Source organism: Pseudonocardia aurantiaca (assembly GCF_039526725.1).
In the GTDB taxonomy this organism is placed as follows: Bacteria; Actinomycetota; Actinomycetes; order Mycobacteriales; family Pseudonocardiaceae; genus Pseudonocardia; species Pseudonocardia aurantiaca.
The window spans coordinates 57,328-114,644 of sequence record NZ_BAAAJG010000002.1; the positions used below are offsets into that span (position 1 = coordinate 57,328).

Here is a 57,317-nt window from a genome sequence, read left to right on the forward strand (position 1 = left end):
ACGGTCATCGCGTTCAAGACGCTGCCCACCCGTGCCGGCCCGGGTTGCTCACCACGGCGCTCGCACTCCTCGTTCGGCGAGCAGCTCCGCGAGCGCCGCGCGTTCGGACGACCAGCCGCGCTCGGCGGTCCACACCGGCCGGACCGTCACCTCGCCCGCAGCTCGGCCGAGCACGCCGACGGTGTGGAGGATGCGAGAGCCCGACGGGGCCTTCCGCATGTGGAGGACCACCTGGACGGCTGCGGCGAGCTGGCTGTGGAGGGCGTCGCGGGGCAGGCCCCCCGCCGCGGCGAGCGCCTCCATCCGGGCCGGCACCTCGCGGGCGGAGTTGGCGTGCACCGTGCCGGCCCCGCCGTCGTGGCCGGTGTTGAGCGCCGCGAGGAGATCGCACACCTCTGCGCCGCGGACCTCGCCCACCACCAGCCGATCGGGTCGCATCCGCAGGGCCTGGCGCACGAGGTCGCGGAGTGCGACGCCCCCCGCCCCTTCGATGTTGGCCGGGCGGGAGACCAGCCGGACGACGTGGGGGTGGCGCGGGCGGAGCTCCTCGGCGTCCTCGACGCAGACAATCCGCTCGCGTGGGTCGACGGCGCTGAGGAGCGCCGCGAGGATCGTGGTCTTGCCCGTGCCGGTGCCACCGGACACGAGGAACGCGAGGCGGGCCGCGAGTACGGCTCGCAGCAGCGCCTCTCCCGCCGCGTCGACAGTGCCGAGCCCGCGCAGCGCCGGGAGGTCGTGCGCCGCCGAGCGGAGGACGCGCAGCGAGAGGCACGTGCCGTCGGCGGCGACCGGCGGCAGCACGGCGTGGAGCCGGACCCCGGCGTCGGCGACCCAGCCGTCGACGTACGGGCTGGCGTCGTCGAGCCGCCTGCCCGCAGCGACCGCCAGCCGCTGGGCCAGCCTGCGGACCGCGGCGTCGTCGGGGAATCGGATTCCGGTGGGTTCGAGGCCCGCGCCCCGGTCGACCCACACGGCGCCGGGACCGCACACGAGCACGTCGGTGGTGCGCGGATCGCGCAGCAACTGGTCGAGCGGCCCCGCGCCGACGAACTCCTGGCGCAGCACCCGGAGGGCGGCGAGGACATCGAGGTCGGACGCCACTCCGCCGGCCTCGGCCCGCACGGCCGCGGCTACCGCGGCCTGGGTGATCTCCCCGCCCTCCGCCGCGAGCCGGGACCGCACCCGGTCGACCAGCGCGGCGCCTGCGGCGGGGGTGCGCCGCGCCTGCCCTGCTGCCTGCCCTGCTGCCTGCCCTCCTGCCTGCATTGCTGCCTGCCCTGTCGCCTGGCCTGCGGTGTTCACGACCGTGCCCCCGCTGTGGCGCTGCCCCTCAGCTCGGCAAGCACGATCTGCGCGGCGCGCGCCAGCGGGCCGCGGGTGCGCACCGGGCCGGATCCGCGCTCCAACGCGCTCGCCAGCCCGGGTTCTGGCCGCATCTGGACGAGCAGCGGCAGGCCGAGGGCGCCGGCGATCTCGTCGGCCCCGATACCGCCCGGGGCCGGCCCGCGGACGACGAGCCGGACGTTTCCGCCGTGCTCGGCAAGAACCGCCGCCACTCGGGATCCCGACGCGCAGGACCGCACATCGGCCGGCACGACGAGCGTGACGAGGTCGGTGGCCGCGAGCGCCGCGACGGCGGCGTCGGTGGGGTAGCGAGGCAAGTCGCATACCACGATCTCGCCGCCGCGGCGGCCTGCCTCGACAACGGACCGCACGGAAGCGGGCGTGGGGCCGTGCGCGGAACGGTCGCAGGACAGCACCGCCAGCGCTCCGGCCCCGCCGCGGGAGACCGTGGGTGCAGGCAGGGCGGCATGCAGCGCCGCGGCGGGCACCCGGCCACCGCCGACGTCGACGCCCGGCCATCGGAGGCCGCCGAGATCCTCGGCGCCGAGCACGAGGTCGAGACCGCCGCCGAGCGGGTCGCAGTCGACGAGCAGCACCCGCTCGCCCTCCCGCGCCGCGGTGACGGCGACGGCCGCTGCGAACACTGACGCCCCTGCTCCGCCCCGGCCCCCGACCACGGCGAGCACGGCCCCGCCCGTGCGGACGCCCTCCGCGGCGTCGGTGAGCGCACCCACCAGCCAGGACTCAGCCTCGGGCAGCGAGACCACGTGATCGGCCCCCACCGCGACCGCGTCGCGCCACACGGCCGGAGAGGGCTCGCCCCGCACCGCCACGATCACCTCCCCGCGGCGGGCGAGGCCCGCGCGGCCACAGTGGTGAGCGGCGTCGGCATCCAGGAGCACGAGCGGGGCGTGTGGCCAAAGCGCCCTGGCCTGGCCTGTGTCGGCGGCCCGGTGGAGCTCGCACCCGGCTGCGGCCGCCAGCCGCAGGATGGCGTCGAGCAGTTCGGGATCGGACACCATCATCAGCCCGCGGCGCTCCGCGCTGGTGTGTTGCGCCGTGTCGTTCCTCTGCACAGCCGCCCCCTCGTGGTTCCGCTCGGGTGAGCGGTAGGACCAGCGTGGGGGGTGGAGGGGCGGCTGGAGGGACGAGTAGTGGAGCTGTGGACAACCTGTGGTTGATGTGGACAACTGGCGGGGACGGGTCTCTGGGCAGCGGATTTCGGTCGGACCTGTCCGGCAGACTGTGCGGGGATATCCCGCCGTCTCCCCGACCGCTGCGTCGCCTGCCGCCGCGTCGCGTGCCGACCTCGCACATGGGACGGCCCCCGCCAGGGGGGATTGGCGAGGGCCGTCGTGTGGTTCAGCTCCGGGGGGTCGAGCTGAACCGGTGTCCGGACACGCCGGACACTTCAACTGTAGCCCTTGCGGAGCTGCGACGCGCGCCTCTGGATGGACCATCTGCGCGGTGTGGGAGGCCCTCTCGAGACGGCTTCTGGCAAGCTCGACCGGTGCCCGGTGCGCTCCCCACGCTCTCGTCGTCCACGTCACCGTCCCCGCCACCCTCCCGCTCAGGGACCGCCGCGTTCTTCGACCTGGACAAGACGATCATCGCGGGGTCGAGCGCGCTCGCTTTCAGCCGTCCGTTCCGCCGCCAGGGCCTGATCAACAGGCGCGCCGTGTTGCGCAGCGCGTACGCGCAGCTGTTGCTCGTGCTGGCGGGGGCGGACGCCGACACGATGGAGCTGCTGCGTCGCCGCCTCACCGCGCTGTGCACCGGCTGGGAGGTCGCGCAGATCCGGGCGATCGTCGCCGAGACGCTGCACGACATCGTGGAGCCGCTCGTCTACGCCGAGGCGACCGAGCTGATCGCGGAGCATCGGGCGAACGGTGACGAGGTGGTGGTGCTCTCCGCGTCCGGGCTGGAGGTCGTGGAGCCGATCGCGGCGCTGGTGGGCGCCGACCGCTGCCTGGCGACCCGGATGGGTGTTGCCGACGGCCGCTACACCGGCGTGATCGACTACTACTGCTACGGCGAGGAGAAGGCGCGGGCCGCGCGCAAGATCGCGGCTGAGCAGGGCTACCGCCTCGCCGACTGCCGCGCCTACTCCGACTCGATCACCGACCTCCCCCTGCTCGAGGCGGTCGGGCATCCCACCGCCGTCAACCCGGATCGGGCCCTGCGCCGGGAGGCCGAGCAGCGGGGCTGGCCGATCCTGATCTTCGGCGACCCGGTCGCGCTCCGCATCCGGTTCCGGCCGCCGCCGCCGCGCGCGACGGTCGCGGCCCTCGGCGTCGGGACGGCTGCCGCGCTGGCCGCCTGGTTCGTGGTCCGCCGCGTCATCATCCGCTCCTGACCAGGGAGAACGCACTCAGCTCGGCAAGGGGCGAGCGAGGCCGATGGGGTTCCAGAGGGTGTTCGAGCTCGCTCTGATCGCCACCCTCCGTGCCTGAACCGGTGCACCGCGACGGGACCCTTGCTGTGCTCCCAGTCACCGACTACAAAGGTGGCCACGGACTCCTGGCCGGCCAGGGGCGGTGCGGTAGAGAAGCACCCGTCCACCCCGACTTGGGCTCCGTGCGAGAAGGCCGGGCGCTCCACGCGCAGCACGCCGCGGGAGGCATGTCGTCGTGGGCCTGCGTACCGGGACGCCGGACGCCGAGGCCACAACACGACACGTAGTGCACGCTGGATCTCGGACTAATCGCGGAGGCGGGCGGTGCTCCTTGACGGGGTGCCGCCCGTCTTGTGCGTCCGGGCTTGTGCGTCCGGGTCGCGTTTCCCGAAGCTGCGTATCCGGGCGTGCTGTTCAGTCAGGTGCGGGCGTCCGCGATCGAGAGGCCCTCTTTCGCCCCGGCCGTCCACTGCGCACAGCAATGCAACACCCACGCTCGCACGCCCTCGGCCGTCCCGCCGGCGAACGCGGTGGCCGTGCTCCGGTACTCGGCCGCGTGCCGCAGGTGCCCCACCTCCGGCACGGCGAGGCCCTTCGGGTCGAGGCCCGCGGCGACTGCCGCGAGGCGCGCCGCCGCGCGAGCCACGACGCCGTTCGCGGTGGGGAACGGCGCGAGCGCGAGCAACTCCCCGTGGACAATGGCGACGAGTACAGGGGCGGGCACGGCCGTCCCACCCGTCGCGAGGTCGGCGAGCAGGTTGAGGCGGCTCGCCACGCCGTCACCGGCTCGCGGTCTCCCGAGCTCGTCCTCCTGCCGCTCCGTCGGCACGAGATCGGCCGCCGCGACGACGTGCAGGCGGGCCAGCGCCTGCAGCGGCGAGGTTCGCCACACCGCCAGCAGGCGTCCGGACTCCTCCGCGGCCCGCACCGCGCCTGCGAGCACCGGGCTGTCGACCGTGTCGCCACCGGTGATCGCCGCGCCGTCGAGAGCCGCCGACGCCCTGGCAGCACGCAGTCCCGCCTCGGCCGCACTCGCAGGCCAGCCTCTGCGGTTCACCGGATGGTTGTGCACCCCCACCAGCGCGTCCCTGGCCCCGGCGACCGCCTCTGCGACGCCGGGCAGTTCGATCAAGGGGGCGAGCGGGTCGGTCGCAGCGGGCACCCCGGCATGCTGCCACCGTTCACGCCCCGCTCGGCGGCCCGGGTGGCCGCAGGCGGACCATCGGACGAGGTCCGCGGCGACCAACGGTGCGGAGAGCTCGCGGGGCTACTAGCGTCGTGCATCGACGCATGCGGAGCCGGGTGTCGTGGCCCGGCGCAACGCCCAGGGACCAGGAGGGCACTGATGGCCGAGGAATCGACCCACGCCACTTTGAGCAACCTGTCGACGGAGAGCCGGAGCTTCCCCCCGAGCGACGAGTTCGCCGAGCAGGCGAACGCCACCGCGGACTGGTACGAGCGGGCCGACGCCGACCGCGAGGCCTTCTGGGCCGAACAGGCCGAGCGCCTGAGCTGGGACCAGAAGTGGAACCGGGTGCTCGAGTGGGACGCCCCGTTCGCGAAGTGGTTCGTCGGCGGCAAACTGAACGTGGCCTACAACTGCGTCGACCGGCACGTCGAGGCAGGCCACGGGGATCAGGTCGCCATCCACTGGGAGGGCGAGCCGGGCGACACTCGCACCATCACCTACGCCGACCTCCAGCGTGAGGTCTCCAAGACCGCAAACGCACTGGCCGGGCTCGGCGTCGGGGCAGGGGACCGAGTGGCGATCCAGCTGCCGATGATCCCCGAGGCCGTGTTCTCGATGCTCGCCTGTGCGCGCCTAGGCGCGATGCACAGCGTGGTGTTCGGCGGGTTCTCCCCGGGTGCGCTCAAGGCGCGGATCGAGGACGCGGAGGCGAAGCTGCTGATCACCTCCGACGGCCAGTACCGCCGCGGCAAGCCCGCTCCGATGAAGGAGAACACCGACGAGGCGGTGCGGGACACCCCGACGATCGAGCACGTGCTCGTGGTGAAGCGCACCGAGACCGACGTGCCGTGGACCGAGGGCCGCGACCTCTGGTGGCACGATCTCGTCGACCGCCAGTCCGACCAGCACAGGCCGGAGGCGTTCGACGCCGAGCAGCCGCTCTTCATCCTCTACACCTCGGGCACCACGGGGAAGCCGAAGGGCATCCTGCACACGTCGGGCGGCTACCTCACACAGGTGGCGTACACCCACAACGCGGTGTTCGACCACAAGCCCGGCGAGAGCGTGTTCTGGTGCACCGCCGACATCGGCTGGGTCACCGGCCACAGCTACATCGTCTACGGCCCGCTGGCCAACCGGGCGACGCAGGTGATGTACGAGGGCACGCCCAACACCCCGCACGAGGGCAGGCACTGGGAGATCATCCAGAAGTACGGCGTCTCCATCTACTACACCGCGCCCACGCTGATCCGCACGTTCATGAAGTGGGGCAAGGAGATACCGGAGAAGTACGACCTCTCGTCGCTGCGTGTGCTCGGCAGCGTCGGCGAGCCGATCAACCCCGAGGCCTGGATGTGGTACCGGCAGAACATCGGCCGCGACAACTGCCCGATCGTCGACACCTGGTGGCAGACCGAGACCGGCGCGATCATGATCTCGCCGCTGCCCGGCGTCACCGCGACGAAGCCCGGCTCCGCGATGCGCGCGCTGCCCGGCATCAGCGCGGAGGTCGTCACGGAGGAGGCGCAGCCGGTCGGGCCGGGCGGGGGCGGGTACCTCGTCCTCGACAAGCCGTGGCCGGCGATGTTGCGCGGCATCTGGGGCGACGAGGAGCGCTACCGCGAGACGTACTGGTCGCGGTTCGCCGAGCAGGGCTACTACTTCGCGGGCGACGGCGCGAAGTACGACGACGAGGGCGCGATCTGGCTGCTGGGCCGCGTCGACGACGTGATGAACGTGTCGGGCCACCGCATCTCCACCACCGAGGTGGAGTCGGCGCTCGTGAGCCACCCGACGGTCGCCGAGGCCGCCGTCGTGGGGGCATCGGACCCCACCACCGGGCAGGGCATCGTCGCGTTCGTGATCCTGCGCGGCAACGTCGCCCAGGACGAGGCGAAGGGCGCCGACGCGATCAAGGCGCTGCGTGACCACGTGTCCAAGGAGATCGGCCCGATCGCGAAGCCGCGCCAGATCATGGTCGTCGACGAGCTGCCGAAGACGCGCTCGGGCAAGATCATGCGCAGACTGCTGCGGGACGTCGCGGAGAACCGCGAGGTCGGCGACGTCACGACGCTGGCCGACTCCACGGTCATGGACCTCATCTCCGCGGGGCTGCAGGACGGCAGCAAGACGGAGGACTGAGCCAGGAGCGCCCCACAACGGCCCCCCGGTGGTACCCGCCGGGGGGCCGTTCGGCGTGCGCGGAAGCCGGTGGTGCTGCCTCCCCTGTGCGTGGTCAATGCACAACCCAACCATTAGTAATGGACCACGGATGCTGGGTAAATGGCGCGCAATATTCAGTTCTGGGCAAGTAAAGAATTGGCATGAAGCACGGATATGATGGGGTAACGCCTGGACAGCGCCGCATTTGGCGAGTACACATATGAGCCATACGGTATGCAGTATGGAGCATCACAGTTCCACGTGACCACGACAGGGAAGTGATCAGCACTCGGGCCTGACCAGCCCGTATGCCTCACCGTGAGCGGCGGCCGGAACAGGCCGGCTGCCGATTCACCATGCCCGTCTTTCCCCCAGGACGGGCCGGTACTAGGTGCGCCGAAATGCTCGCCTAGTGCGATGCAGTGCCCTCCTGCTCTCGTCAAAGGAGACGTTCGTGACCAGCACGGACCGTGAGATAGTCGATTCGAACGGACGCGTATATCGCGTCGGGATACCGGCCGAGGAGATCCTGGGCCGGTCACGCAAGTGGATGCTGTGGATGCCGTGGCTGGCGATGTTCGGCGTCAGCACCTTCGAGTACGGCTACGGCGCTGCGGAGTCCACCCTGGAGGACGTCCACGGGTGGACGCTCAGCCAGGCGTTCTGGCTCGTCGGCATCTGGACGGTGTTCCAGGCCGGCGTCGCGTTCCCGGCCGGACGGCTCCGGGAGAAGGGCATCGTGTCGGCGCGGGCGGCGATGCTGACCGGCGCGGTGATGGTGTGCGCCGCGTTCGTGACGATCGGCGTCACCGGAAACCTGGTCCTGAACTTCATCATGTACTCGGTCGTCGGCGGGGCCGGCGCCGGGCTGGTCTACGCGACCTGTATCAACATGGTTGGGAAATGGTTCCCGGAGAAGCGCGGCGGCAAGACCGGCTTCGTCAACGGCGCCTTCGCCTACGGCGCCGTGCCGTTCGTGTTCATCTTCAGCTACATGTTCGACGAGAGCAACTACACGCTCATCCTCAGCCTGACCGGCCTCTACATGCTGGTGGTCGTCGTCATCGCCGGTCTGATGTTCAAGGACCCGCCCAAGAACTGGTGGCCCCCGGAGGTCGACCCGCTGGCGTGGGCGTCGCAGCCGAAAGCGGCTCGCAGCCTCGCCAAGAACCCGCCCGCGGTGCGGCAGTACGGCCCGATGGAAGCCATCAAGACCGGTCAGTTGCCGCTCATGTGGCTCTCGCTGGCGATCATCGGCGGCGTGTCGCTCTTCGGCATCGGCTACATGGTCGACTTCGCCAAGGACGCGGGCTTCGGCCCGTTCATCGCGGCCTCCTCGGCAGGCGTGCTCTCGATCGTCAACGGCGTCGGGCGCGGGTTCGTCGGCTGGTTGTCGGACATCGTCGGACGCAAGCAGTGCCTGATCATGGTGCTCGTGGTGGAGGGTGTCGCGCAGTTCGGGCTGCTCTGGGGCGGTGACACGAAGAACGAGGTCATCTTCATCTTCTTCGCGTTCCTCGCCGGTCTCGGTGGCGGTGCGTTCTTCCCGATGTTCGCCGCGCTCACGCCCGATTACTTCGGCGAGAACTACAACGCGACGAACTACGGGCTCGTCTACAGCTCGAAGCTCGTCAGCGGGCTGTTCGGGCTCGGCGCCGCCTCGTGGGTCGTGACGACGTACGGCTACAACGGCGCCTACACGATCGCTGGGATCATCGCCTTCGTCTCCGCGTTCATCGCACTGTTCCTCCGGCAGCCCGGACGCGGCGAGCGGCAACCAGTGGCCGACACCAGCACCAGCACCAGCACTGCCCTGCCCGCGACCGGCGGACAGGCCTGATTTTGTCCGCCCCCCGGACGCCGAACTGCCCGCCCCTGAGTGGGGCGGGCAGTTCGGGTACTCCTGATACGACGCGGGAGGGCTCAGCCTGCGGGCTTGCTCCCGCTCGGCTCGGGAACGTCCTCCACCGGGTCGACTACGTCGACCGGCTCGGCCGCGCCGGTGGCCGCGTCCTGCTCCAGCTGGGCGGCCGCGGCGCGCTCGTCACTCCGCGTCTTGATCAGGCTCGCCACGGTCGTGACGGCGAGCGTGCCCACGATGACCCCGAGCGAGACGAGGATCGGGATCTCGGGCGCCCACGAGACGCCGTGGTGGTGCGCGGCCTCGAAGATCAGCTTCAGCCCGATGAAGGCGAGGATGAACGCGAGGCCCTTGGCGAGGTACACCAGGCGGTCCAGCAGCCCGCCGATGAGGAAGAACAGCTGCCGCAGCCCCATGAGCGCGAAGGCGTTGGCGGTGAAGACGAGATACGGCTCCTGGGTGAGCCCGAAGATCGCCGGGATCGAGTCGAGCGCGAACAGCAGGTCGGTGCTCCCGATCGCCACCATCACGATGAGCATCGGTGTGACCAGCCGCTTGCCGTCGATCTTGACGGTGAGCGCGGCGCCGTTGTACTGCTCGGTCGACGGAAGGACCTTGCGGACGAGCTTCAGTGCTCGGTTCTCCTTGAACTCCTCCTCCTCGTCCCCGCTCTGGATGAGCTTCCACGCCGTGTAGATCAGGAAGGCGCCGAAGAGGTAGAACATCCAGTCGAAGCGGGAGATCGCCTCGGCGCCCAGCGCGATGAAGATGCCGCGCAGGATCAGCGCCAGGACGATGCCGACCAGCAGCACCTTCTGCCGGTACTCGCGGGGTACCGCGAAGCGGCTCATGATCAGGACGAAGATGAACAGGTTGTCCACGGAGAGCGAGTACTCCGTGATCCAGCCGGCGAAGAACTCGCCGCCGTACTGGGGCCCGGCTACCGCGAACACGCCCAGGCCGAACAGCACGGCGAGTGCGACGTACACGGTGACCCAGATCGTCGACTCGCGTATCGACGGATCACGCGGGTTGCGGGCGACCAGGTAGAAGTCGAAGGCGATCACGGCGAGGAACGCCCCGATCGTCACGAACCAGGCCCAGGTTGGAATGGCCATCTCTCTCCTCGGAAGTCGGCGGCCGAGCAACCCGACGCCGCGGCGGAGCGGGCGCCTGGAATGGCACTGCTCCGCCGCGACGTCGGATCACACGGACCGTCGGGACTTGCCCCGGGCGCCGGCGGCCACGGTGGGCCGGTCGGCGAGCCGAACGGAACGGCGAGCGCGCTTGCGCTCCCGGGCCTCCCACATCGCCGCGGCGTGGTGCGCGTAGCTGCCGTAGAGCAGCTCAGCCGCCGGGTTGTGGTCCTTGATGCTGACGAGCCACGCCGGGGTGATCCGCTCGAACAACCAGATGAACCCGATCGCGAAGCCCAGGCCCACCAGGGCCTGGAACAGCAGGAACGTCAGGACGTCGGCCGGCGGCGTGGGGCTCCCGCCGAGCACGACAGGCGTCATCGTCTCGTGCACGAGGCGCGAGACGGGGAAGCCCACCAGCCAGTAGAGCCCAGCCGGCGTGAACGTGCCCGGCTTGAAGCGCCCCGCGGCGAGGAGCATCCCGTAGACGCCTCCGAGCAGAGCGAGCGGCACCCCAAGGGTCACGGTGCCTACCAGCGCCCAACTGACGGGGTGTCCGGCAAGCATGGACATCCCGCCGACGCATGCTCCGGCGATGACTCCGATCGCGGCGCCGGGGGCGCCGATCTCGGCGAGTTGTTGCGCTCGGGTTGTCATCGTGGATCAGCCCAAGTCGGCAACGCCGAAGCGGATGAGGCTGTAGAAGAGCATGCCCAGGTAGAACACGGCACCGAACCCGATGATGAGGTTCGTCCACAGCTTCGGCCGGATCGGCTTGGGCAGCATCCTGTTGTTGACCAGCAGCAACACGATGCAGTAGGCGCCCATGGCGAACGTGGAGAGGAACGCCAGGACGTCCAGAATGGCGGCGGGACCGTCGGCCGGACCCCAGAGCAGGATCGCGATGCCGAAGGCGATCACGCCCCAGAGGAAGCCGGCGTAGATGTGCGCCATCCGGAACCGCTTCATCCCGGGGATGAAGTGGTAGGCCATGTCCGACTGACCACGGGAGAACGAGTCGAACAGACCCAGGGTGGCGTTCAGGCCGATCAGGGCGATGAAGCAGAGGAACACGCTGCCCAGCGCCTGCACACCGACCGACGCGAACGAGTCGGCCATCCCGTAGAGCGCGGCCTCCCGGTCGCCCTCACGAAGCAGGTCGACCACGTTCGGGTTGTTGCGGGCCGCGGCCCGGGCCATCACCGTGAACGAGATCGTGACCAGCATCGTGATGCCCCAGAACAGCAGCAGGGCGTCGAAGGTGACCCAGCGGCGCCATCCGCGCCACTTCTCCATCTCCGCGGGGTCATCGGTGTCGAACATGAAGCCACGCGAGGGCATGACCTCTTCGGAGCCGGCGTCGCGCAGACCACGCAGCTGCGGGATGTGCGCACCCATGCCGGCGCCCTTGTCCCGCAGGTGCAGCGTGTACCACATCTGCTGCATGCCGGACGGGCCGGCGAACGCGATCGAGCCGACGATCACCGGGAACCAGGCAGGCGAGAGCGCCTCCTCCGGCAGGTAGCCGAACGCGAACATGCCCGTGACCGTGCTGGCCAGGTCGTCCCAGGTGCCGACGATGGACGCGATCACGGCCGTACCGAGCACCAGCGTGCCGATCAGGATCGACAGCACGCTTTCGAGCAGGTTGTAGATCACCTTGGCCAGCGTGAAGACGGTGCCGACCAACAACATGCCGATGATCGCACTTACCTGCCATGGAACGCCGGTGACCTGCTCGAACGCGGACGCGCCCGCCGAGAGGTGACCGGGCCAGATGTAGATCAGTATGGCGATGGTAAAGAAAAACCACATGATTGGTTTCCATACCCGGGCAGCACCTGTGAAGATGCTCTCACCAGTCGCCATTGCATACCGGGCCATTTCGAGGAGTACGATGGCCTGGAGGGTGACACCGATCAGGAACAGCCAGCGAATCTCTGGTCCGAAGAGAAGCACCAGGCGAGGCCACATGTAGGACTCGCCCATTCCCACCCCGAGCGCGACGAGGAAGACCGTCGGGCCGAGGATGTGAACAGCTGGCGGGGCTTCCGGAAGCTTCCGGATCGGCATGGGTTCAAGGCCGCCCGCGTGCCATACGCGCTCGCTGCCCGCGGTGGTAGTAGTTTCCCCGGTCGGCGTCGAATCGGGGTTTTTAGAAGTAGTCACAGTGGTGGACCTCTCCGTCGGGGTTTCCCTGGTACGGCTACTCGCCCCTGGCAATTGCCTCCTTAACTTTCCGGCACCTCTCTGTGAATGCGGTACCGGCCGACCCGGGCCGGGGCCCCTGGGGGGTGGGCGAAGTCCCTCAGGGTGCACCGGCCGGGCCGACCGATCCGTGTACCCGGTGCGCCTGCACCGGGTGAGCCGGCCTGCTTGCTGCCGCCTCGGTCCTGTAGTTGTATTCAGGTCAGTTGTCTGGCCTGATCGTGCTGCGTGCTGGTTGTGCGGTTATTTGGTCGTGCGGTCATGTGGTCGTGCGGTCATGTGGTCGTGCGGTCAGAGGAAGCCGGCGCTGCGGGCCCAGCGGTACTTGGCCCCCAGAACGGCAACCGGCTTCTCGGTCGTGTACGGATATGCGACGACGCCGTGCTGGTAGAGGTAGTCGGACGCCTCCTCCACCTCCACGTCCCCTGCCAGGGACGCCACGACGGGCTTCTCGATCCCCTTCGCCTTCGCCTCCGCCACCACGCGGGCCGTGAGCTCCGCGAAGACCATGGGCGGGGTGACGATGGTGTGCCAGTAGCCGAGGATCAGCGAGTGGATCCGGTCGTCCTCCAGGCCGAGCCGGATCGTGGCCTCGTATGTCGAGGGCGGCTCCCCACCGGTGATGTCGATGGGGTTGCCCGAGGCTCCGAACGGCGGGATGAACGCCTTGAAGGCGGCGTCGAGGTCCGGCGGGATCTCCATCAGGGACAGCTCGTTCTCGACGACCGCGTCGGAGAGCAGCACGCCTGAACCACCGGCACCGGTGATGATGACGACGTTCTCGCCCTTCGGCGTGGGCAGCACCGGGATGCCGCGGGCGTACTCCAGCATGTCGCCGAGGGAGTAGGCCCTGACCACACCGGACTGCTTGAGGATGTCGTCGTAGACCTTGTCGTCGCCGGCGAGGGCACCGGTGTGGGAGCTGGCGGCTCTGGCGCCCAGCGCGGTGCGCCCGGCCTTCAGGACGACCACCGGCTTCTTCCTGGTGATCTCCCGCGCCGCCTCGACGAAGGCCCGGCCGTCCTTCAGGTCCTCGAGGTGCATCGCGACGATATTGGTGTCGGGGTCCTGCCCGAAGTACGTGAGCAGGTCGTCCTCGTCCAAGTCGGACTTGTTGCCGAGGCCGACGATCGCCGAGACACCCATCTTCGTGGAGCGGCTGAACCCGAGGATCGCCATGCCGATGCCGCCGGACTGCGAGGTGAGCGCGACACCGCCCTTGACGTCGTAGGGCGTGCAGAAGGTCGCACAGAGGTTCTGCGGTGTGTAGTAGTAGCCGTAGATGTTGGGGCCGAGCAGGCGCACGCCGGTGTCGCGGGCGATCGCCACGATCTCCTCCTGGAGCTCGTGGTTTCCGGTCTCCGCGAAGCCGGAGGGGATCAGCACGGCTGCGGGTACGTTCTTCTCGCCCACCTCGCGCAGCGCCTGCGGCACGAACTTCGCCGGCACCGCGAACACCGCCACGTCGACGTCGCCGGGGACCTCACCGATGTTCTTGTAGGCCGTGCGCCCCAGGATCTCGTCCGCCTTGGGGTTGATCGGGTAGATCTCGCCCGCGTACCCACCGTCGATGAGGTTCTTCATCACGGAGTTGCCGATCTTGCCGCTCTCGGCCGACGCCCCGATGACCGCTACTGCCTTCGGGCGCATCATCCGGTTCATCGTCGCCAGGATCTCGTCCCGGCTGTAGCGCACCGGCTCGACGGGTTCCTTGGCGCTCAGCACGATCCGGACGTCCGCCGCGGAGGCGCCGTCCGGCCGGGCGAAGACCGGGTTGAGGTCGAACTCGCTGATCTGCGGGAAGTCGGTGACGAGGTCCGACAGCCGCTCGATGACGTCGGCGAGCGCGTCGGCGTCCACCGGCTCGGCGCCGCGGACGCCGCGGAGGATCTCGGCTGCCTTGATGCCGTCGAGCATCGACATGGCGGTCTCGTGGTCGACGGGGGCCAGGCGAAAAGTGACGTCCTTGAGCACCTCGACGAGCACACCGCCCAGACCGAAGACGATCACCTTGCCGAAGGTCGGGTCCGTGGTGGCCCCGATGATCACCTCCTGCCCGCCGCTCAGCATCTCCTGAACCTGGACGCCGTCGATCTCGGCGTCGTCCTTGTAGGCGGCGGCGTTCGCCAGGATCTCGTAGTACGCGGCGCGCACCGCGTCGTCGCCGGAGACTCCGACCTTGACGCCGCCGGCCTCGGTCTTGTGCAGGATGTCCGGCGACACGATCTTCATCACGACCTCGCCGCCGATCTCGGCGGCGAGCTGCACCGCCGCATCGGCACTGGTGGCGAAGCCCTCACCGGGTGTGGGGATGCCGTAGGCCTCGCAGACACGACGGCCTTCGGGAGCGGTGAGCGACTCCCGGCCCTCTGCGTGGACCTTCGCCAGGACGTCGGCTACGACGTCCCGGTCGTAGGCCACGGTGTCGCGAGCCATGGTCAGATCACTCCACTTGTCTTGAGCTCGGCGAAGCGCTCCGGGTCGAGGCCGAGCTCGCCAACGAACACCTCTTCGTTGTGCTGGCCGAGCAGCGGGGAGGTCTCGATCTTCACTGGGGAGTCCGACAGCTTGATCGGGCAGCCCACCGTCTTGAACGCACCGCGCTGCGGGTGGTCGACGGTGACGACCATGTTGTTGTCGGCCAGGGAGGCGTCCTCGATCAGCTCCTTCGTGGACAGGATCGGGCCGCAGGGCACGTTGAGCGCGTTGAGCTGGGCGAGGGCGTCCCACTTGCTGAGGCGGGACGACCACTCCTCGATGAGCTGGAACATCTTGTCGAGCTTGGGCAGCCGGGCCTGCGGGGTGGCCCACTCGGGGTCCTCCGCAAGCTCGGGCCGGCCGATGAGCTTGGCGATCGGGGCCCAGCCGGGCGGCTGGACGATAACGTAGATCCAGTCGTTCGGGCCACCGGGGCTGCAGCGCACGGCCCAGCCGGGCTGGCCACCGCCGGAGGCGTTGCCGGAGCGCGGAACTTCGTCGCTGAACTGCTCGTTCGGGTATTCGGCGAGCGGTCCGTGCACCAGGCGCTGCTGGTCGCGCAGCTTCACCCGGCAGAGGTTGAGTACCGCGTGCTGCATGGCGACCGTGACGCGCTGGCCCCGGCCCGTGGTGTTGCGCTGCACCAGCGCGGCCAGGATGCCGGCCACGGCATGGATGCCGGTGCCGGAGTCGCCGATCTGGGCACCCGTCGCGAGCGGCGGGCCGTCCTCGAAACCGGTGCTGGTCATCGAGCCGCCCATGGCCTGCGCGACGACCTCGTACGCCTTGTAGTGCGTGTACGGGCCTTCACCGAAACCCTTGATGGAGGCGTAGATGAGCCGCGGGTTCAGCTGCTCGAGCCGGTCCCAGGTGAACCCCATCCGGTCGACGGCACCGGGGCCGAAGTTCTCGACGAGAACATCGGCCTCCTTCACCATCTCGATGAAGAGCTGCTTTCCTTCTTCGCTCTTCATGTTCAGGGTGATGCTGCGCTTGTTGCAGTTCAGCATCGTGAAGTAGAGGCTGTCGACATCGGGGATGTCGCGCAGCTGCTGACGCGTGATGTCGCCGGTCGGGGCCTCGAGCTTGACCACGTCCGCGCCAAGCCAGGCCAGCACCTGAGTGGCCGAGGGCCCGGACTGGACATGGGTCATGTCCAGAACACGGACGCCTTCGAGAGCGCTCATATCGTTACCCCCAGGGGATGGCCGACGGTCACTTGTACATCGTTTGGTTCATGGTCCCGGGGGCGTATACCTCCGGGTCGATCCAGACGTTGATGAGGGACGGGAGGCCCGACTCGCGGGCGCGCTGCAGGGCCGGCGCGATGTCGGCGGGGTCGCTGACTTCTTCGCCGTAACCGCCGAGCATCTTGGCGAACTCGTCGTACTTGACCTTGCCGAGCGTGTTTCCGACGCGGCCGCGGTCCTCGCCGTACTTCTGGATCTGCCCGTAGCGGATCTGGTTCATCGACGAGTTGTTGCCGACGATCCCGACGAACGGGAGATCGAAGCGCACCAGGGTCTCGAAGTCCCAGCCGGTGAGGCTGAAGGCGCCGTCACCGAACAGGGCGACGATCTCCTTGTCCGGGCGGGCGTGCTTGGCCGCCAGCACGAACGGGATGCCGACGCCGAGGGTGCCGAGGGGGCCCGGGTCCATCCAGTGGCCGGGGGACTTCGGCTGCACGACCTGGCCGGAGAACGTGACGATGTCGCCACCGTCGCCGACGTAGATCGAGTCCTCCGTCAGGAACTCGTTGATCTCGTGCACCAGGCGGTACGGGTCGATCGGATCGGCATCGGAGTGCTGGCGCGGGAGGCGCTTCTCGAAGGCAGCCCTCTCGAAGGCGCGCAGCTCGTCGACCCACGCCTTGCGGGCCGCAATCCCGTTGCTGACGCAGCCGGAGGAGGCGGCGGCGGTGGTGGCGGCGAGGATGGCGCCCACGTCGCCGACGAGGCCGAGGTCGATGTCACGGTTCTTGCCCACCGTGCGGTAGTCGAGGTCGATCTGCACGACCTTGGCGGTGGGGGAGAGCCGGCGGCCGTAGCCCATCCGGAAGTCGAACGGCGTGCCGACGACGATGATGAGGTCGGCCTCGGTGAAGGCGTGCCGCCGGGCCAGCTGGAAGTGCAGCGGATCCCCGGGGGCCAGGGTTCCGCGGCCGGCGCCGTTCATGAACGCCGGGATGTTGAGCGTGCGGACGAACTCGATGGCGGAGTCGGTCGCCCGGCAGGTCCAGACCTGGTTGCCGAACAGGACGCACGGCTTCTCGGACCGGGAGATGAGGCCGGCCAGCTGCTCGATGGCCGCCGGGTCGCCCACGGAGTGGGTGGAGGCCCGGTAGGAGCCGGGCTTGGGCAGGCGCGCCTGCTCGAGCGGCACGTGCGCGTCGAGCACGTTGCGCGGGATCTCCAGGAAGGACGGGCCGGGAGCGCCGTTGAAGCACTCACGGAACGCCATCGACACGAAATCTGCGGTGCGCGCCGTGTCCGGGACCGTCGCCGCGAACTTCGTGATCGGCGCCATCATGTCGACGTGCGGGAGGTCCTGAAGGGACCCCATCTTGTGCTGTTCGAGCGCGCCCTGGCCGCCGATCAGCAGCATGGGGCTCTCCGCGCGCAACGCGTTGGCGACACCTGTGATGGCGTCGCTGGTGCCGGGACCTGCGGTGACTACCGCGACGCCGGGCTTGCCGGTGATGCGCGCGTAGCCGTCCGCCGCGTGCGCGGCCACCTGCTCGTGCCGCACGTCGATGACGGCGATACCTTCGTCAACGCAACCGTCGTAGATGTCGATGATGTGCCCGCCGCACAGGGTGTAGATCGTGTCCACGCCCTCTGCCTTCAGCGCCTTCGCGACGAGATGGCCGCCGGAGACCGTCTCGGGCAGGGTCGGCGCACGGCCGGTCCCGTCCCGAGCGGCCCTTCCGGGGATCGTCTGCGTCATCGAAAGCCATCTCCTCGTGTCGCCCTCGCTGGCGGCGGTTCCATACTGCATACGGTATGGCTGCTTTGGTACCCCACGGTGCGGCCGTTGTCCAGAGTTGGTTCGTCTGTGACCTGACCTAGACCGAGGCCGCTCGGTCCTGCGCCGGGCGTCCCGACGATGGCGCTTGACGACAGCCTTCCATACTGCATACTGAATGCACGATTCACAGAGGACGGGAGCCCGACGTGAAGGTTGCTGTGCTGGGAGCGGGTGCGATCGGCGCCTACGTGGGGGCGGCACTGAGCCGGGCCGGTGTAGATGTGCACCTTGTCGCCCGCGGTGCGCATCTCGAGGCGCTACGCAAGAACGGAGTACAGGTCTTCTCTCCGAGAGGGGACTTCTCCTCCCACCCCAACGCCACCGATGACCCAGGTGAGATCGGTCCGGTCGACCACATCTTCCTGGGGTTCAAGGCCAACGCGTACGCCGCGGCCGCGCCCATGATCAAGCCGCTGCTGCACGACGACACGTCGATCATCGCGGCGCAGAACGGAATCCCGTGGTGGTACTTCCACAAGCTGGCCGGGCCGTTCGAGGGGCACCGGATCGAGGCGGTGGACCCAGCGGGTTCCGTCACGGCCGCGCTGCCGCTCGACCGCGCGATCGGATGCGTCGTCTATGCGGCCACGGAGATCGAGGCGCCCGGTGTCGTGCGGCACCTGGAGGGCACCCGGTTCTCCATCGGTGAGCCGGACGGTTCGATCTCCAAGCGCTGCACCGAGTTCTCTGAGGCGATGGTGGCCGGCGGGCTCAAGTGCCCCGTCGAGGCCGACGTGCGCAACGACATCTGGATCAAGTTGATGGGCAACATCGCCTTCAACCCGCTCAGTGCGCTGACGCGGGCCACGATGGCCGGCATCGCCCGGCACCAGGGCACTCGTGCGCTGGTGGCGAAGATGATGGAGGAGACCCTCGATGTGGCCCACCGAGTGGGCTGCAAGCCGGAGATCTCCGTCGAGAAGCGCATCGCCGGCGCCGAGCGCACCGGTGAACACAAGACCTCCACGCTCCAGGATCTGGAGCGTGGACGCCCGATGGAGCTGGACGTGCTCCTGACTGCGGTAGTGGAGCTCGCCGACCTCACCGGCGCCGAGGTCCCCACTCTCAGGGCGATCACTGCAGTTGCCGACCTGCTCAATCAGCAGGTGGCCGCAGCGTCCTGACAGGTCCGCGCCCAGAGGCCGCCGGTGGGTGAACAGCCTGCCGGCGGCCGGCGTGTTTACGGGCCCGCCACAGCGAACGGCCCTCCCGCCCCGCGATCCAGGGCGAGAGGGCCGTTCCGTGGCTCTGGAACGGCCACGATGCACCCATATAGGAGTGCGACCTTCAGTCGGCGAGCCGCACGAGGCCGGCGGGGGTTGCGGCGTGAGCGGACCGCTCCGCCTGCCCGGCCGCCCGCTCAACCCGGTGAGGCAGATGATCGGGACGGAGTCGGCGAGCGCCGCGCCGAGCCCCGCGATCATGTTCGGTACCAGCGAGGCCGGAGGTCCCGATCGACACTCCGACCTTGCCGGTGGCTCTTGCCCACCCGTCGGCGGTGTGCGTGCCGCTCTCCGCGTTCCGCACCGCAACGTGCTCCACGCCGCGCTTGCGCAGGGCGGCGTGGAGGGGGAGGGGGGAGCGTCGGGGACGCCGAACACGGTGTCGGCGCCCTCCGACGCGAGCACGGCAGCAACGGTCTCCACACAGAGGATCCGCTGTCTGCCGGCGGGTCTCACGCCGTGGAGGCCCTGCCGGAGAGGTTCTCCAGCACCTTCAGCAGCACCGAGTGGTCGAGCGAGCCGTAGCCCTGCGCGCGGGCCGAGGCGATGAGCTGCGCGACCAGCCCGGTCATGGGAAGGGCCACGCCGGCCTCGCGCGCCGCGGCGATCGCGATGCCCATGTCCTTGTGGTGCAGGTCGATACGGAAGCCCGGCGCGAACTGCCGCGCGACCATCGACTCGCGCTTGAGTTCGAGGATCCGGCTTCCGGCGAGCCCGCCGGCGAGGACGTCGAGGCCGCGGCCCGCGTCGACTCCGGACGCCTCGAGCAGCACGATGGCCTCGGCGACCAGCGCGTACGTGCCGCCGACGACGAGCTGGTTCGCGGCTTTGACGGTCTGCCCCGCGCCGGCCGGGCCGACGTGCACGATCGTCTTGCCGAGCACCTCGAGCACGGGGAGCGCGGCGGCGAAGACCTCCTCCTCGCCCCCGACCATGATCGAGAGGACGCCGTCGATCGCGCCCTTCTCGCCGCCGCTGACGGGGGCGTCGAGGGCGCGGACACCGCGGGAGGCGGCCTCCGTGCCGACGGCGACCGAGGTGTCGGGCCGGATGGTGCTCATGTCGATCAGCAGCAGGCCAGGCTTGGCGTGCTCCAGCACGCCGCCGGAGCCCAGCACGACCTCCTCGACGAACGGCGAGTCGGGCAGCATCGTGATCACGACGTCGGACTCTGCGGCGACGGCGGCGACCGAGTCGGCCGCCTTGCCACCGGCCGCGGTGAACTTCTCCAGGGCGGCGGGCACGACGTCGTAGCCGACGACGGGGTAGCCGGCCTTGAGGAGGTTGGCGGCCATCGGGCCACCCATGATCCCCAGGCCGATGAATCCGATGGGCGTGCTTGCGGGCTCAGTCATACTGATTCCTCTACGGTTGCGGTTGCGCGGAGGTGCCGGGGGAGCCAATCGAAGCTCTCGGCGCTGGGGCCGACCGGCTTGTACTCGAGGCCGACATGGCCGCGGTACCCGCTCTCGGCGAGGCGGGTGAGCACCACGTCCCAGTCGAGCTTGCCGGTGCCTGGCTGGCTCCGGCCGGGCGGGTCGGCGATCTGGACGTGGCCGAACCGGTCGGCCCGCAGCTCGACGAGCCGCTCGACCGGCTCGCCCATGCGTGCCAGGTGATAGAGGTCGGCCAGGAACGCGACGTTGCGCACGCCCTGCACGACCCGAAGGTAGTCGATCATGTCGAGCGCCTTCTGCGACGACGTGATCGGATAGAGCGGGCTCTCGTAGCTGTTGAGCGCCTCGATCACCACAGTGGCGCCGATGCGGTCCGCCGCGGTGGCGGCCAGCATCAGGTTCTCGGTGGCGAGCTCACGCTGCTCGGGCACGCTGACCTCGACGTCGCGGTTGCCGTACAAAGCGTTGAGCACAGTGCACCCGAGCGACCCCGCGAAACCCACGGCCATGTCGATGTTGGAGCGGAAACGGGCGCTGTCGCGGGGGCGGGAAACCAGCCCGCGGCTCCCCGCGGCCATGTCCCCGGCGTCGAAGTTGAGTGCGACGAGCCGGACGCCTGCGTCTTCGATGGACGTGCGCAGGGCGTCCAGCTCGCGGTCGGACGGCTCCGGATACGGGAACGGCCACCACAGCTCGACGGCGTCGAAGCCCGCCTCCGCTGCCGCTGCGGGTCGATGCAGCAGCGGCAGCTCGGTGAACAGGATGGACAGGTTGACGTCGTAGTTCAGGGGGGCGTCAGGCATGCCTTCTCCCGGATCGACGGCGCGGACGGTTGTGTGCAGGTGGAACTCAGGCCGCCGCGCCGGACGGGCTGCCCAGCAGCTCCCGCATCAGGGCGGCCGTCTCGCTCGGGGTCTTCCCGACCCGCACGCCCGCGGCCTCCAGGGCCTCCTTCTTGGCCTGCGCGGTGCCCGCCGAGCCCGAGACGATCGCGCCGGCGTGGCCCATCGTCTTGCCCTCAGGCGCGGTGAAGCCCGCGACGTACCCGACGACCGGCTTGGTGACGTTGGCCTTCACGAAGTCGGCTGCGCGCTCCTCGGCGTCGCCGCCGATCTCGCCGATCATCACGATCGCCTTGGTCTCGGGGTCGGCCTCGAAGGCCTCGAGGGCGTCGATGTGCGTGGTGCCGACCACGGGGTCGCCGCCGATGCCGATGGCGGTGGAGAAGCCGTGGTCCCGCAGCTCGTACATCATCTGGTAGGTCAGCGTGCCCGACTTCGACACCAGGCCGATCGGGCCCTGGCCCGCGATGTCGGCCGGGATGATCCCGGCGTTCGACTGCCCGGGTGAGATGATGCCGGGGCAGTTCGGGCCGATGATCCGGGTTTTGTTGCCGGTGGCGACCGCATGCGCCCAGACGTAGGCGGTGTCGTGCACCGGGACGCCCTCGGTGATCACCACGGCCAGGCCGATGCCGGCGTCGATGGCCTCGATCGCGGCGTCCTTGGTGAACCTCGGCGGCACGAACAGCACGCTGACGTCGGCGCCGGTCTCCTTCATGGCCTCCTCGACCGTGCCGAACACGGTGAGGTGGGCGCCGCCGATGGAGACTGTGGTGCCGGCCTTGCGGGCGTTGACGCCGCCCACGACGTTGGTGCCGGCGGCGAGCATCTTGGCGGTGTGCTTGGTGCCCTCACCGCCGGTGATGCCCTGGACGATGACCTTGCTGTCCTTGTTCAGGAAGATCGACATGTTCAGGCCCCCGCCGCTGCGAGCTCGGCGGCCTTGTCGGCCGCGTTGTCCATCGTGTCCACCTGCGTGATGAGGGGGTGGTTCGCCTCGTTCAGGATCCGGCGCCCCTCCTCGACGTTGTTGCCGTCGAGCCGCACGACGAGCGGCTTCGTGGCGCTGAATCCGAGGATCTTCAGCGCTTCGACGATGCCATTGGCCACCGCGTCGCACGCGGTGATGCCGCCGAAGACGTTGACGAACACGCTCTTGACGTCGGGGTCGCCGAGGATGACGTCCAGACCTGCCGCCATGACGTCGGCCGACGCGCCGCCGCCGATGTCGAGGAAGTTGGCGGGCTTCACGCCACCGTGGTTCTCCCCGGCGTAGGCCACCACGTCGAGCGTGCTCATGACGAGGCCCGCGCCGTTGCCGATGATGCCGACCTGGCCGTCGAGCTTGACGTAGTTGAGGTCCTTCGCCTTGGCCTTGGCCTCGAGCGGGTCCTCGGTGCGCTGGTCGACGAGGTCCGCGTGGCCGGGGTGGCGGAACGCCGCGTTCTCGTCGAGTGTGACCTTGCCGTCGAGCGCGACCACCTCGCCGCCTGCCGTCCGGACCAGCGGGTTGACCTCGACCAGCGTGGCGTCCTCGGAGACGAAGGTCTCCCAGAGCTTCACGATGACGTCGGCGGCCTGGTCCGCCACCTCGGCAGGGAGCTTCGCCTCGGCGACGATCTCGGCGGCCTTGGCCTTGTCGACACCCGCGATCGCGTCGATCGGCACCTTCGCGAGCGCCTCGGGGCGCTCGACGGCGAGCTGCTCGATCTCCATGCCGCCCTCCGCGGACGCCATGGCGAGGAAGGTGCGGTTCGAGCGGTCGAGCAGGAAGGAGAAGTAGTACTCCTCGGCGATCTGCGAGGCCTCCACCACCAGCACCCGGTGCACGGTGTGGCCCTTGATGTCCATGCCGAGGATGGCGCCGGCCTTGGCCTGCGCGTCGGTGGGGTCGACGGCCAGCTTGACGCCGCCTGCCTTGCCCCGGCCGCCCGTCTTGACCTGAGCCTTCACGACCACCGGCCCGCCGATACCGGCCGCGACGCTCGCGGCCTCCTCGGCGGTGTCGGCCACGGCACCGAGCGGCACCGCCACGCCATGCACGTCGAACAAGTCCTTCGCCTGATGCTCGTAGAGGTCCACGCTGCGATTTCTCCCGTCTGACCCGACGTACGTGCTGGTCGACTGTATGCAGTATGGAGAAAGTTGTCCAGAAGACTTGTGCTCTGGGTCACGGGCCCGCAATATTTGGCATACAGTATGGAGGGAGGTCGCCATGCCAGAGGTTCAGCGGGCAGAGATCCGGGAGATCCGGGACAACAACGGCCGCAGCTACCGCGTCGGGGAGTCTCCGATGGACCTCATCGGACGCCCGCGCTCGTCCGTGCTTCGGCTGGCGTGGCTACCGATGGCGGCCGTCGGCGTGCTGCAGTACGGGTATGGGGCTGCGGTTCCGGCGCTCATGGAGCGCAACGACTGGGGTCTCGCCGGCACGCTCTGGCTGCTCGCCGGCTGGACCGTGTTCCAGGCGGGCGTCGGGTTGCCGGTGGCCTACCTCCGTGAGCGCAACCGGCTGGACCCGCGCACTGTCATGGTCGCGGGCGCAGCGCTCAGTGCCTTCGGCCTCGTGGCCCTCGCTCACAGCGGCGGGCTGCTCGGCGCGCTGCTGGGGTATGCGGTCCTCGGCGGCACCGGTGCCGGCCTCGTCTACGCGGCCTGCACGTCCACCGTCGCCAAGTGGTACCCGGAGCGCATGGCGGGCCGGGTGAGCACCGTGACCGGCGCGTTCGCCTACGGGTCCGTGCCCTTCATCGTCGCCGCGGTCATCGGGCTGCACGCCGGCAACCTGACCGTCGTGCTCGACGTTGCGGCCGCCGTGCTCTTCCTGCTAGTCGCCGGGCCGGGGCTGCTCTTCCGCGACCCGCCCGCGCGGTGGTGGCCCGCCGAGGTCGACCCGAGGGCGTGGGCGCTCGGGCGCAACACCAACCCTGGGCGGCGCAAGAACCCGCCCGCCATCCGCGAGTACTCGGCTGTGCAGGCGCTGCGCACGCGAGTGCTGCCGGTGATGTACCTGATCCTCATCGGCGCAGGCGCCGTGTCGCTGTTCAACGCCGCGTTCCTGGTGGTCTACGCCGACGGCCTGGGCGCGACGGCGGGTGTGGTGGCGCTTGCCGCCGGACTCCTCGCCGGCATCAACGGAGCCGGACGCGCGGTGTCGGTCGGCTTCTCCGACCGTGTCGGGCGTGGCCGCACGCTGAGCCTGGTGCTGGTCGTGCAGGCCGCGGCGCAGCTGCTGTTCGCGGTGTCGGCCACCACGGGCGCCACTGCCGCGCTGGTGACCGCCGCGGCGCTGGCCGGGCTCGGGGGCGGCAGCTTCTACCCGCTGTTCGCGAGCCTCGCCCGCGAGTACTTCGGAGAGCAGAGCGCACTGGAGGTGCACGGCCTCGTCTACAGCGCCAAGGCGGTGGGCGGTGTGCTCGGTGTCGGGCTGGCGGCCCTGTCGGTCACATCGTGGGGCTGGGCCGCTACCTTCACCGTCGCTGCCGTCATATCGCTCGGCGCCGGGTGGACAACCGGCCTGCTGCAGCGCCCCGGCCTGCCGAGCACACTCCCGCCGGTTCGTGTGGCCGAGCGCGCCGCCGAGCCCTCGACCCGCTACGCCGTCTGATCTCGTCAGGGCGGCGGAAAGACCACCGCCCCTGGTCGTACGCCCCGTGCGGGGGGCCTACGACCAGGGGCGGATCCCAGTGCGGTGGCCGCGGACTTCTCGAAGGGTCCTCGCCCCGGGCCAAGTCCGTGGCCACCGCACGCCCCCTGAGCTCCTAGGGCTCAGGAGGCGCGGGTCTGGGGACCGTTGGCCGCCGGCCGGCGCGTGCTGGAAGCAGGGCGGCGCGCAGGAGTGCGTGCCTGATGAGTGACGCGCGCCGACGTGGGGCGCGGTCGGGGTGCTCCCTACGGTCGACCTTCGACCCAAGGGGCAGCGGGCGAGGGGCCGCTGCTACCGGCCCCGTGCGTCCTGGGAGCGCCTAGTGGACGCGCCCCTTGAGTGCAGCGGTCGGACTGGTGTCCGCGTCGTCACGCTGCTCCAGGTATGAGCGACGGGTGTGCTCGGTGTGCGCTGACATCACTGTGCCCGCGCGATCTGCGTCGCCCGTAGCGATCGCGTCGATGAGTTCCGAGTGCTCCTGCCAGGACTGCGCACCACGATGGCGGGCCACTGGCGTGTAGTACCAACGCACTCGGCGGTCGACCTGGGCGGCGAGCTCGACGAGCACGTCGTTGCCGGACAGTCGCATCACAGTGGCGTGCAGCTCGGCGTTGAGCGCCACCATCGTGGCGACGTCCTCGGCTGCGAGGGCAACGTGGCCCTGACGGCAGATCTCGCGGAGACGGGCGACGCCCTCCTCCGTGACATTCTTGGCCGCCAGCCGGGCCGACTCGGTCTCCAGCAGGCTGCGCACCGCGAGCAGCTGGTCGGCCTCCTCCACCGTGGGGCTGTGGACGAACGCCCCGAGCCCGGGCCGCAGGTCCACCCAGCCGTCGTTCTTCAGCCACTGAAGCGCCTCGCGAACCGGCTGCCGGGAGACGCCCAGCATCACAGCGAGCTCGCTCTCCACCAGGTGCTGGCCCGGCTGAAGGTTCCGGCTGACGATCATGTCCAGGATGGCGCTGTAGACGCTCTCACGCAGCGGAACGGGCCGGGCGATCCGGCGGCTGGCGGCTTCTGACGGCGTCTCGGACAAAGACATCAGGTGCTCCAGGTTGGGCGGTGGATCGACCAGTACCCTTCTGGGGTGGTTCGTTGTGTCTGGTCGACTGCTTACAGCATACAAAGTGCCGAGCCGTTTTGGCTCGTGGTACTACTCACTGATCAGACAGAAGTATAAATGGAGCACCGTATACCGCCATTCGGGCTAACATGTTGCGCTGGGGGTGGGGCGGATGGGCGCGTGGGGCACCCTTGGCCGCGTGGCAGAGGGTGAGCTTCCCGTACATGGGCGGCTCGTGCTGCCCGAACGGGAGCTCAACTGGCGGTTTTCACGCTCCTCCGGACCCGGCGGGCAGGGGGTCAACACCACCGACTCACGCGTCGAGCTGTCCTTCGACCTCGCGCGCTCTCCGTCCGTGCCCGAGGACCTGCGGGAGCGGGCCCTGCGCAGGCTGGCCTCGCGGCTGGTGGACGGCGTGCTCACGATCACGGCGTCCGAGCACCGGAGTCAGCTCCGCAACCGGGACGCCGCCCGCGAGCGGTTGGCGGGCACCCTGCGCGCGGCGACGGCGGCGGACCCGCCGCAACGCCGGCCCACCCGACCGACGGCTGGAGCGAAGCGGCGGCGGCTCGATGCGAAGTCCCGGCGCTCTGCGGTGAAGCGGCTCCGCGGGCGGCCCGAGGAGTAACGGGCCTGCATACGCAGATCCGGACGGGCTGACATAAGGTCATCTGCGGCGCGCTCGGCAACGTCGTCGTGCCCGCCTGCGAGGAGCCGCCCGTTGACCCGTCGCCGCATCGCCGCCCCGGTCGGGGAGTTCGCCCGGTATCTCCGCACCGAGACGGTCGGCGGGTTCGTGCTGCTGGCCGCCGCGGCGGTCGCGATCGTGTGGGCCAACTCGCCGTGGGCCGGTGCGTACCAGGCGACGCGGAACACGGTCGTCGGTCCGGCAGCGCTCCACCTCGACCTCACGCTCGCCCAGTGGGCGACGGACGGCCTGCTCGCCCTCTTCTTCTTCGTCGTCGGGCTGGAGCTCAAACGCGAGCTCGTCGTGGGGGAGCTGTCGACGCGGAGCCAGGCACTGCTCCCGGTCGCCGCCGCGCTCGGCGGGATGATCGTCCCGGCCGGTCTCGCCCTGCTCGTAGGCCGCGGTGCCACGGGGATGGACCAGGCCTGGGCCATCCCCGTGGCCACCGACATCGCGTTCGCCCTCGGCGTGCTGGCGCTGGCAGGCTCGGCGATGCCGGTGAGCGCGCGGGTGTTCCTGCTCGGGCTCGCGGTGGCCGACGACCTCGGCGGGATCATCGTGATCGCGGTGCTGTTCAGCTCCGGGCTCGACCTGATCGCGCTGGTCGCCGCCGCGCTGCTGGCCGCCCTGTACTGGTGGCTGCAGCGCAGGCGGGTGCGGGCGTGGTGGGTCTACCTGCCGATCGCGGTGGCCACGTGGCTGGCGGTGCACGAGGCGGGTGTGCACGCGACGGTCTCCGGCGTGCTGCTCGGCCTGCTCACCCGCGTCCGCGCCGACCCGGGCGAGGAGTTCGCCCCGGCGCTGCGTCTGGAGCACCGCCTGCAGCCGTGGTCGGCGGGGTTTGCGGTGCCGGTCTTCGCGCTGTTCGCGGCCGGAGTGCCGATCGGGGCGAGCGCCCTGCGGGCCGTGTTCACCGAAGCCGTCTCGCAGGGAGTGATCGTGGGGCTGCTGGCCGGCAAGATCGTCGGGATCCTCGGCGCGTCCTGGCTCGTCATCCGGCTGACGCCGGCGTCCCGGCCGCGGGGGCTGAGCTGGCGGGACATGGCCGCCGTGTCGATGCTCGGCGGGGTCGGGTTCACCGTCAGCCTGCTGATCGCGGAGCTGTCGCTCGCCGACCACCCGGAGCTCCTGGAGACGGCCAAGGCGGCCGTGCTGGCCGCGTCGGCCACCGCGTCGGTCGCCGGGGCCGCGCTGCTGGTGCGCCGGGGCCGAGTGCGCGCCCGCAACACCGGATGACGCGGCGCGGCGCGCCCGGTCCTGAGCGGGCACCCAGCCGGTGGCCGTGGAAGGATGGCTGCCGAGATCATCGTCCCGGCGAGGCGTTCTAAGGAGGACCGCGGTGGCCAGCCCGACCAGCCCCGGCGGCGCGGGGGTTCCGCCCGTCCTGCCGTCGATCCCGCTCGCTCCCGAGCCGACCCGGTCCGCGGAGGAGCGGTCGATCGGCGAACTCGTCCGCGAGGCCGCCGAACACGTCTCCACCCTGGTGCGCGCCGAGGTGGAGCTGGCCCGCTCCGAAGTCACCGCCGAGGTGAAGAAGGGCATGCAGGGCAGCGTCTTCTTCATCATCGCGCTGACGATCCTGCTCTTCAGCCTCTTCTTCGCGTTCTTCGCGCTCGGTGAGCTGCTCGCGCTGTGGCTCAATCGCGCCGTCGCGTTCGCCATCGTCTTCGGGATCATGCTGCTGACGGCGGGCCTCTTCGGGTTGTTCGGCTACCTGCGCGTCCGGAAGATCCGGGCGCCGGAGCGCACGATCTCCTCGCTGCGCGAGTCGGCGCACGTGCTCACCCACCGCGGCCACGACGGCGACGGCACCGCCCCGCACGAGCTGGACGGCACGCCAGGCGCCGTCGCCCGCTGAGTCGTCAGCCGACCGGGGTGCGCCGAGCAGCGCCTGACCCGTCCTCGGCGCGGCTGGCCGGCCCCTGGACCCACCGCAACGTCTCCGCCAACGGGATCCGCCTGCACGTTGCCGAGTCCGACGGCGGCGGGCCGCTCGTAGTGTTGCTGCACGGTTTCCCCGAGTTCTGGTGGTCGTGGCGGCACCAGGTCGCGGCGCTCGCCGAGCGCGGGTATCGGGTCGTCGCCGCCGACCTGCGCGGCTACGGCGACTCCGACAAACCCCCGCGCGGCTACGACCTCTGGACGCTCGCCGGCGACGTCGCCGGGCTCGTGCGGGCGCTCGGGGAGCCGCGCGCGCACCTCGTCGGGCACGACTGGGGCGGGCTCATCGCCTGGACCGTGACGGCGCTGCACCCGCGGCTGGTGCGCTCGCTCACCGCGCTCGGCGCGCCGCACCCGCTCGCCGTGCGATCGGCCATGGTCCGCGACCCCCGCGGTCAGGGGCGGGCCACAGCCGCCTACGCGCTGGGCTTCCAACTGCCCCGGTGGCCGGAGCGCTCCCTGCGCGCCGAGGGCGGCGCGCGCGTCGAGCGGATCATGCGGGGCTGGGCGGGCCCGGAGTGGGCTGCGTCCGCCGACTTCGCCGAGGCCACCGCCCACTACCGGCGTGCCGTCCAGGTGTCGGGCACCGTGCACTGCGCGATGGAGTACTACCGCTGGGCGGCCCGCTCCCAGCTACGGGCCGAGGGCAGGCGCTTCGCGGCTGCCGTTGCGCGTCCTCCGACCGTCCCGGTGCTGCAGGTGCACGGTGCGCTCGACCCGTGCCTGCTCCCGCGCACCGCGGCCGCGGCGAAACGGTGGGCCGGTCCGGAGCACCGGCTGCACGTGATGCCGGCGACCGGACACTTCCCGCACGAGGAACACCCGGAAGAGACGACTGAGCTGTTGCTGGAGGGCCTGTCCCGCTGAGCCCGGGGCGGCCGCGCTTCTCCTTATATCTATGTGTTCATCCCGCGGACGGCGGCGAGGGCCGTGTCGGGGTTGTCGGCGAACACCCCGTCGACGCCTGCGGCGAAGAACGCCGCGTACTCCGCGAACACGTCGCCGTAGTCGGCCGGGCTCCCCGCGCTGCGCAGGTTCGCCGGCAGGAACTGGTTCTCGTTGCGGAACGTGTAGGGGTGCACCAGCAGGTCCACGGCGTGCGCATCGGCGACGAGCGACGTGGGCGCGCCGAGGGTCTGGTCGGCGTTGCTGGCCACCACCATGTTCTTGTCCGGGCCGATGCCCGCCGCGTAGGTGGCGATGTCCGCGAGGCCGGTGGGCGTGATCAGGTCCGCGTACGTGCGCGAGTCGCCGGCGGCCACGAGGTCTGCCGGAGCGCCCTGGGCGCTCAGCAGCTGCACCAGCGGCACCTTCAGCTCGTCGTCCAGCTTGCGCAAGTTCGTCGTCTCGAACGACTGTACGAAGACCGGCGCGCCGCTGTGGTTGAGGCCGGCGTCGTCCAGCTGGTCGACGAGCGCGGGCTCCAGGGGCTTGCCGATCGAGGCGAAGTACGTCGGGTGTTTGGTCTCCGGGTAGATCCCGACCTCGCGGCCCAGCTCGTCAGATAACCGCTCGCGCAGGTCGAGCACCTCGGCGAACGTCGGGATCTCGAATCGGCCGTTCCAGATCGTGTTCTCCTGCCGGGTGGCCGGGATCCGCTCGGTGGCGCGCAGCTTCTTCAGCTCGGCGAGGGTGAAGTCCTCGGTGAACCAGCCCGAGTACTCGACCCCGTCGATGGTCTTCGTGGTGCGCCGCTCGGCGAACTCCGGGTGCCGCCCGACGTCAGTGGTGCCGCCGATCTCCGGCTCGTGGCGGGCGACGAGCACCCCGTCGGACGTGGTGACCAGGTCGGGCTCGATGTAGTCCGCGCCCATGCGGGCGGCCAGCTCGTACGAGGCCAGGGTGTGCTCGGGGCGGTACGCCGACGCCCCGCGGTGACCGATGACGAGAGGAGCGGCGGACTCGGAGCCGTCCGCGAGCGCGGCGGGGGCGGCCGGGCCGACGATCAGCGCGAGTACGGCGAGTGCGAGTGCGACCACGGCGAGTCCTCGAGCGGGGGATGGCATTGGCACACCCTTCCTCGGTCGAGTGACGTGAGTCTCACTGCTGGTGCCCGGCGTTCGGTCCATGTGGTGAACGACGGATGCGCACCGGAGGTGACGGTCACCCGAGACCTACGATCGGGTGTCGTGCGCGTCCTGGTTGTGGGGTCCGGTGCTCGAGAGCACGCCATCGTCCTCGCCGTGGCGCAGGACCCGGGAGTCACGGCGCTCGCCTGCGCGCCTGGCAACGCCGGGACTGCCGCCGTGGCCGAACAGCTCGGCCTCGACGTCGGCAACCCCGAAGCGGTCGCGGCGCTGGCCCGCGGCTGGCGGGCCGACCTGGTGGTGGTCGGTCCGGAGGTGCCGCTCGTCGCAGGTGCGGCCGACGCCGTGCGCGCCGCCGGCATTCCCTGCTTCGGGCCCAGCGCGGCGGCGTCGCGGATCGAGGGTTCGAAGAGCTTCGCGAAGGACGTCATGGCCAGGGCCGGTGTGAACACCGCCTCGTCGGTCGTCGTGGACAACCCGGCGAACCTCGACGCCGCGCTCGCCCGCTTCACGCCCCCGTACGTCGTGAAGGACGACGGGTTGGCCGCGGGCAAGGGCGTGGTCGTCACCGAGGACTTCGACGCCGCACGGGCGCATGCGAGCACCCTGCTCGACGGCGGCCACCCGGTGCTGCTCGAGTCGTTCCTCGACGGGCCGGAGGTCTCGCTCTTCTGTCTCGTCGACGGCGAGACGGTCGTGCCACTCCTGCCTGCCCAGGACTTCAAGCGGGTCGGCGACGACGACAGCGGGCCGAACACCGGCGGGATGGGCGCCTACGCACCGCTGCCGTGGGCCTCACCCGGGCTGGCCGACGAGCTGGTCTCGAGCGTCGTGGCGCCGGTGGCCGCGGAGATGGTCCGGCGCGGCACCCCGTTCAGCGGGCTCCTGTACGCCGGGCTCGTGCTCACCGCCGCCGGACCCGCCGTGATCGAGTTCAACTGCCGGTTCGGCGACCCGGAGACCCAGATCGTGCTCGCGCTGCTGCGCACCCCGCTCGCGCGGCTGCTGCTCGCCACCGCGACGGGGACCCTCGCCGACGAGCCGCCGGTGCAGTGGGCCGACGGCGCCGCCGTCACCGTGGTGGTCGCGGCCGAGGGCTACCCCGGTACCCCGCGGCTCGGAGACGTGATCGCCGGCGCAGATGGTGAGGGCGTGCTGCACGCGGGCACCCGTAGGCGCGACGACGGGGCGGTCGTGTCCGCCGGCGGGCGCGTGCTCTCCGTCGTCGGCACCGGCGCCGACCTGGAGGCCGCCCGGGCGGAGGCATACCAGCGCCTGGAGCGCGTCCACCTGGCCGGATCCCACTACCGCACGGACATCGCACTGCGCGCGGTGCGTGGTGAAGTTGCTGTTCCGGCCCCGCGCTAGTGCTGGGGCATCACCCGATGGGGTGACATTTGGCAACTCGTTCCGTGCTCGCCCGTCCACCAAAGAGCAAGCTCATTGCGCCATTCGGGCCCCGAACCCGACCTCTCGGGTCGCTGAGAGCAACTTGCGGCCGAACGGGTGGCAGGGCCATGGTCTCGCCCACCCGGAGTGATCTACACCGTCGTCGCTCCCCGTGATGGGCGACCGGCTCCCTCCGGTCCGTCCGTTCGCTCCCCCGAGAACCTGAGGACTCGCATGACGAACAACGCACGACCCCGACACACAACCCAGGGGCGCGCGTCGCGCATCGCCGGGCGGACCGCGCTCGGCGTCCTGGGCGCACCCATCGCGATGCTCGCGGTAGCGGGCCCCGCGGGTGCGGCCACTCTCGACCTGGGCGGCACGTTCGACAACGACGCGCTGGACGTCCAGCTCGGCGCCAACGGCGTGTCGGTCCCGGGCCTCGACGCCCTCGGCGTCCCGGCCCTGCCGACCGAGCTTCCGTCCCAGCTGCCGATCGACGGCGCGGCCTTCGAGGGTGTCAACCTCGACCTGTTCAACGTTGGCGGCGCCGCCGGCATCGACCTCCCGGCGCTGCCGGCCGTCGACGCCGTCTCGCTCCCGGCGCTCCCCGCGCTGCCGAGCACCGGCGACCTGGCCCTGCCGTCCGTCGACTCGCTGCCGATCGCCGGCGCGCTGGCCGCGCTGCCGGTCGCCCTGCCGGACCTCCCGGCTGTCGGCAGCCTGCCGGCTGTCGGCGATGTGGCCCTGCCGTCGCTTCCGGCTGTCGGCGACCTGGCCCTGCCGTCGCTTCCGGCTGTCGGCGACCTGGCCCTGCCGTCGCTTCCGGCTGTCGGCAGCCTGCCGGCCGTTGGCGACCTGGGCCTGCCGGCCCTGCCGAGCGTCGGCGACCTGCCGTCGCTGCCGTCCCTGCCGGGCACCGACGCCCTGCCCTCGCTGCCGTCCCTGCCGGGCACCGACGCCCTGCCCTCGCTGCCGGCCCTGCCGGACGCCGTTGGCACCGTCACCGGTCTCGCCGGTGGCCTGCCGACGTCTGCCGCGCTCGACCTCGACAGCGTCTCGGGCACCGTCACGGACTCCCTGCCGGCCTCGGCGGACGTCTTCTCGGCCACGGACCTCGTCCAGGGCCTCATCTGAAACCGAGCACCATCCCGGTGACCGCCCTCCGCTCGCGGAGGGCGGTCACCGGTCTGCTTACTCTCGGCATGTGACGACCCACCCCACCACGTCCGGGCTCTCCGTTGCAGCCCGCGCCGCCATCCCGCCGTTCCACGTCATGGACGTGTGGGCGGCGGCGGCGGAGCGCCAGCGCACGCACGGCGACCTGGTCAACCTCTCGGCCGGGCAACCGTCGACGCCGGCCCCGCCTGCCGTGCGGGAAGCGGCGACCGCGGCGATCAGCGGTGAGGTGCTCGGCTACACCGTGACGCCCGGCATCCCGCCGCTGCGTACGGCGATCGCCGAGCATTACGCGCGCGCATACGGGCTCGACGTGGCGCCGGAGCAGGTTTTGGTCACCACCGGCTCGTCCGGCGGCTTCCTGTTGGCGTTCCTCGCCGCGTTCGACGCGGGCGATCGGGTGGCCATGGCTCGCCCCGGCTACCCCTGTTACCGCAACATCCTCACCGCACTCGGCTGCGAGGTCGTCGAGCTGCCGTGCGGCCCGGAGACCCGCTTCCAGCCCACCGTCGCGATGCTCGAGGCCCTTGACGAGCCGGTGAAGGGCCTGGTCGTCGCGAGCCCGGCCAACCCGACAGGCACGGTGCTCGACCCGTCCGAGCTCGCCGCACTGGCTGCCTGGTGCGAGGGCACCGGCGTCCAGCTCGTGAGCGACGAGATCTACCACGGCATCTCCTACGCCGGCTCGCCCGCGACGTCGTCGGCGTGGAGCACGTCGCGCGAGGCGATCGTCGTCAACTCGTTCTCGAAGTACTTCTCGATGACCGGCTGGCGGCTGGGCTGGCTGCTGCTGCCGCCGCGCCTGCTGCGCGCGGCCGACTGCCTCGCCGGCAACTTCACGGTCTGCCCGCCCGCGCTCGCGCAGCACGCGGCGCTCGGCGCGTTCCACCCCGCGAGCTACGCGGAGGCCGACTCTCACGTCGCCCGGTACGCGGTGAACCGCGAACTGGTGCTGGACGGGCTCGCGCGGCTCGGCGTCACCCGGCTCGCCCCGCCCGACGGAGCTTTCTACGTATTCGCGGACGTGTCGCACCTGACGGCGGATTCGATGGCCTTCACTTATCGCTTGCTCGCGGAGACCGGCGTCGCGGTGGCGCCCGGGATCGATTTTGATCCCGTGGACGGGGGCCGGTTCGTACGCCTTTCATTCGCCGGGGATGCCGACGACATCCGGGAAGCGATGTTCAGGCTCGAGGAATGGCTGCCGAACGCGCGCTCGTGAGCGTTAGGAGCGGATGCTCTGGTGCTCCTTGCACGGGTGGGAGGCCGCCTCCGCCGAAGATCGCCGTCCGGGGGGCATGAGCTGCATATTTGCAGGTCACGTCCCCATCGCGGCGATCATGGTCGGGCCCCGGCGCCCGATCTGCGGGAAGGTGTCCGACGTCAAGCGCATGGAGATATGAAGCGGGACGGGATCGGCCGAATGATGATGCGACTATTCGGGTTTTCGGCCGCGGTCGGCGAGTGTCAGATCTGGTTCGACGGATGGCAGGAGCAGCCGGTGGGTGCCCCTCGGCCAGGGTGGCTCCCGGTCGCTGGACTGCAAGGCTTGCCTAGTTCGCCGAGTAGCTCCTGAGCTGCGAAGGAAACTCGCCACCGCCGGCTGACCCGCCCGATACGGGAGATACGGGGGTTTACCGGAGTGCTTCGGGGAGCTCCGGTGCTTACGATCTTGACCATGATCGATTCGACTCCGGCGCGGCGGCGGACCGGGCTGGTGCTGGGGCTGGTGGGCATCGCCGCGGTGCTGGCGGTGGGCGGGGCGGCCACCGTGCGGGGGTTTACGGCCGCGGTAGTCGAGACATCCGAGTCGATGGTCTTCGACGCTCAGGTGCCACGGCTGACCGTCGACGTCGGCGCGGGGGATGTCACCGTCGGGCGGGCCGAGGGCGACCGCGTCGAGGTCACCCGCATCGTGCGCAGCCCGGAATCTGCGGGCCCCACGTTCACGGAGACGTCCACCGCAAACGGCGTGGCGCTCGCGGCGGAGTGCGTCGGCGCAACCTTCGGGCGGTGCAGCGTCGACTACGACGTCCGCGTGCCGGACGGGTTCGTGCTCGACCTGCGGTCGAGCTCAGGACGGGTAGCCGCGAGCGGGGTGGGGGTGGAGTCGGCGACGGTGCGGGCGTCGAGCGGCGACGTCCACCTCGCCGACCTGCGCGGGCCGGTGACGCTGGAGGTGAGCTCCGGCGAGGTCACGGGCGAACGGCTGGACGTGCCGACCTTCCGGGCCAGTTCGTCGTCCGGTGATCTCAGACTCGACTTCGCCACGGCGCCGTCGGCGGTCGAGGTGGATGTCAGTGCCGGTGAGGTGGACGTCGCGCTGCCGGCCGGCGGCACATACCGGGTGCAGGCCGAGACCAGTTCGGGGGATCAGTCGGTGAGCATCCCGACCGACGCGTCCGCGAGCAGCACGGTGCGCGTCCGCTCCAGCAGCGGCGACGTGAATGTGCGCCCGCGCTGAGGACATACGCTCCGCCGCATGGCCATACCCTCGCCGCCGGAGGAGCCCCGGATCGCTGCCTGGGACCGGCGCGTGGACTGGTGGCTCACCGGGCTTGCGGTCGTCTTCCTCGGCGCCTACGCGTGGCAGGTGCTCGACACGTCGATCACGCCGCTCGGCCGAACCGTGCTGGAGGTCGTGCTCACGGGTACGTGGGTGATCTTCGGACTTGACTACCTGGTGCGGATCGCGCTGGCCAGGCGCAAGTGGCGCTACGTCCGCACGCACCTGCTCGACCTGTTGATCCTGGCCCTGCCGATGTTCCGGCAGCTGCGGGCGCTGCGGGTCATCACGGTGATCTCCGTGCTCAACCGGCAGCTGCGCGGTGACTTCCGCGGGCGCGTGGCTGTCTACGTGTCGAGCAGCGTCGTCCTCGTCGGGTTCGTGGCCTCGCTCGCCGTGCTGGACGCCGAGCGAGGCGCCCCGGACGCGTCGATCACGACGTTCGGGGAGGCGGTGTGGTGGACGCTCACCACGATCTCCACCGTCGGATACGGCGACCGCTACCCGGTGACGATCGAGGGCCGGACGGTGGCGGCCTCGCTGATGGTCACGGGTATCGCTCTGCTCGGTGTGGTGACGGCGTCGATTGCTGCGTGGTTCGTCGAGACGGTCCGCCGGACGGGCGCCGGGGCGGCCGAGGAGATCACCGAGGAGATGGGGCAGGAGCTGGAGGAGGTCTCGGCGGACGTGGGCCGCACCGAGGTGCAGCTCGCGGCCGTGCTGGAGGAGCTGCGTGCGATCACTGCCCGGCTGGACCAGCTGGAGCGCGATCGACGGCCGACCTGAGGCCGCGCCCCCGTGCCGGCGCTCCGCCCGTCGACCCCGGCTCCACCTGGCCGATCCGATCGAGCGCCGTGGTGATGTCGGCGTCGCTGAGGTCGGCGTGAGTCATCAGCCGGACCTGGCCCGACATCGCGGACGCACGCACGCCTGCCGCGGCGAACCGCTCCAGCGTGCCCTCGAGGTCGGCCACCGCGACCAGCACGATGTTGGTCTGCGGGACCGCGGCCTGCCAGCCGCGCTCGCGCAGCCCTGCGGCGAGGGTGCGGGCGCGCTCGTGGTCCTCGTGGAGGCGACCGATCCGGTCGAGGGCCACCAGCCCGGCAGCCGCCACCACCCCGCCCTGCCGCACGCCGCCGCCGAGCATCTTGCGCAGCCGCCGCGCATCGGCCACGAAGTCGGCCGACCCTGCGACCACCGACCCGACCGGCGCGCCGAGGCCCTTGCTCAGGCAGACCTGCACAGTGTCGGCGCCGACGGTCAGCGCAGCGGGCGGCACTCCGAGTGCCACGGCCGCGTGCCATATCCGGGCGCCGTCGAGGTGCACCTTGAGTTTGGCCGCCCTCGCCGCTGAGACCACCGCCGCGTGCTCGTCGGGGGCCATCACCGCTCCGCCGGCCGCATTGTGGGTGTTCTCCAGGCACAGGAGCGTGGTGCGCAGCGCGTAGTACGGGCCCGCGGTTCCGGCGGCCCGCCGGACGGCCGTCGGCGAGACCTTGCCAGGGCCTGCGTCGTGCGGGAGGGGTTGCGGCATCCCGCCGGCCAGCCACGCCGCCGTGCCCAGCTCGTTGCTGAGGACGTGCGCGCCTTCCGGGGCGAGGAACGTGTCGCCGCGCTCGAGGTGGTGCATCAGCGCGATCAGGTTGCCCATCGAGCCGCTGGGCGTCCACATCGCATCGGCGGTGCCGAGCAGACCGGCCACGCGCTCCTCGAGCTCGCGCATCGTGGGGTCCCCGTCGAGGACGTCGTCGCCCACTTCGGCCGCCGCCATCGCGGCCCGCATCTGCTTCGTCGGACGGGTGACGGTGTCCGAGCGGAGGTCGACAGGACCGTCGTGGGCCGATCGCCGGGCTCGCGAGGTGGGTCGCACGGCCGCCGATTCAACCAGTCGGCGACAGGATGGTGGCGAGAGGGTCACAAGAAGATCACGATACTAGGCCGTTCGGGGGAACGGGGCTGCGGTGTGCAACGGGCTTCCCCGATCCTCGCGTCCTTCGACCGACGCTCACGGGAGGGAGGGACCGGCCGGGTGGACGAGCCCAGCGAGCGGGAGTTCGCCGAGTACTTCCGCGAGCGGCGCGATGCCGTGCGGCGCACCGCGTACCTCCTGTGCGGCGACTGGCACCGCGCGGACGACCACGCGCAGGCCGCGTTCGTCGCCCTGCACCGGCACTGGCGCCGGATCCGTGACCGCGAGGCGCTCGACGCGTGGATGCGGCGCACGCTGGTGCGCGCGGTCGTCGACGAGTCGCGGCGCCCGTGGCGGCGTGAGTGGGCGACCGCCGAGCCGCCGCCCGACCGCACGGGGGTGCCCTCGGCGTCCGACGCGGTGGCTACGCGGCACGTCCTCGTCGACGGGCTGCGGTCGGTGCCGCCCCGTCAGCGCGCGGTGCTCGTCCTGCGCTACCTGGACGGCCTGGACGTCGCGGGGACGGCCGCCGCACTCGGGTGCAGCGAGGGCACAGTGAAGAGCCAGACCGCGCACGGGCTCACGGCGTTGCGCGCCGTGCTCGGCGACGCGCTCGACGACCTGCGGCCGGCCGGATAGGGGAGGTGAGGGAATGACCGACGTCGACGACGACGACCTGAGCACGCTCTTCAGGGCCGCTGCATCCGACCCCGGTGCACCCCCGCCCGGCTTCGACCACCGGTCCGTCGTCGCGGCTTCGCGGCGGGTGACGATCCGCCGCCGAGCCGCGGTGACCGGCGTCGGTGTCGCCCTCTTCGCCGCAGTCGGCGTGGGAGGGATGATCGTGTTGCCGGCGAACCAGCAGGGCGGTGCGGGCGACGCTTCCACTGCCGCCGCGCCGATGATCGAGTCCGGTCCCGAGGTGCCCTTGCAGGCGCCCGCACCCGGCGCCGAGTCCCGGGCCGCGGCTCCGGAGAACAACAACGCGCGGCCTCCCGCTGGGCCGGGCGCGCCGGCCCAGGCCGCTGCACCCGATGCGGCGGTTGCAGGGGCAGCGCCGCTCGGGCCCGGCAGCGCGGAGTGCGCCGACCGTCAGGATCCGGCGCTGCGCGCGCTGGTGGAGCATGTGCTCCCCGAGGTGGTCGGCGCACCCGAGGCGGCGACCACGATGGAGTGCCGTCCCGCCGGGGAACGGGGGGTGAACGTCGAGGTCCGCGACGGCGCCGCCACCGGGCTCCTGACAGTCGAGTACCTCCCGCCAGGAGCCGCAGTGCAGGCGCCCGACGGCGCGATGACCGCACCGACGGCATCAGGAGGCACGGTGGTCGTCGCATCGCGGCCCGACCGCCCGGACGGCGAGGCGCCGCTGACGGACCGCCTGGAGCAGGCGGTGACCTACCTGGCCCCCCGCCTCTGAGGCCGACCGCACACACCGAGCACGGCAGGTGTGTGCCGTGCGGTCTGCCGCGCGAGAGACTGTGCGTGTGGGCACCGCAAAGGGCGAGCGGCGGCGGCAGGAGCTGGTGACGGCGGCCGCCGCGTTGCTGCGCTCCGGTGGTTTCGACGCCGTGCGGCATCGGGCGGTTGCGGACGTCGCCGGGCTGCCGCTGGCGTCCACCACGTACTACTTCGCCTCGCTGGAGGACCTCGTCACAGCGGCCGTCGAGCGCACGAGCCGCGACGAGCTGGCGGAGGGCCACGCGCAGCTCGACGCGTTGTCCGAGGGCGCTCTGGACACACCCGAACTGGCGGAGCTGGTGCTCGACCAGTTGCTCGGGCCGGAGTCGCGGGCGGGCGGCCTTGCCGCCGTGCTGCTGCGCTACGAGCGGCTCGTCGGGGCGGGGCGGCGGCCCTACCTCTCCCCGCTGATGCGCGAGCTGCGCGCCGAGCTGGACGCGCTGCTCGCCGAGATCCTGAAGCGCTCCGGGCGGCCGTTCGGCGAGACCCCGCTGCGCGACCTTGTCTCGCTGGTGGACGGTGCGGTGATCAGCGCTCTGATCGAAGCCGCCCCTGACCCGCGGGCCGTCGGGCGCGAGGTGCTGCTGCGTAGCCTCGGGGACGGGCCGTAAGCTGCACGAACGTGATTCCCAACGTGCTGGCCGCCCGCTACGCGAGCCCTGAGCTGGTCCGGCTCTGGTCACCCGAATACAAGATCGTGTTGGAGCGGCGGCTCTGGATCGCGGTGCTCAAGGCCCAGCGCGACCTGGGTGTGGCCGTCCCCGACGGGGTGGTCGAGGACTACGAACGGGTCGTCGAGCAGGTGGACCTCGACTCCATCGCCGCACGCGAGCGCGTCACCCGCCACGACGTCAAGGCGCGCATCGAGGAGTTCTGCGCGCTGGCCGGCCACGAGCACATCCATAAGGGGATGACGAGCCGGGACCTCACGGAGAACGTCGAGCAGCTGCAGGTGCGGCTCTCGCTCGAGCACGTCCGGGGCCGCACGGTCGCCGTGCTCGCGCGCCTCGCCCGAAGGGCTGCGGAGCACTCGGAGCTGGTGGTCGCGGGCCGCTCGCACAACGTCGCCGCGCAGGCCACCACCCTGGGCAAGCGGTTCGCTTCCGCGGCCGACGAGCTGCTCGTCGCATACGAGCGGCTGGAGGACCTGCGCCGGCGCTACCCGCTGCGTGGGATCAAGGGCCCGGTCGGTACGTCCCAGGACATGCTCGACCTGCTCGACGGCGACCCCGCGAAGCTCGCGGACCTGGAGCAGCGGGTCGCGGCGCACCTCGGGTTCTCGGGGGTGCTCACCAGTGTCGGGCAGGTCTACCCGCGGTCCCTCGACTTCGACGTCGTGAGCGCGCTCGTCCAGCTCGCGGCCGCGCCGTCGTCGCTGGCCATGACGATCCGGTTGATGGCGGGCGCCGAGCTCGCCACTGAGGGCTTCCGGCCGGGGCAAGTCGGCTCGTCGGCGATGCCGCACAAGATGAACTCGCGTTCTGCCGAGCGCATCAACGGGATGACCGTGCTGCTGCGCGGCTACAGCGGGATGGCGGCCGAGCTGGCAGGCGCCCAGTGGAACGAGGGTGACGTCTCCGACTCGGTGGTGCGCCGCGTCGTCCTGCCGGACGCGTTCTTCGCGATCGACGGGCTGTTCGAGACCACGCTCACCGTGCTCGACGAGTTCGGCGCGTACCCGGCCGTGATCGCTCGCGAGCTCGACCGCTACCTGCCCTTCCTTGCGACGACCGCCGTGCTCATGGCGGCGGTGCGGGCGGGCGTCGGGCGCGAGACCGCGCACGAGGTGATCAAGGAGCACGCCGTCGGCGTCGCGCTGGCCATGCGGGAGAAGGGCCAGCCGGACAACGACCTGGTCGCGCGGCTGGCGGGCGACGAGCGCCTCGGGCTCCCCGCAGGCGCCCTCGACGGGCTGCTCGCCGACCCACTGCGGTTCACCGGCGCGGCAACGGCGCAGGTGGCCGCAGTCGTCAACCGCGTCCAGCAGATCGTCGACGCCCATCCCGAGGCCGCCGCCTACACCCCCGGAGCCATCCTGTGAAGCTGCTGCACTCGGGCAAGGTCCGGGACGTCTACCTCGACGGGCCAGAAGACGGCGGAGATCTGATCCTCGTCGCGTCCGACCGGATCTCGATCTACGACGTCGTGCTTCCGACCGCGATCCAGGACAAGGGCGCGGTGCTCACCCGGCTGTCGGTGTGGTGGTTCGAGCGGCTCGCCGACATCGTTGCGCATCACGTCATCTCAGCCACGGACGTCCCGGCGGAGTTCGCCGGCCGGGCCGTGCGCTGCCGGCGGCTGGAGATGCTGCCGGTGGAGTGCATCGCGCGCGGCTACCTCGCTGGGCTCGGGCTCGAGGAGTACGAGAAGCAGGGCACGGTCTCCGGCGTGGCGCTGCCTCCCGGCCTGGTCGAGGGCTCCAAGCTCCTCGAACCGATCTTCACGCCCACGACGAAGGCACCGGTCGGCGAGCACGACGAGTTCATGACGTTCGACGACGTCGTCGCGGCCGTCGGGGCGGACACGGCAGCGCGGCTGCGCGAGCTGACGCTGGCCGTCTACACCCGCGGCGCGGAGACTGCGGCGCGCAACGGGATCCTGGTCGCCGACACGAAGCTGGAGTTCGGGCGCGACCCGGCAACCGGAGAGATCGTGCTCGCCGACGAGGTCCTCACGCCCGACTCGTCGCGGTTCTGGCCTGCCGACTCCTGGGAGCCCGGCCGCCCGCAGTTCTCGTTCGACAAGCAGTTCGTGCGCGAGTGGTCGCGCACGCTCGACTGGGACCGCACCCCGCCGGGGCCCGAGATCCCCGCCGACGTCGTCGCCGCCACCCGGGCGCGGTACGTCGAGGCGTACGAGCGGATCACCGGCGAGGAGTGGTGACAGGCGACTGACGCCGAGTCACCACCAGGCCATTCACCGACGGCCAACCCGAGTTCACGCTGGCGTGCGTTCATGGGCGCGTGGTCGCAGAGCTGCCCGTACCCCATCTGCTCGTGTCGCTTTCGGGGCTGACCGACGAGAACCCCGAGTCACTCGCGCGCGGCGCCGAGTTCACCGCCGAGATGGCTGCCCGCGGCGTGCCGCTCTCGCAACTGCTGCGGCCCCGGTCGGGGGCCGAGCCGCTGCGGGAGGACTCCGCACTCGTGCGATGGATGCATGAGCGCCGCTCAGCAGGCGACGCGGTCGTGTTGCACGGCTACGACCACACCGCCGACCCGATCGGCTCGTGGCACGGCTCGACGATCGCCCGGGTGGGCAGGCGCGCGGAGTTCGCCGCGCTGCCCCGCCACGAGGCCGGCCTCCGGCTCACCGCTGCCCGCCGCACGCTGACGGCGGTGGGGCTGCGCACCGACCTGTTCGTGCCGCCCCGCTGGCTCGCCTCGCCCGGCACGGTGGACGCGCTGCGCGAGCAGGGTTTCGGCGTGCTCGCGGACGAGAACGGCGTGCGCCGCCTGCGCGATCCGGACGCGCCCCTCGTGCGGGCCAAGGTGATGGGCTTCCGGGCGTCCGGCGAGCGGCACCCGCTGGGTGACGACCGCAAGGCCGCCGAGTCGTGGCGCTGCCGGGTGCTCGTGGCCGAGGTGACGAGGACGGTGCGCCGCGGCGGGCTGGTGCGCATCAACATCCGTGCGAAGGACCTCAAGCGCGCGTCGCGCCGCACCGCGGTGCTGGCGGCGGTGGACGCCGCGCTGGCACTGGGCGCGGTGCCGACGACCTACGGGGCGACGCAGCGGGCCTACGCCGCCTGACCGCGGCCGTCCATCCTCTGTCAGAGGGTGGTGGGCTGGGCGTGGTCCAGCACCTTCAGCGTCGTCGCCTTCGGCGCCAGGTTCTCGAAGAGGCGGTAGTAGATCTCCGGGCGGGACAGGATCGCCTGGTGGATCGGTACCGCCGCGGGCGGCGCGACCGCTCGCAGGTAGTCCACCGCCTCGGAGATCTTGAGCCACGGCGCGCCCGTCGGCAGGAACAGCACGTCGACCGGGCCGCTTGGGGGCGTGTACGAGTCGCCGGGGTGCAGGTGGGTGCCGTCCACAAGGTAGGCGTTGTTGGGGATCACCGGGATGTCCGGGTGGATGACGGCGTGGTCACCGCCGAGCACTTCGATCCGCGCTCCGGCCAGGTCGAACGCCGCGCCAGGCGACACCACCTCGTGCTCGATCGACTTCTCGGCGAGCTGGGTGGCCGTGCCGGAGTCGACGATCAGCCGGGCGTCCGGGTTGGCGTCCAGCAGCGGCCGGAGCCGGTCGGCGTCCAGGTGGTCGACGTGCTGGTGCGTGATGAGCACGGCGTCGAGCCCGCTGACGCCCTCGAACCCCTCCGAGAACACGCCGGGGTCGATCAGCAGCCGGGCGGCACCCGTGTCGAGCAGCACGCACGCGTGGCCGTAATGGGTGGTCTGCACCCCTCCACTGTCCCACCGGCACGATGTGATCGTGCAGTTGTGCTGGGGCAGGTGTCCTCCCCGCGCCTACGCTCCTGGGCTCTCCGTTCGCTCGACGAACGTCATAAGGCGTGTTCGGTTGACGCGTCGCTGCACGCTCCGGCGCGCCCCGCTTGATCGATGGCGCGATACATCGCCTGGGTTGCCTCTTCCCGCGAGTCAGCGAAGCCGTACAGCTCGGTAGCGGTCGCCTCGCGCCAGGCGTTCCACCACCAACGTTGCCGCCGATCGACATACACCACCCGGGTATCCCACCGCAGGGACGATGACCACAGGGGGCCAGGGACGTCACCCGGGCCGGTGCTCGCGCCGCTCACAAGGAACAGCCTTTCGGATTTCGAAAGATTCCGCAACTAGCGTCGATCGGGTGTCTGAGGACCCCGAGCGACTGGCGGAGCTGGCCCGCCTGCTCGCCCGGGATGTCCGCGACCTCTCAGACGATGAGCTGATCGAGGCAGCCCGCGCGTCGGGCGAGGTGACCAAGCTCGGCCCCGAGCGGACCGGCCGGCTGCTCGCGGAGCTGTACAGCCGTGATCGGTTGTCGTGGCCGCGCATCGCGGAACTGGTCGGCCTGCCGATGACCACGGTCTATGGGTGGGCTCGTCCGTATCTGCCGCCTGACCCCGGCGACGAGCGGTCTCCGCGCCAGGGGCGCAGCAAGGGCGACTGAGCCCACGCCCGAACCTCGAGCGGGGCAGCTAGCCGAGCAGGCCGGCCTCGTCCTCCGGGGTCAGCCCGGCCCGGCGCTCCCGGCGGCCCAGCCCGAGGGCGCGCTCGTGCTCCAGGGCGGCACGCGCGGTGTCGGCCACCGGGCGGCAGCGCAGGCCCGCTGCGGCGGCTGCGCTCGTGTCCCGCGCGGTCATGCCGGCGTGCGAGTCCGGGAGCCACAGCGGCAGCGACCGGGGGCCCGACCACGGCTGCACCTCGGCGGTCACGAGCGCGTCCGGTGCGACCGGGACGCGTTCGAGGCCGGGGGCGCCGACCGCCTCGGCGATCTCCTCCAGCACGGCACCGAGGGTCGAGCGCGGGCCGCTCGCGTCGAACGTACCCACCACGTGCTCCTCGCCGGACCGCACGATCCAGTCGGCGACGTCGAGCACGTCCACGATCTGCGCCGGCTGGCCGGGGGCGTCCGGCACCACCGCGCGCCCACCCCGCGAGAAACGGTTCGGCCAGTAGCCGAACCGGTCGCTGACGTCGTCCTGCCCGCAGAGCAGCCCGGCCCGCACGATCAGCGCCCGGTCGCCTGCGGCGTCGCGCACGGCGTTCTCCGACGCCACCTTGATCGCCCCGTACGCCTCCATGTCCGTGGTCTCGTCGGTGCGGGGCGCGAGGAGTTCGTCGTCCGGGCCACCGCCGATGGCGGACGGGTCGGCGTACACGCTGATCGACGAGACGAACGTCCAGTGGGGTGTGTTCGCGGCCAGCGCCTCGACGGCCGATCGCGCCCACCCGTACGACATCCTGGCCACGTCCACCACGGCGTCGAAGCGCTCGTCGCGCAGCGGGTCGAGGGCGCCCGGCTCGTTCCGGTCCACGGCGACCAGCTTCGCGCCGGCAGGCGTCCCTCCGGAGGCCCCACGCGCGGCGCAGACCACCTCATGGCCGCGTGCGACCGCGGTGGCGGCCACCGCCTTGGACAGGAACAGCGTGCCACCGAGCACCAGCCATCGACCCATGCGAGGAGCCTCACCGACGTCACCGGGTAGGGGCAACGATGTTCGCCGTACGCTTGATGACGTGGCAAAGGTCGTGGTGGACGTGATGCCCAAGCCTGAGATCCTCGACCCGCAGGGGCAGGCCGTCGCGGGTGCGCTCGCTCGGCTCGGGGTCGAGGGAGTCGCGGACGTGCGTCAGGGCAAGCACTTCGTGCTCGAGGTGGACGACTCGGTCGACGACGAGACGTTGCACCGGCTGGCCGGCACACTCCTGGCCAACCCCGTGATCGAGGACTGGGTGGTGACGCGCGCATGAGGATCGGCGTCATCACGTTCCCTGGCACCCTCGACGACGTCGACGCGGCCAGGGCGGTCCGGTACGCGGGCGCCGAACCCGTCGCGCTCTGGCACGCCGACCGCGATCTGCAGGGCGTGGACGCGGTGATCGTGCCCGGCGGCTTCTCCTACGGCGACTACCTGCGGGCAGGCGCCATCGCGAGTCTCGCGCCGATCATGAGGCAGGTCATAGCCGCCGCGGGCCGGGGCACTCCGGTGCTCGGCATCTGCAACGGCTTCCAGATCCTCTGCGAGGCAGGCCTGCTGCCGGGAGCGCTGGTGCGCAACTCCGGGCTGCACTTCGTCTGCCGCGACCTGCGGCTGCAGGTGGAGTCCACGGACACCCCGTGGACGGGCGGGCTGACCGCCGGCCAGGAGTTGCTCGTGCCGCTGAAGTCGGGGGAGGGCCGCTTCGTCGCCGACGCCGCCACGATAGACCGGCTCGAGAGAGAGGGCCGGGTGGTCTTCCGCTACGCGGGGGAGAACCCCAACGGTGCGCTGTCCGGCATCGCCGGGATCAGCTCCGCCGACGGCAGGGTGGTCGGGCTCATGCCGCACCCCGAGCACGCGATCGACCCCCTGACGGGTCCGTCGGCCGACGGGCTCGCGCTCTTCACGTCCATCGTGCAGACCGCCGCATCCGCCGCATAGGACGACGTGTCGCGGTCTCTCGTGCTGCGGACCCACCTGCGTCCCGACCTGCCGCGTCAGCCAGTCGCCTGCCGGGTGGGATCCGCGCCCGGACCTCGTGCTGCTCGACCTCAACCTGCCCTGCCCCGCCGCGATGGGCGCGAGGTGCTGCAGGAGGTCAAGGCAGATGTCACCGGACGAGTGTGGCGAGGCGTACGCGGGCACGTCCATGCAGTTCCGTACGCTGGGGAGTCGTGACGTCCGCCGCCACCGTCCACCAGGCCGACACCGTCGACAACGCCGCCGCCACTCCGGACCACCCGCAGCCCTACCGGGAGCTCGGGCTGAAGGACGACGAGTACTCGCGCATCCGTGAGATCCTCGGGCGCAGGCCTACCGATGCCGAGCTCGCCATGTACTCGGTGATGTGGAGCGAGCACTGCTCCTACAAGTCGTCGAAGGTGCACCTCGCCTACTTCAGCGAGACCACCACCGACGCCATGCGTGAGCGGATGCTCGCCGGGATCGGGGAGAACGCCGGTGTCGTCGAGATCGGCGACGGCTGGGCGGTGACGTTCAAGGTGGAGTCGCACAACCACCCGTCCTACGTGGAGCCCTACCAGGGCGCGGCCACGGGCGTGGGCGGGATCGTGCGCGACATCATGGCGATGGGTGCCCGTCCGGTCGCGGTCGCCGACCCACTGCGATTCGGCCCGGCCGACGCCCCCGACACCAGGCGCGTGCTGCCGGGTGTGGTGGCAGGCGTCGGCGGCTACGGCAACTCGCTCGGCCTGCCCAACATCGGCGGCGAGGTCGTGTTCGACGCGGGCTACCTGGGCAACCCGCTGGTCAACGCGCTGTGCGTCGGCGCGATGCGCACGGAGGACCTGCACCTCGCGTTCGCCTCCGGCACCGGCAACAAGATCATCCTGTTCGGTGCGCGCACCGGGCTGGACGGCATCGGCGGGGTGTCCGTGCTCGCCTCGGAGACGTTCGGTGAGGAGACCGGCCGGAAGAAGCTCCCGTCGGTGCAGGTCGGCGACCCGTTCACCGAGAAGGTGCTCATCGAGTGCTGCCTCGACCTGTTCCACGCCGGGCTGGTCGTCGGCATCCAGGACCTGGGCGGTGCCGGGCTCTCGTGCGCCACATCCGAACTGGCCAGCGCCGGTGACGGCGGCATGCACGTCGACCTGGACGTCGTGCCGCTGCGCGCATCGGGGATGACGCCCGCCGAGATCCTCTCCAGCGAGTCGCAGGAGCGCATGTGCGCCGTCGTGCGGCCGCAGGACGTCGAGGCGTTCATGGCGGTCTGCCGGCGCTGGGACGTGCTCGCCACCGTCATCGGCGAGGTCACCGACGGCGACCGGCTCGTGATCGACTGGCACGGCGAGACCGTCGTGGACGTCCCGCCGCGCACGGTGGCGCACGACGGCCCGGTCTACCGGCGTCCGGTGCTGCGCTCCGAGAGCCAGGACGACCTGATCGCAGACTCGCCCGACCTCCTGCCGCGGCCCGCCGCCCCGAGCGAGCTGCGCGCGGAGATCCTGCGCATGGCGGCCAGCCCCAACCTGTGCAGCCGGGCGTGGGTCACCGACCAGTACGACCGCTACGTCCGCGGCAACACGGTCGGGGCACAGCCCGCCGACGCCGGTGTGCTGCGGATCGACGAGCGCACCGGACGCGGCATCGCGGTCGCCACCGACTGCAACTCGCGCTTCGTCGCGCTGGACCCCTACGCCGGCGCGCAGCTCGCGCTGGCCGAGGCCTACCGCAACGTCGCCACCAGCGGGGCCGTGCCGCTCGCCGTCACGAACTGCCTGAACTTCGGCTCGCCAGAGGACCCGCACGTGATGTGGCAGTTCCAGCAGGCCGTGCGCGGGCTCGCCGACGGGTGTGCGCAGCTGGGCATCCCGGTCACCGGCGGCAACGTCAGCTTCTACAACCAGACCGGGGTCCGTGCGATCCTGCCGACCCCCGTCGTCGGCGTCCTCGGCGTGATCGACGACGTCGCGCGGCGCGTCCCGTCGGGGTTCCGGCGCGACGGCGACACTGTTGTCCTGCTCGGCGAGACCTACGACGAGATCGGTGGCAGCGAGTGGGCGAACGTCGTCCACGGCCACCTCGGTGGGCGCCCGCCCGTCGTGGACCTGGCCGCCGAGGAGCGCCTCGCCGAACTGCTGGCCGCGGCCGCCGCCGACGGGCTCCTATCCGGCTCGCACGACCTGTCCGACGGCGGGCTCGCGCAGGCCCTCGTCGAGTCCTGCCTCGTCGGCGGGCGGGGTGCGACGGTGGAGCTCCCGGCGCTCGACCCGTTCGTCGCGTTGTTCTCGGAGTCGGCCGCCCGGGTGCTCGTGACCGTCGACCCCGACCGGGCGGACGACCTGCTCGGGATGGCCGCCGAGGCGGGCGTCCCCGCGCACGTACTCGGCACCACGGGAGGGGACGACCTCACCATCACGGACATTCCGGGGTTTTCACTCGATGAGCTGCACACGGCGTGGGAGGGAACACTGCCTGCGCTGTTCGGGTGACGCCGCTGCGGCGCTCAGGCGTCACCGGGCGCCCGTACGGTGGACAGAGCCAAATCCGGAGGGTCAGCGCCCGGTTGTTGGGCTACGGTCGCCGCCGTGGGGCACGAGTTCCGCGGCGCGGAGATGGCGTCCGGCCCTGATGTGACCAGGGCCGATGCTGCTGTGCGCGCGTGGCTCGCAGGTGGCGCGACGCCGGATCGGTCGGTGTTGCGGGCCGCCGTGAAGGAGAGCCTCGGGGTGCTGGCGGCGGCCGCGCCGGGGCGCAGCGTGGAGGTACGCGTGCCTCCTTTCGGAGCTGTTCAATGTGTCATTGGCCCTCGCCACGGCAGGGGCACGCCGCCGAACGTCGTCGAGACCGACCCGCGCACGTGGCTCGCACTCGCCACCGGGGCGTTGACATGGGAGGAGGCGATCGCGTCGGGTGCGCTCCTCGCATCCGGCACGCGCAGCGCGGAGGTGGCGCACCTCCTTCCGCTGGCTTGACCGATACCGTTGGCGCCGACGCGGAGTCGAGTGTGGACAGCTCGCAGTGGCGCGAAAAGAGCGAGACACGGAAACTTTGATCTGATCAGCGTCGAGCGGGAACCGAACGGGCGACAGGAGGTGGCCGCGTGGGTGCTCCGCGCAGCCTTCCCGGCGCGGTCTACGCGCCCCCGAACACGGACGGCCGCGCGCGCACGCCAGGACCGTACGCCGGGATCGACGGGCTGGCAGCCGAATGGGCGCGCGTGGCGCACGACGGCGACCCGGGGGCCGCCGCCCATCTCGCCACACTCCTCCGGCGACTCGCGGCCGTGCTGCGCGCGGAGCCGTTCTGGCCGCTCGCAGCCAGGGAGATCGGGGTGGAGCTGCTCGCCACCGGAGGGTGCGGCCGGCCCCATCCGGCCCACGACCCGGAGGACGTCGTGGTGCCGAGCCTGCAGCTGCTTCGACGCGCGGCTCCCGCCGCGCTCGGCGTGCCCGGCCCCGAGGGCGAGCGCCGGCTCGCCGCGGCCGTCGACCAGATGGTCGCCGGGATAGTAGGTGCCCTGCAGCGGCGCCAGCGCCTCGACGAGCACACCGCCCGCACCGGGATTGCCGGCAGCAGCGTTCCCGATGTCCGGGTCGTTCCCGTGCCGGGAGAGTGCGTGCCCGTCGTCGGCGACCGGCACCGGCGCGCTGCCTACGAGCAGATGCCGATCGGCGTCGCGCTGCTCGGCCTCGACGGCAGGGTGCTCGACCTCAACCCGGCGCTCGCTGCCATGTTCGGCCTCACCGGCCCGCTCGACCAGCCGCGCCCGGTCTCCGACTTCGTGCACCCCGACGACATGACCGACGTCGTCGACAGCCTGCAGCGACTCGTCCGGGGCGACACCGAGGTGGTGCGTATGGAGCTGCGGCTCGTGCGCGTGGACTCCACTGTGCTGTGGGTGCACTCCACCGGCTCCCGCGTGCTCGACGCGTTCGGCGAGCCGTCGCACCTAGTGGCGATGGTGGAGGACCTCTCGGAACACCACCGGCTGTGGTCGCCGGTGCAGGAGGAGACCTTCCAGGACCAGCTCACCCGCCTGCCCAGCCAGAGCGTCGTGGACGAGTGGCTGCGCCGCACGTTCGCCGCCGAGGGCTCCCGGGTGGGGATCTGCACGCTGGAGCTCGACGGGTTCAACGCGATCCACGACCGCCTCGGCCAGAAGATCGGTGACCGGCTGCTGCTCGGGGTGGCCGGCCGGCTGCGGCTCGCTTCGGGCGAGCACCTCGTCAGCCGCACCGGCGCCGACCAGTTCACCGTGCTGATGGCCGGACCGGAGAACGCCGCCGACGTCAGCAGGCTTGCCGACCGGCTGCAGGCCGCTCTCGCCACCCCGTTCCACATCGACGGGCACTCCCTCGAGATCTCGGCCAGCATCGGCGTGGCGGAGGTCGCCACCGACGACGGCTACCCGGCCGAGCTCCTGCGCGCGGCGACCGTCGCCCGGGGGTGGGCGAAGGTGCTCGGCGGCAACCGGCACGTCCTGTTCGACCACGAGCGCGACACCGCCGAGTCGGCGCGCTTCGCGCTGCTCTCCAGCTTGTGGGGAGCGATCGACCGCGCGGAGTTCCGGCTCGCGTTCCAGCCGCTCGTCCACTTCGGGAGTGGGCGCGTGTACGGCGCCGAGGCGCTCGTGCGGTGGCAGCACCCCGACCAGGGTGTGATCGGGCCCAGCCGGTTCATCGACCTGGCCGAACACAGCGGAGCGATCGTCCCTCTCGGCCGCTGGGTCCTCGAAGCCGCGTGCGCGCAGGCCGTGTCCTGGTGGCGTGAGCTGGGCCCGGATGCACCCTTCGTCAGCGTCAACGTCTCGCCGGTGCAGCTCGCACAACCGGGCTGGGTTCGGGAGGTCACCGGCGTGCTGGCGGCCACCGGCCTGCCCGCCCACAAGCTCCAGCTGGAGATCACCGAGCAGGCGGTGCTCGGCGACGAGCTCGTGGCATTCGCCGCGCTCACCGAGCTGCGCGAGTCCGGTGTGCGCCTCGCGCTCGACGACTTCGGCACCGGCTACTCCAGCCTCGCCTGGCTGCGCACGCTGCCCGTGCACGCCCTCAAGATCGACGGCTCGTTCGTCGACGGGCTGCGCAACCCGTCGCCCGACCCGGTCGGCCACGCCATCGTGCGCGCTCTGATCCAGATGTCCCACGCGCTCGGGCTGGAGGTCACGGCCGAATGGGTGGAGACGACCCTGCAGGCCGACCGGCTCACCGAGCTGGGTTGCGACGTCGGGCAGGGACGTTGGTTCGGTGACGCGGGTCCCGGTGAGTGGGTCCCCGAGTTGTGGCGGCGTAACATCGGAACTTGAGCCGCCGTCTGCGCAAGGAGCATGTTGTGCGCCTGAGTTCCGCCAGGAACGAGCACTCGACCGAACGCAACCCCGAGCTCGCGGACGACCCATCGCAGGACCCGGCTCCGCGCGAGGAGTGCGGAGTGTTCGGTGTGTGGGCCCCCGGTGAGGACGTCGCGAACCTCACCTACTACGGCCTCTACGCCCTCCAGCACCGCGGCCAGGAGGCAGCGGGCATCGCCGTCTCGGACGGCAAGCGGATGGTCGTCTTCAAGGATCTCGGGCTGGTCAGCCAGGTCTTCGACGAGCAGGTCCTGTCGTCGCTGAAGGGGCACCTCGCCGTCGGCCACTGCCGGTACTCCACCACCGGATCCACGACGTGGGAGAACGCGCAGCCGACGTTCCGCACCACCGCGGCAGGTAGCGGCATCGCGCTGGGCCACAACGGCAACCTCGTCAACACGGCGGAGCTGCGCGACGAGGTGGCCCAGCTCCGCGCCGTGGCGAAGCCGGAGTCACGGTCCGACCGCTCGGCCGTGCAGTCCACCACCGACTCCGACGTCATCACAGAGCTGCTCGCCGGAACCGCCGCCGACACGGGCGTCGAGGAGGCGGCCATGCGGCTGCTGCCGCGCGTCCGGGGCGCGTTCTCCCTCGTGTTCGCCGACGAGCAGACCCTCTACGCCGCCCGCGACCCGCACGGCGTGCGCCCGCTCGTGCTCGGCCGCCTGGAGCGTGGGTGGGTCGTGGCGAGTGAGACCGCCGCGCTGGACATCGTGGGTGCCTCGATGGTCCGCGAGGTCGAGCCCGGTGAGCTGCTCGCCATCGACGCAGGTGGCATGCGCAGCTCGCGCTTCGCCGCGCCGGAGCCGAAGGGCTGCGTGTTCGAGTACGTCTACCTCGCTCGCCCGGACACCACGATCTCCGGCCGCTCGGTGCACGCCGCGCGGGTGGAGATCGGCCGCAGGCTCGCGGTCGAGCACCCCGCCGAGGCCGACCTCGTGATCCCGGTCCCGGAGTCCGGCACCCCCGCGGCCATCGGCTACGCGCAGGGCTCCGGCATCCCCTACGGGCAGGGCCTGGTGAAGAACGGCTATGTGGGCCGCACCTTCATCCAGCCCAGCCAGACCATCCGTCAGCTCGGCATCAGGCTCAAGCTCAACCCATTGCGCGACGTCATCAGGGGCAAGCGGCTCGTGGTCGTGGACGACTCGATCGTCCGCGGCAACACGCAGCGTGCGCTCGTGCGCATGCTCCGCGAGGCGGGCGCGCTGGAGGTCCACGTCCGGATCGCGTCACCGCCCGTGCGCTGGCCGTGCTTCTACGGCATCGACTTCGCCACCCGGGCGGAGCTCGTCGCGAGCGGGATCGACACGGAGGGCGTCCGCCGCTCCATCGGTGCGGACACACTCGGGTACGTGTCGCTCGAAGGCCTCGTCGCGGCCACTGAGCAGCCCCGGAGCAGGCTGTGCTCAGCCTGTTTCGACGGCCAGTACCCCATCGCGCTCCCCGACGAGGCCCGGCTCGGCAAGCACCTCCTGGAGTTCACGGAGCCGTCTGCGACGGGGTCCGGCGCCGCCTCGGGAGATGCCGGACCGGTCGCTGTCGGCTACGGTGCGGCCGAAGCGCTGGGCCGTCCCTGACGCGTCCGGAACCCCCAATCGATCGACCCCGGGTGCCGCGTGCCGCCGCCCACTACTCTGCTGGGAGCCCTGCAACGATGCCGCCGACCACCACCGGAGCCGAAGGGCCGGGAGCCAGCTACGCCGCCGCCGGTGTCGACATCGATGCGGGAGAACGGGCGGTCGACGCCCTCCGCCCGTTCGCCGAGAAGGCGAGCAGGCCGGAGGTGATGGGCGGCATCGGCGGCTTCGCCGGGCTGTTCGCACTGAAGCTGGGCAAGTACAACGAGCCGGTGCTCGCGGCGTCCACCGACGGGGTCGGCACCAAGATCGCGATCGCGCAGGCGCTCGACAAGCACGACACGATCGGCCTCGACCTGGTGGCGATGGTCGTCGACGACCTGGTCGTCTGCGGCGCGGAGCCGCTCTTCCTGCAGGACTACATCGCGGTCGGGCGGCTCGTGCCCGAGCAGGTCGCCACGATCGTCAAGGGCATCGCGGAGGGCTGCCAGCAGGCCGGCTGCGCGCTGCTGGGCGGGGAGACCGCCGAGCACCCGGGGCTGATGGAGGACGGCAGCTACGACCTGTCGGCCACCGGCGTCGGTGTGGTGGACGCCGACGCGATGCTCCGGCCCGACCGCGTGCGCCCTGGCGACGTGCTGATCGCGATGGGGTCGTCAGGGCTGCACTCCAACGGCTACTCCCTCGCCCGGCACGTGCTGCTGGACATCGGGCGGATGCCGCTGGAAGGGCATGTCGAGGAGTTCGGTTACAGCCTCGGCGAGGAGCTGCTCCTCCCCACCCGGATCTACGCCCGCGACTGCCTCGCGCTGGCGGCCGAGACCGGCGTGCGGACGTTCGCGCACATCACCGGGGGCGGGCTCGCCCGCAACCTGGAGCGCGTGTTGCCCGGTGGGCTGGAGGCCGTGGTTGAGCGCGGCACGTGGACGCCGGCGCCGGTGTTCAAGATGATCGCCACCCGCGGCCGCGTCGAGCGCGCCGAGATGGAGAAGACGTTCAACTTGGGCGTCGGGATGGTGGCCGTGCTGCCCGCCGACGACGTGGACCGCGCGCTTGCCGTGCTCACCGCCCGCCACATGCCGTCCTGGGTGCTCGGTGAGGTCCGCCGGTCCGGCTCGGACGAGGCCGGCCGGGTGCAGCTCGTGGGCGAGCACCCGCGCTTCTAGTGTCGCGCGCCGCTCAGAGGTCGCCGTCGCTGTCGCCGTCGCGGAGCATCGGCGGGTGGAGTGCCGTCGCCGGTCCGCGACGGAAGAGCTGACCCGGCCGGCCTCGGCCCGAGCTGAACTTCGCGCCTGTGGGCAGCAGGAAGCCCGGTGTGGACGTCACCTTGCGGGAGAAGTTGCGAGGGTCGGGTGTGGTGCCCCACACCGCCTCGTAGATCCGCCGCAGCTGGGAGATCGTGAAGTCGGGCGGGCAGAAGGCCGCGGCTAGTGTCGTGTACTCGAGTTTCGCGCGTGCGCGCTCAACGCCGTCGGCGAGGATCCGCGCGTGGTCGAACGCGAGCTGGTCGACCTTCGCGACCGGGTGCCAGGCACCGCCCGTCGAGTCGGCCCCGGCGCCGGCCTCCGGCTCGGGCAGGTCGGGCACCAGCGCGAGGTGCCCGACCGTCAGCACCCGGCCGCGCGGGTCGCGGTCGGGCGCCGCGTAGCTGGCGAGCTGCTCGACGTGGTGGGTGCCGATGACGAGCCCGGTCTCGGTGACCAGCTCGCGCGTGGCCGCGTCGAGCAGGTCCTCCTTGGGCTGCACGAACCCGCCGGGTAGTGCGAACTCGCCCTCGAACGGCTTCGCCGTGCGCTCGAGGAGCAGCACGCACAGCTCACCGTCCCGCACCGTGAGGACCACCAGGTCCACAGCGACGGCGAACAGGTTGCCACGCATGCGCTCCACCGATCTGACGAGGAGAAATGTTCTCGTCAGCTTGACGGTACCGGATGATGATCATGCGCCGTTCGCGGCCGTCCGTACGAGGCCGAGTATCTCCTCGTCGTCGAGGTCGATACGCCGTGCGGCCAGCACGAGTTCCCTCGCCAGCTCGATGACGGCCGCCCTGCCGGGCTGCGCGCCCTCTCGCACCACGGCTCCCCGGCCGCGGCGCAGCTCGATGAGGCCCTCGTCGCGCAGGGTCTGGTAGCCGGCGAGCACGGTGTGGATGCTCACCTGCAGCGACGCTGCGAGGTCGCGCGCTCCCGGCAGGCGCTCGCCGGGCTGCGCCGTCCCGTCTGCGATGCCACGCCGGACGCTCGCGGCGATCTGCTCAGCCAGCGGCGTGCTGCGCGCCGGATCCACCCGGACCAGCACGTCAACGCGCCTTGCTCGCGACGGCGGACAGCAGGCCCGCGGCGGTCTCCGCGTCGTCCCTCGGGGGATGGCAGCCGGCGGAGCCTGCGGAGTCGGCGGGGCGGGTAGGAAGGGTGACGGTGAACCGCTGCCCCGACCGCCGCGTGACCACGAGTGCCTGCCCGGAACGGATGATCACGCCCCGCCCGCCGGGCACGATCCGGTAGCCCCAGCCGCCGAACTGCGCTGGGGAGATCTCGGCGACGGTGACGGCCTCGACGTCCTCGGCGGGCACATGGACCCGCGGGCGGCCGAGCAGGCCGAGTGCAACGGTCAGGCCGCGCCGGTCGACGACCACCCGCGCGCTGCCGAGCAGCACCGAGGCGATCCCCGCCACTGCCAGCCCGACGCCCGCCGCCTGGTGGACCGCCGCCGCGAGCGCGAGCCCGGCACCGATGAGCACGGCCCCTGCGATCGGCAGCCACGGCGCGCCGACGGCACGTGACCAGCTGATCTGCTCGGTCGCGCCGATCGATGCCGGGGGGACGGGCGGGGGAGCCGCCCCGGCGTCCGGGGTGCGCGGGGCCAGCAGCGCGCCTACCGGCCCGGCCACTGCAGCGGCCAACAAGCCGAGCAGGAACGTGGTGCCCGGCAGGACGGCGGCGCCGGCGTCGGCGAGGTCGAGATTGGCCGCGACCGAGCCCGTGAGGATGGTGGCGAGGAACGCGGCCGTTGCCCATGCGATCCCGACGAACCATCGGGCGAGGTCCCGACGCGACCCGGGCGCCGGCCGACTGGTGAAAGCGAGCCGGGCGGAGACCCCTAGCACCAGCGCGAGCCCGGCGCCGAGCGCGGCCATCACCACGACGCTCGCGCCCACGCTGCTGAAACCGTCGGCGGCGCCGGACGGGCCGAAATGAGAGGCGATCGGATCGGGCAGGCGGTCGTTCGCGGTGGTGAGCAGGACGACCGCCGGTACGACGGCGATCAGCTGCGGGACAGCGGCGAGCAGCGTGCGGTAGGTACGGCGCGGGTCGGTCACGGAGACACCATCCTCACTTGTTATGGACCAACTATAACAAGTTCGGCCGCGAGACAGAACGGGGTTCGTTCACCTCAGCGAACTCGGTGCTGACCTCGCGCGGCCATGTGGGATGGGAGAGCCGGGCTCAATCCTTCGGGGAGCGCTCCGCTGTGGAGCGGGTCGCGCCGGCCGCCTGACGGCCGAGCTGGCGCATCATCTCCGCGAGTGCGACCTCCACCGCCGCCCGGACGGCAGCCGGGGAGACGTTGGGATCGACCGAGCGTGCCGCAGCGAGCGACCGCGATGACACTGAGATGTTGAGCATGCCGATCGCCTCGCCCTTCGAACTTCGGCCACGTTGCTTGTTAATCGTCGCAGGGTCGCCCAGCGTGTCACGCGCGGGTGAGGCACTGTTCACATGAACGTGATCTTGCCTCAGACGTCGGCGTCCCACCAGTCCTGTGGCCACCGATCGGGTGCAGCGCGGCGGTGCTCGCGCAGCAACCAGCGCCGCTTGCGGGTGTGGCCGAACGCAGGGTCAGCTGCAACGCACTACTTGATGCGCCCGGCAAACCGCGTCGTGCCCTTCGGGTGATCCTCCCGGGACGCGGGTGCCGCCGACCTCTACTTGCGACGAGGGCTCCGGACCCGAGGCGGGTCCGGAGCCCCGCAGGTCACCGGTAGCGGCGCTGCGGGCTGTCGTCGTCGTCGTCCGCGTCGGGGGCGTAAGGGTCGGCGTAGTCGTCGTCCGCCGCCTCACCGTTGCGGGGTGCCGCACTCCCGATCTCGCGCTGCAGCGCGTCGAGATCCATGGTGGGGGAGCTGTACTTGAGCTCGCGGGCCACCTTCGTCTGCTTGGCCTTGGCTCGTCCGCGCCCCATGGCTGGTCCCCCTTACAACAGGGAAGGGG

Annotated in this window: 53 protein-coding genes (1 of these 53 running past the window's edge); 28 read left to right on the forward strand and 25 right to left on the reverse strand. The window is 71.2% G+C overall.

Annotated features, from left to right (window positions below; translation table 11 throughout):
- The 3 genes in view from ABD143_RS02160 to ssd are tightly spaced (at most 40 nt apart) and all read right to left on the reverse strand, a layout consistent with a single transcriptional unit that may run on beyond the window.
- A protein-coding gene (locus ABD143_RS02160; RefSeq protein WP_343970397.1) for a type II secretion system F family protein crosses the window boundary here: on the reverse strand, positions 1-8 show its 5' end (the start). The gene continues 784 nt to the left of window position 1, outside the view; only the first 8 of its 792 coding nucleotides appear in the window; its start codon is at positions 6-8; the stop codon falls past the left edge of the window.
- A gap of 40 nt (positions 9-48) precedes the next feature.
- On the reverse strand, positions 49-1,266 hold the full coding sequence (locus ABD143_RS02165) for a TadA family conjugal transfer-associated ATPase (protein ID WP_343970400.1): 1,218 nt from the start codon (positions 1,264-1,266) through the stop codon (positions 49-51).
- Between the two features lie 32 nt (positions 1,267-1,298).
- Positions 1,299-2,420: a septum site-determining protein Ssd gene (gene ssd, locus ABD143_RS02170; protein WP_343970403.1), complete on the reverse strand. Its 1,122-nt coding sequence runs from the start codon at positions 2,418-2,420 to the stop codon at positions 1,299-1,301.
- A gap of 434 nt (positions 2,421-2,854) precedes the next feature.
- Between ssd and ABD143_RS02175 the strand changes: the two genes are divergently transcribed.
- On the forward strand, positions 2,855-3,700 hold the full coding sequence (locus tag ABD143_RS02175) for an HAD family hydrolase (RefSeq protein ID WP_343970406.1): 846 nt from the start codon (positions 2,855-2,857) through the stop codon (positions 3,698-3,700).
- 457 nt (positions 3,701-4,157) lie between these two features.
- On the opposite strand, the gene ABD143_RS02180 is transcribed toward ABD143_RS02175, so the two are convergent.
- Complete coding sequence (locus tag ABD143_RS02180; RefSeq protein WP_343970409.1) at positions 4,158-4,901, reverse strand: oxidoreductase; 744 nt, start codon at positions 4,899-4,901, stop codon at positions 4,158-4,160.
- Between the two features lie 183 nt (positions 4,902-5,084).
- Between ABD143_RS02180 and acs the strand changes: the two genes are divergently transcribed.
- Both acs and ABD143_RS02190 read left to right on the forward strand, forming a co-directional pair.
- Positions 5,085-7,070 (forward strand): acetate--CoA ligase, encoded by a 1,986-nt coding sequence (gene acs, locus ABD143_RS02185; RefSeq protein WP_343970412.1) that lies wholly within the window; start codon positions 5,085-5,087, stop codon positions 7,068-7,070.
- 475 nt (positions 7,071-7,545) lie between these two features.
- On the forward strand, positions 7,546-8,931 hold the full coding sequence (locus ABD143_RS02190) for an OFA family MFS transporter (RefSeq protein ID WP_343970415.1): 1,386 nt from the start codon (positions 7,546-7,548) through the stop codon (positions 8,929-8,931).
- 83 nt (positions 8,932-9,014) lie between these two features.
- Here ABD143_RS02190 and ABD143_RS02195 read toward each other — a convergent pair whose 3' ends face one another.
- The 6 genes from ABD143_RS02195 to ABD143_RS02220 all read right to left on the reverse strand — a co-directional run bounded on the left by ABD143_RS02195 (position 9,015) and on the right by ABD143_RS02220 (position 17,720).
- A complete protein-coding gene (locus ABD143_RS02195) occupies positions 9,015-10,070 on the reverse strand; it encodes a TerC family protein (RefSeq protein ID WP_343970418.1) in 1,056 nt (351 codons plus the stop codon).
- An 87-nt stretch (positions 10,071-10,157) separates the two neighbouring features.
- Positions 10,158-10,745: a hypothetical protein gene (locus ABD143_RS02200; RefSeq protein ID WP_343970421.1), complete on the reverse strand. Its 588-nt coding sequence runs from the start codon at positions 10,743-10,745 to the stop codon at positions 10,158-10,160.
- A 6-nt stretch (positions 10,746-10,751) separates the two neighbouring features.
- The gene (locus ABD143_RS02205; protein ID WP_343970425.1) at positions 10,752-12,257 is read right to left on the reverse strand and encodes an Nramp family divalent metal transporter; all 1,506 of its coding nucleotides are present in this window, start codon (positions 12,255-12,257) and stop codon (positions 10,752-10,754) included.
- Between the two features lie 330 nt (positions 12,258-12,587).
- Positions 12,588-14,732, reverse strand: a complete 2,145-nt coding sequence (locus tag ABD143_RS02210) for an acetate--CoA ligase family protein (RefSeq protein ID WP_343970428.1) — start codon at positions 14,730-14,732, stop codon at positions 12,588-12,590.
- A gap of 2 nt (positions 14,733-14,734) precedes the next feature.
- Positions 14,735-15,961, reverse strand: a complete 1,227-nt coding sequence (frc, locus tag ABD143_RS02215; protein ID WP_343970431.1) for a formyl-CoA transferase — start codon at positions 15,959-15,961, stop codon at positions 14,735-14,737.
- Positions 15,962-15,989: 28 nt separating this feature from the next.
- Positions 15,990-17,720, reverse strand: coding sequence for a thiamine pyrophosphate-binding protein (locus tag ABD143_RS02220; RefSeq protein ID WP_343970434.1), 1,731 nt, complete (start codon positions 17,718-17,720; stop codon positions 15,990-15,992).
- Positions 17,721-17,947: 227 nt separating this feature from the next.
- On the opposite strand from ABD143_RS02220, the gene ABD143_RS02225 reads away from it, so the two are divergent.
- The gene (locus ABD143_RS02225) at positions 17,948-18,925 is read left to right on the forward strand and encodes a 2-dehydropantoate 2-reductase (protein WP_343970437.1); all 978 of its coding nucleotides are present in this window, start codon (positions 17,948-17,950) and stop codon (positions 18,923-18,925) included.
- Positions 18,926-19,088: 163 nt separating this feature from the next.
- On the opposite strand, the gene ABD143_RS02230 is transcribed toward ABD143_RS02225, so the two are convergent.
- The 5 genes from ABD143_RS02230 to sucC form a co-directional block, all read right to left on the reverse strand.
- Positions 19,089-19,343, reverse strand: a complete 255-nt coding sequence (locus ABD143_RS02230; RefSeq protein ID WP_343970440.1) for a hypothetical protein — start codon at positions 19,341-19,343, stop codon at positions 19,089-19,091.
- 133 nt (positions 19,344-19,476) lie between these two features.
- Entirely contained in the window at positions 19,477-20,379 is a 903-nt protein-coding gene (locus ABD143_RS02235) for a 2-hydroxy-3-oxopropionate reductase (protein WP_343970443.1), read from the reverse strand.
- On the reverse strand, positions 20,376-21,224 hold the full coding sequence (locus tag ABD143_RS02240; protein WP_343970446.1) for a hydroxypyruvate isomerase family protein: 849 nt from the start codon (positions 21,222-21,224) through the stop codon (positions 20,376-20,378). Before ABD143_RS02240 ends, ABD143_RS02235 begins: the two co-directional genes overlap by 4 nt.
- 46 nt (positions 21,225-21,270) lie before the next feature.
- Positions 21,271-22,173 (reverse strand): succinate--CoA ligase subunit alpha, encoded by a 903-nt coding sequence (gene sucD, locus ABD143_RS02245; protein WP_343970449.1) that lies wholly within the window; start codon positions 22,171-22,173, stop codon positions 21,271-21,273.
- Between the two features lie 2 nt (positions 22,174-22,175).
- Positions 22,176-23,345, reverse strand: coding sequence for an ADP-forming succinate--CoA ligase subunit beta (gene sucC / locus ABD143_RS02250; RefSeq protein ID WP_343970452.1), 1,170 nt, complete (start codon positions 23,343-23,345; stop codon positions 22,176-22,178).
- A 133-nt stretch (positions 23,346-23,478) separates the two neighbouring features.
- Between sucC and ABD143_RS02255 the strand changes: the two genes are divergently transcribed.
- The gene (locus ABD143_RS02255; protein WP_343970455.1) at positions 23,479-24,870 is read left to right on the forward strand and encodes an OFA family MFS transporter; all 1,392 of its coding nucleotides are present in this window, start codon (positions 23,479-23,481) and stop codon (positions 24,868-24,870) included.
- A gap of 358 nt (positions 24,871-25,228) precedes the next feature.
- On the opposite strand, the gene ABD143_RS02260 is transcribed toward ABD143_RS02255, so the two are convergent.
- Entirely contained in the window at positions 25,229-25,951 is a 723-nt protein-coding gene (locus ABD143_RS02260) for a GntR family transcriptional regulator (RefSeq protein WP_343970458.1), read from the reverse strand.
- Between the two features lie 193 nt (positions 25,952-26,144).
- Here ABD143_RS02260 and arfB point away from each other — a divergent pair, with 193 nt between their 5' ends.
- From arfB to ABD143_RS02280, 4 genes are all read left to right on the forward strand, one after another.
- Positions 26,145-26,600, forward strand: a complete 456-nt coding sequence (arfB, locus tag ABD143_RS02265) for an alternative ribosome rescue aminoacyl-tRNA hydrolase ArfB (protein ID WP_343970461.1) — start codon at positions 26,145-26,147, stop codon at positions 26,598-26,600.
- Positions 26,601-26,693: 93 nt separating this feature from the next.
- Positions 26,694-27,896 (forward strand): Na+/H+ antiporter NhaA, encoded by a 1,203-nt coding sequence (nhaA, locus tag ABD143_RS02270; protein ID WP_343970464.1) that lies wholly within the window; start codon positions 26,694-26,696, stop codon positions 27,894-27,896.
- 103 nt (positions 27,897-27,999) lie between these two features.
- Positions 28,000-28,518 carry a phage holin family protein gene (locus tag ABD143_RS02275; RefSeq protein ID WP_343970467.1) on the forward strand — a complete coding sequence of 173 codons (519 nt, stop codon included), beginning with the start codon at positions 28,000-28,002 and terminating at the stop codon, positions 28,516-28,518.
- Positions 28,519-28,535: 17 nt separating this feature from the next.
- On the forward strand, positions 28,536-29,468 hold the full coding sequence (locus ABD143_RS02280) for an alpha/beta fold hydrolase (RefSeq protein ID WP_343970470.1): 933 nt from the start codon (positions 28,536-28,538) through the stop codon (positions 29,466-29,468).
- 29 nt (positions 29,469-29,497) lie between these two features.
- Here ABD143_RS02280 and ABD143_RS02285 read toward each other — a convergent pair whose 3' ends face one another.
- A complete protein-coding gene (locus ABD143_RS02285) occupies positions 29,498-30,607 on the reverse strand; it encodes a glycerophosphodiester phosphodiesterase (RefSeq protein ID WP_379659783.1) in 1,110 nt (369 codons plus the stop codon).
- Between the two features lie 123 nt (positions 30,608-30,730).
- Here ABD143_RS02285 and purD point away from each other — a divergent pair, with 123 nt between their 5' ends.
- From purD to ABD143_RS02310, 5 genes are all read left to right on the forward strand, one after another.
- Positions 30,731-31,996: a phosphoribosylamine--glycine ligase gene (gene purD, locus ABD143_RS02290; protein WP_343970477.1), complete on the forward strand. Its 1,266-nt coding sequence runs from the start codon at positions 30,731-30,733 to the stop codon at positions 31,994-31,996.
- Positions 31,997-32,251: 255 nt separating this feature from the next.
- A complete protein-coding gene (locus tag ABD143_RS02295; RefSeq protein WP_343970479.1) occupies positions 32,252-33,154 on the forward strand; it encodes a hypothetical protein in 903 nt (300 codons plus the stop codon).
- Positions 33,155-33,293: 139 nt separating this feature from the next.
- Positions 33,294-34,418: a pyridoxal phosphate-dependent aminotransferase gene (locus ABD143_RS02300; protein WP_343971581.1), complete on the forward strand. Its 1,125-nt coding sequence runs from the start codon at positions 33,294-33,296 to the stop codon at positions 34,416-34,418.
- A gap of 456 nt (positions 34,419-34,874) precedes the next feature.
- On the forward strand, positions 34,875-35,660 hold the full coding sequence (locus tag ABD143_RS02305) for a DUF4097 family beta strand repeat-containing protein (protein ID WP_343970482.1): 786 nt from the start codon (positions 34,875-34,877) through the stop codon (positions 35,658-35,660).
- A gap of 18 nt (positions 35,661-35,678) precedes the next feature.
- On the forward strand, positions 35,679-36,488 hold the full coding sequence (locus ABD143_RS02310; protein WP_343970485.1) for a potassium channel family protein: 810 nt from the start codon (positions 35,679-35,681) through the stop codon (positions 36,486-36,488).
- On the opposite strand, the gene ABD143_RS02315 is transcribed toward ABD143_RS02310, so the two are convergent.
- Complete coding sequence (locus ABD143_RS02315; RefSeq protein ID WP_343970488.1) at positions 36,442-37,572, reverse strand: threonine aldolase family protein; 1,131 nt, start codon at positions 37,570-37,572, stop codon at positions 36,442-36,444. The genes ABD143_RS02310 and ABD143_RS02315 overlap by 47 nt on opposite strands.
- A gap of 159 nt (positions 37,573-37,731) precedes the next feature.
- Between ABD143_RS02315 and ABD143_RS02320 the strand changes: the two genes are divergently transcribed.
- From ABD143_RS02320 to ABD143_RS02345, 6 genes are all read left to right on the forward strand, one after another.
- Positions 37,732-38,250, forward strand: a complete 519-nt coding sequence (locus tag ABD143_RS02320; protein WP_343970491.1) for a SigE family RNA polymerase sigma factor — start codon at positions 37,732-37,734, stop codon at positions 38,248-38,250.
- A 13-nt stretch (positions 38,251-38,263) separates the two neighbouring features.
- Positions 38,264-39,028, forward strand: coding sequence for a hypothetical protein (locus ABD143_RS02325; protein ID WP_343970494.1), 765 nt, complete (start codon positions 38,264-38,266; stop codon positions 39,026-39,028).
- 61 nt (positions 39,029-39,089) lie between these two features.
- Positions 39,090-39,680: a TetR/AcrR family transcriptional regulator gene (locus tag ABD143_RS02330; RefSeq protein WP_343971585.1), complete on the forward strand. Its 591-nt coding sequence runs from the start codon at positions 39,090-39,092 to the stop codon at positions 39,678-39,680.
- A gap of 11 nt (positions 39,681-39,691) precedes the next feature.
- Entirely contained in the window at positions 39,692-41,110 is a 1,419-nt protein-coding gene (gene purB, locus ABD143_RS02335; RefSeq protein ID WP_343970497.1) for an adenylosuccinate lyase, read from the forward strand.
- Positions 41,107-41,952 carry a phosphoribosylaminoimidazolesuccinocarboxamide synthase gene (locus tag ABD143_RS02340; RefSeq protein WP_343970500.1) on the forward strand — a complete coding sequence of 282 codons (846 nt, stop codon included), beginning with the start codon at positions 41,107-41,109 and terminating at the stop codon, positions 41,950-41,952. Before purB ends, ABD143_RS02340 begins: the two co-directional genes overlap by 4 nt.
- 80 nt (positions 41,953-42,032) lie before the next feature.
- Complete coding sequence (locus ABD143_RS02345) at positions 42,033-42,821, forward strand: DUF2334 domain-containing protein (RefSeq protein WP_343970503.1); 789 nt, start codon at positions 42,033-42,035, stop codon at positions 42,819-42,821.
- A gap of 20 nt (positions 42,822-42,841) precedes the next feature.
- Here ABD143_RS02345 and ABD143_RS02350 read toward each other — a convergent pair whose 3' ends face one another.
- Positions 42,842-43,474 carry an MBL fold metallo-hydrolase gene (locus ABD143_RS02350; protein WP_343970505.1) on the reverse strand — a complete coding sequence of 211 codons (633 nt, stop codon included), beginning with the start codon at positions 43,472-43,474 and terminating at the stop codon, positions 42,842-42,844.
- Positions 43,475-43,880: 406 nt separating this feature from the next.
- On the opposite strand from ABD143_RS02350, the gene ABD143_RS02355 reads away from it, so the two are divergent.
- Positions 43,881-44,183 carry a hypothetical protein gene (locus tag ABD143_RS02355; RefSeq protein ID WP_343970507.1) on the forward strand — a complete coding sequence of 101 codons (303 nt, stop codon included), beginning with the start codon at positions 43,881-43,883 and terminating at the stop codon, positions 44,181-44,183.
- Positions 44,184-44,211: 28 nt separating this feature from the next.
- Here ABD143_RS02355 and ABD143_RS02360 read toward each other — a convergent pair whose 3' ends face one another.
- Positions 44,212-45,192, reverse strand: coding sequence for an NAD-dependent epimerase/dehydratase family protein (locus ABD143_RS02360; RefSeq protein ID WP_343970510.1), 981 nt, complete (start codon positions 45,190-45,192; stop codon positions 44,212-44,214).
- A 61-nt stretch (positions 45,193-45,253) separates the two neighbouring features.
- Here ABD143_RS02360 and purS point away from each other — a divergent pair, with 61 nt between their 5' ends.
- The 7 genes from purS (at position 45,254) to purM (ending at position 54,272) form a co-directional block, all read left to right on the forward strand.
- Positions 45,254-45,487, forward strand: a complete 234-nt coding sequence (gene purS / locus ABD143_RS02365) for a phosphoribosylformylglycinamidine synthase subunit PurS (protein WP_343970513.1) — start codon at positions 45,254-45,256, stop codon at positions 45,485-45,487.
- Positions 45,484-46,158, forward strand: coding sequence for a phosphoribosylformylglycinamidine synthase subunit PurQ (gene purQ, locus ABD143_RS02370; RefSeq protein ID WP_343970515.1), 675 nt, complete (start codon positions 45,484-45,486; stop codon positions 46,156-46,158). The genes purS and purQ overlap by 4 nt, the downstream gene beginning before the upstream one ends.
- Positions 46,159-46,391: 233 nt before the next feature.
- Positions 46,392-48,668, forward strand: coding sequence for a phosphoribosylformylglycinamidine synthase subunit PurL (gene purL / locus ABD143_RS02375; RefSeq protein WP_343970518.1), 2,277 nt, complete (start codon positions 46,392-46,394; stop codon positions 48,666-48,668).
- Between the two features lie 123 nt (positions 48,669-48,791).
- Positions 48,792-49,151 (forward strand): sterol carrier family protein, encoded by a 360-nt coding sequence (locus tag ABD143_RS02380; RefSeq protein ID WP_343971588.1) that lies wholly within the window; start codon positions 48,792-48,794, stop codon positions 49,149-49,151.
- A 128-nt stretch (positions 49,152-49,279) separates the two neighbouring features.
- The gene (locus ABD143_RS02385; RefSeq protein ID WP_343970521.1) at positions 49,280-51,481 is read left to right on the forward strand and encodes a putative bifunctional diguanylate cyclase/phosphodiesterase; all 2,202 of its coding nucleotides are present in this window, start codon (positions 49,280-49,282) and stop codon (positions 51,479-51,481) included.
- 32 nt (positions 51,482-51,513) lie between these two features.
- Entirely contained in the window at positions 51,514-53,106 is a 1,593-nt protein-coding gene (gene purF / locus ABD143_RS02390) for an amidophosphoribosyltransferase (RefSeq protein WP_379659801.1), read from the forward strand.
- Between the two features lie 77 nt (positions 53,107-53,183).
- A complete protein-coding gene (gene purM, locus ABD143_RS02395; RefSeq protein ID WP_343970523.1) occupies positions 53,184-54,272 on the forward strand; it encodes a phosphoribosylformylglycinamidine cyclo-ligase in 1,089 nt (362 codons plus the stop codon).
- A gap of 13 nt (positions 54,273-54,285) precedes the next feature.
- On the opposite strand, the gene ABD143_RS02400 is transcribed toward purM, so the two are convergent.
- The 5 genes from ABD143_RS02400 to ABD143_RS02420 form a co-directional block, all read right to left on the reverse strand.
- A complete protein-coding gene (locus ABD143_RS02400) occupies positions 54,286-54,984 on the reverse strand; it encodes an NUDIX hydrolase (protein ID WP_343971594.1) in 699 nt (232 codons plus the stop codon).
- 60 nt (positions 54,985-55,044) lie between these two features.
- A complete protein-coding gene (locus tag ABD143_RS02405) occupies positions 55,045-55,404 on the reverse strand; it encodes a GntR family transcriptional regulator (RefSeq protein WP_343970525.1) in 360 nt (119 codons plus the stop codon).
- A gap of 1 nt (position 55,405) precedes the next feature.
- A complete protein-coding gene (locus ABD143_RS02410) occupies positions 55,406-56,425 on the reverse strand; it encodes a DUF1648 domain-containing protein (protein WP_343970527.1) in 1,020 nt (339 codons plus the stop codon).
- A gap of 127 nt (positions 56,426-56,552) precedes the next feature.
- The gene (locus ABD143_RS02415; RefSeq protein WP_343970530.1) at positions 56,553-56,732 is read right to left on the reverse strand and encodes a hypothetical protein; all 180 of its coding nucleotides are present in this window, start codon (positions 56,730-56,732) and stop codon (positions 56,553-56,555) included.
- A gap of 349 nt (positions 56,733-57,081) precedes the next feature.
- Positions 57,082-57,288 carry a DUF3073 domain-containing protein gene (locus ABD143_RS02420; protein WP_343970533.1) on the reverse strand — a complete coding sequence of 69 codons (207 nt, stop codon included), beginning with the start codon at positions 57,286-57,288 and terminating at the stop codon, positions 57,082-57,084.
- Positions 57,289-57,317 lie beyond the last annotated feature (29 nt).

What these genes read in the sequence shown, in the direction of transcription:
- ABD143_RS02165 (WP_343970400.1), bottom strand. Translation starts at nt 1,266, where the DNA reads ATGCAGGCAGGAGGGCAGGCAGCAGGGCAGGCAGCAGGGCAGGCGCGG.
- acs (WP_343970412.1), top strand. Translation starts at nt 5,085, where the DNA reads ATGGCCGAGGAATCGACCCACGCCACTTTGAGCAACCTGTCGACGGAG.
- ABD143_RS02195 (WP_343970418.1), bottom strand. Translation starts at nt 10,070, where the DNA reads ATGGCCATTCCAACCTGGGCCTGGTTCGTGACGATCGGGGCGTTCCTC.
- ABD143_RS02200 (WP_343970421.1), bottom strand. Translation starts at nt 10,745, where the DNA reads ATGACAACCCGAGCGCAACAACTCGCCGAGATCGGCGCCCCCGGCGCC.
- ABD143_RS02210 (WP_343970428.1), bottom strand. Translation starts at nt 14,732, where the DNA reads ATGGCTCGCGACACCGTGGCCTACGACCGGGACGTCGTAGCCGACGTC.
- frc (WP_343970431.1), bottom strand. Translation starts at nt 15,961, where the DNA reads ATGAGCGCTCTCGAAGGCGTCCGTGTTCTGGACATGACCCATGTCCAG.
- ABD143_RS02220 (WP_343970434.1), bottom strand. Translation starts at nt 17,720, where the DNA reads ATGACGCAGACGATCCCCGGAAGGGCCGCTCGGGACGGGACCGGCCGT.
- ABD143_RS02235 (WP_343970443.1), bottom strand. Translation starts at nt 20,379, where the DNA reads ATGACTGAGCCCGCAAGCACGCCCATCGGATTCATCGGCCTGGGGATC.
- ABD143_RS02240 (WP_343970446.1), bottom strand. Translation starts at nt 21,224, where the DNA reads ATGCCTGACGCCCCCCTGAACTACGACGTCAACCTGTCCATCCTGTTC.
- sucD (WP_343970449.1), bottom strand. Translation starts at nt 22,173, where the DNA reads ATGTCGATCTTCCTGAACAAGGACAGCAAGGTCATCGTCCAGGGCATC.
- ABD143_RS02255 (WP_343970455.1), top strand. Translation starts at nt 23,479, where the DNA reads ATGCCAGAGGTTCAGCGGGCAGAGATCCGGGAGATCCGGGACAACAAC.
- ABD143_RS02260 (WP_343970458.1), bottom strand. Translation starts at nt 25,951, where the DNA reads ATGTCTTTGTCCGAGACGCCGTCAGAAGCCGCCAGCCGCCGGATCGCC.
- arfB (WP_343970461.1), top strand. Translation starts at nt 26,145, where the DNA reads ATGGGCGCGTGGGGCACCCTTGGCCGCGTGGCAGAGGGTGAGCTTCCC.
- ABD143_RS02285 (WP_379659783.1), bottom strand. Translation starts at nt 30,607, where the DNA reads ATGCCATCCCCCGCTCGAGGACTCGCCGTGGTCGCACTCGCACTCGCC.
- ABD143_RS02295 (WP_343970479.1), top strand. Translation starts at nt 32,252, where the DNA reads ATGACGAACAACGCACGACCCCGACACACAACCCAGGGGCGCGCGTCG.
- ABD143_RS02300 (WP_343971581.1), top strand. Translation starts at nt 33,294, where the DNA reads ATGGACGTGTGGGCGGCGGCGGCGGAGCGCCAGCGCACGCACGGCGAC.
- ABD143_RS02305 (WP_343970482.1), top strand. Translation starts at nt 34,875, where the DNA reads ATGATCGATTCGACTCCGGCGCGGCGGCGGACCGGGCTGGTGCTGGGG.
- ABD143_RS02310 (WP_343970485.1), top strand. Translation starts at nt 35,679, where the DNA reads ATGGCCATACCCTCGCCGCCGGAGGAGCCCCGGATCGCTGCCTGGGAC.
- ABD143_RS02325 (WP_343970494.1), top strand. Translation starts at nt 38,264, where the DNA reads ATGACCGACGTCGACGACGACGACCTGAGCACGCTCTTCAGGGCCGCT.
- ABD143_RS02360 (WP_343970510.1), bottom strand. Translation starts at nt 45,192, where the DNA reads ATGGGTCGATGGCTGGTGCTCGGTGGCACGCTGTTCCTGTCCAAGGCG.
- purQ (WP_343970515.1), top strand. Translation starts at nt 45,484, where the DNA reads ATGAGGATCGGCGTCATCACGTTCCCTGGCACCCTCGACGACGTCGAC.
- ABD143_RS02380 (WP_343971588.1), top strand. Translation starts at nt 48,792, where the DNA reads ATGGCGTCCGGCCCTGATGTGACCAGGGCCGATGCTGCTGTGCGCGCG.
- purM (WP_343970523.1), top strand. Translation starts at nt 53,184, where the DNA reads ATGCCGCCGACCACCACCGGAGCCGAAGGGCCGGGAGCCAGCTACGCC.
- ABD143_RS02400 (WP_343971594.1), bottom strand. Translation starts at nt 54,984, where the DNA reads ATGCGTGGCAACCTGTTCGCCGTCGCTGTGGACCTGGTGGTCCTCACG.
- ABD143_RS02415 (WP_343970530.1), bottom strand. Translation starts at nt 56,732, where the DNA reads ATGCTCAACATCTCAGTGTCATCGCGGTCGCTCGCTGCGGCACGCTCG.
- ABD143_RS02420 (WP_343970533.1), bottom strand. Translation starts at nt 57,288, where the DNA reads ATGGGGCGCGGACGAGCCAAGGCCAAGCAGACGAAGGTGGCCCGCGAG.